Origin of the sequence: Streptomyces chilikensis (genome assembly GCF_001642695.1) — a bacterium.
GTDB classification, from domain to species: Bacteria; Actinomycetota; Actinomycetes; order Streptomycetales; family Streptomycetaceae; genus Streptomyces; species Streptomyces chilikensis.
Genome location: NZ_LWCC02000142.1, coordinates 48,789 through 105,128 on the forward strand (window position 1 = coordinate 48,789; position 56,340 = coordinate 105,128).

The 56,340-nt window shown below is 70.6% G+C and carries 51 protein-coding genes and 7 pseudogenes (1 of these 58 cut by a window edge); 19 read left to right on the forward strand and 39 right to left on the reverse strand.

Annotated elements, in window-relative coordinates; translation table 11 throughout:
* The 3 genes from A2U95_RS27615 to A2U95_RS27625 form a co-directional block, all read right to left on the reverse strand.
* On the reverse strand, positions 1 to 474 hold a 474-nt coding region (locus A2U95_RS27615), incomplete at its 3' end, for a hypothetical protein (protein WP_420857063.1).
* Between the two features lie 28 nt (positions 475 to 502).
* Entirely contained in the window at positions 503 to 3,340 is a 2,838-nt protein-coding gene (locus A2U95_RS27620) for a DNRLRE domain-containing protein (RefSeq protein WP_166027976.1), read from the reverse strand.
* Between the two features lie 453 nt (positions 3,341 to 3,793).
* A complete protein-coding gene (locus A2U95_RS27625; RefSeq protein WP_166027978.1) occupies positions 3,794 to 4,531 on the reverse strand; it encodes a hypothetical protein in 738 nt (245 codons plus the stop codon).
* Between the two features lie 407 nt (positions 4,532 to 4,938).
* On the opposite strand from A2U95_RS27625, the gene A2U95_RS27630 reads away from it, so the two are divergent.
* The 4 genes from A2U95_RS27630 to A2U95_RS27645 all read left to right on the forward strand — a co-directional run bounded on the left by A2U95_RS27630 (position 4,939) and on the right by A2U95_RS27645 (position 7,909).
* Positions 4,939 to 5,643, forward strand: coding sequence for a GNAT family N-acetyltransferase (locus A2U95_RS27630; RefSeq protein WP_166028401.1), 705 nt, complete (start codon positions 4,939 to 4,941; stop codon positions 5,641 to 5,643).
* Between the two features lie 217 nt (positions 5,644 to 5,860).
* Complete coding sequence (locus A2U95_RS27635; protein WP_166027980.1) at positions 5,861 to 6,280, forward strand: hypothetical protein; 420 nt, start codon at positions 5,861 to 5,863, stop codon at positions 6,278 to 6,280.
* Between the two features lie 309 nt (positions 6,281 to 6,589).
* Positions 6,590 to 6,883, forward strand: coding sequence for a hypothetical protein (locus tag A2U95_RS27640; protein WP_240958243.1), 294 nt, complete (start codon positions 6,590 to 6,592; stop codon positions 6,881 to 6,883).
* A gap of 150 nt (positions 6,884 to 7,033) precedes the next feature.
* Positions 7,034 to 7,909, forward strand: a complete 876-nt coding sequence (locus tag A2U95_RS27645; protein ID WP_166027984.1) for an alpha/beta fold hydrolase — start codon at positions 7,034 to 7,036, stop codon at positions 7,907 to 7,909.
* A 273-nt stretch (positions 7,910 to 8,182) separates the two neighbouring features.
* Here A2U95_RS27645 and A2U95_RS27650 read toward each other — a convergent pair whose 3' ends face one another.
* The 5 genes from A2U95_RS27650 to A2U95_RS27670 form a co-directional block, all read right to left on the reverse strand.
* The gene (locus A2U95_RS27650; protein ID WP_166027986.1) at positions 8,183 to 9,217 is read right to left on the reverse strand and encodes a cation diffusion facilitator family transporter; all 1,035 of its coding nucleotides are present in this window, start codon (positions 9,215 to 9,217) and stop codon (positions 8,183 to 8,185) included.
* A gap of 947 nt (positions 9,218 to 10,164) precedes the next feature.
* A complete protein-coding gene (locus A2U95_RS27655; RefSeq protein ID WP_166027988.1) occupies positions 10,165 to 10,476 on the reverse strand; it encodes a cyclic nucleotide-binding domain-containing protein in 312 nt (103 codons plus the stop codon).
* Complete coding sequence (locus tag A2U95_RS27660) at positions 10,473 to 10,925, reverse strand: MarR family transcriptional regulator (RefSeq protein ID WP_166027990.1); 453 nt, start codon at positions 10,923 to 10,925, stop codon at positions 10,473 to 10,475. Before A2U95_RS27660 ends, A2U95_RS27655 begins: the two co-directional genes overlap by 4 nt.
* Positions 10,926 to 11,929: 1,004 nt before the next feature.
* Positions 11,930 to 13,828 (reverse strand): caspase family protein, encoded by a 1,899-nt coding sequence (locus tag A2U95_RS27665; protein ID WP_166027992.1) that lies wholly within the window; start codon positions 13,826 to 13,828, stop codon positions 11,930 to 11,932.
* Entirely contained in the window at positions 13,825 to 14,217 is a 393-nt protein-coding gene (locus A2U95_RS27670) for a hypothetical protein (RefSeq protein ID WP_166027994.1), read from the reverse strand. The genes A2U95_RS27665 and A2U95_RS27670 overlap by 4 nt, the downstream gene beginning before the upstream one ends.
* Positions 14,218 to 14,674: 457 nt before the next feature.
* Here A2U95_RS27670 and A2U95_RS27675 point away from each other — a divergent pair, with 457 nt between their 5' ends.
* Positions 14,675 to 15,499, forward strand: a complete 825-nt coding sequence (locus A2U95_RS27675) for an alpha/beta fold hydrolase (RefSeq protein ID WP_420857064.1) — start codon at positions 14,675 to 14,677, stop codon at positions 15,497 to 15,499.
* An 85-nt stretch (positions 15,500 to 15,584) separates the two neighbouring features.
* Here A2U95_RS27675 and A2U95_RS27680 read toward each other — a convergent pair whose 3' ends face one another.
* Together A2U95_RS27680 and A2U95_RS27685 are read right to left on the reverse strand one after the other, a co-directional pair.
* A complete protein-coding gene (locus tag A2U95_RS27680) occupies positions 15,585 to 16,157 on the reverse strand; it encodes a DUF4352 domain-containing protein (protein WP_166027996.1) in 573 nt (190 codons plus the stop codon).
* Positions 16,158 to 16,289: 132 nt separating this feature from the next.
* Positions 16,290 to 17,429, reverse strand: coding sequence for a PucR family transcriptional regulator (locus tag A2U95_RS27685; protein WP_166027998.1), 1,140 nt, complete (start codon positions 17,427 to 17,429; stop codon positions 16,290 to 16,292).
* Positions 17,430 to 17,515: 86 nt separating this feature from the next.
* Between A2U95_RS27685 and A2U95_RS27690 the strand changes: the two genes are divergently transcribed.
* Both A2U95_RS27690 and A2U95_RS27695 read left to right on the forward strand, forming a co-directional pair.
* On the forward strand, positions 17,516 to 18,571 hold the full coding sequence (locus A2U95_RS27690; RefSeq protein WP_240958244.1) for a ferredoxin reductase: 1,056 nt from the start codon (positions 17,516 to 17,518) through the stop codon (positions 18,569 to 18,571).
* A 7-nt stretch (positions 18,572 to 18,578) separates the two neighbouring features.
* On the forward strand, positions 18,579 to 19,703 hold the full coding sequence (locus A2U95_RS27695; RefSeq protein ID WP_166028000.1) for a fatty acid desaturase family protein: 1,125 nt from the start codon (positions 18,579 to 18,581) through the stop codon (positions 19,701 to 19,703).
* Between the two features lie 198 nt (positions 19,704 to 19,901).
* On the opposite strand, the gene A2U95_RS27700 is transcribed toward A2U95_RS27695, so the two are convergent.
* Together A2U95_RS27700 and A2U95_RS27705 are read right to left on the reverse strand one after the other, a co-directional pair.
* Entirely contained in the window at positions 19,902 to 20,843 is a 942-nt protein-coding gene (locus A2U95_RS27700; RefSeq protein WP_166028001.1) for a serine hydrolase, read from the reverse strand.
* Positions 20,840 to 21,742 (reverse strand): LysR family transcriptional regulator, encoded by a 903-nt coding sequence (locus tag A2U95_RS27705; RefSeq protein ID WP_166028003.1) that lies wholly within the window; start codon positions 21,740 to 21,742, stop codon positions 20,840 to 20,842. The genes A2U95_RS27700 and A2U95_RS27705 overlap by 4 nt, the downstream gene beginning before the upstream one ends.
* A 145-nt stretch (positions 21,743 to 21,887) precedes the next feature.
* Between A2U95_RS27705 and bla the strand changes: the two genes are divergently transcribed.
* Complete coding sequence (gene bla, locus A2U95_RS27710; protein WP_166028006.1) at positions 21,888 to 22,829, forward strand: class A beta-lactamase; 942 nt, start codon at positions 21,888 to 21,890, stop codon at positions 22,827 to 22,829.
* Positions 22,830 to 22,925: 96 nt separating this feature from the next.
* Here the strand turns inward: bla and A2U95_RS27715 are convergent, their stop codons facing one another.
* Both A2U95_RS27715 and A2U95_RS27720 read right to left on the reverse strand, forming a co-directional pair.
* A complete protein-coding gene (locus tag A2U95_RS27715; protein WP_166028008.1) occupies positions 22,926 to 24,020 on the reverse strand; it encodes a winged helix DNA-binding domain-containing protein in 1,095 nt (364 codons plus the stop codon).
* Between the two features lie 244 nt (positions 24,021 to 24,264).
* Entirely contained in the window at positions 24,265 to 24,687 is a 423-nt protein-coding gene (locus A2U95_RS27720) for a VOC family protein (RefSeq protein ID WP_166028010.1), read from the reverse strand.
* Between the two features lie 158 nt (positions 24,688 to 24,845).
* Here A2U95_RS27720 and A2U95_RS27725 point away from each other — a divergent pair, with 158 nt between their 5' ends.
* Positions 24,846 to 25,841, forward strand: a complete 996-nt coding sequence (locus A2U95_RS27725; protein WP_166028011.1) for a helix-turn-helix transcriptional regulator — start codon at positions 24,846 to 24,848, stop codon at positions 25,839 to 25,841.
* Between the two features lie 325 nt (positions 25,842 to 26,166).
* Here the strand turns inward: A2U95_RS27725 and A2U95_RS27735 are convergent, their stop codons facing one another.
* Complete coding sequence (locus tag A2U95_RS27735; protein ID WP_240958246.1) at positions 26,167 to 26,898, reverse strand: zinc-binding dehydrogenase; 732 nt, start codon at positions 26,896 to 26,898, stop codon at positions 26,167 to 26,169.
* A 207-nt stretch (positions 26,899 to 27,105) separates the two neighbouring features.
* On the opposite strand from A2U95_RS27735, the pseudogene A2U95_RS33880 reads away from it, so the two are divergent.
* A pseudogene (locus tag A2U95_RS33880) lies at positions 27,106 to 27,664 on the forward strand (transposase).
* Between the two features lie 307 nt (positions 27,665 to 27,971).
* On the opposite strand, the gene A2U95_RS27740 reads toward A2U95_RS33880, so the two are convergent.
* Positions 27,972 to 28,316: a hypothetical protein gene (locus tag A2U95_RS27740; RefSeq protein ID WP_166027906.1), complete on the reverse strand. Its 345-nt coding sequence runs from the start codon at positions 28,314 to 28,316 to the stop codon at positions 27,972 to 27,974.
* Between the two features lie 219 nt (positions 28,317 to 28,535).
* Between A2U95_RS27740 and A2U95_RS27745 the strand changes: the two genes are divergently transcribed.
* Positions 28,536 to 29,105, forward strand: coding sequence for a hypothetical protein (locus tag A2U95_RS27745; RefSeq protein ID WP_166028013.1), 570 nt, complete (start codon positions 28,536 to 28,538; stop codon positions 29,103 to 29,105).
* Between the two features lie 122 nt (positions 29,106 to 29,227).
* Positions 29,228 to 29,992, forward strand: a complete 765-nt coding sequence (locus A2U95_RS27750) for an IS5 family transposase (protein ID WP_166028015.1) — start codon at positions 29,228 to 29,230, stop codon at positions 29,990 to 29,992.
* A gap of 32 nt (positions 29,993 to 30,024) precedes the next feature.
* Here A2U95_RS27750 and A2U95_RS27755 read toward each other — a convergent pair whose 3' ends face one another.
* The 7 genes and pseudogenes from A2U95_RS27755 to A2U95_RS27785 all read right to left on the reverse strand — a co-directional run bounded on the left by A2U95_RS27755 (position 30,025) and on the right by A2U95_RS27785 (position 34,513).
* On the reverse strand, positions 30,025 to 30,624 hold the full coding sequence (locus A2U95_RS27755) for a hypothetical protein (protein WP_166028017.1): 600 nt from the start codon (positions 30,622 to 30,624) through the stop codon (positions 30,025 to 30,027).
* Positions 30,625 to 30,823: 199 nt separating this feature from the next.
* Complete coding sequence (locus A2U95_RS27760) at positions 30,824 to 30,997, reverse strand: hypothetical protein (protein ID WP_166028019.1); 174 nt, start codon at positions 30,995 to 30,997, stop codon at positions 30,824 to 30,826.
* A gap of 488 nt (positions 30,998 to 31,485) precedes the next feature.
* Positions 31,486 to 31,677: pseudogene (locus A2U95_RS27765) on the reverse strand (helix-turn-helix domain-containing protein); the annotation flags it as partial.
* Positions 31,678 to 31,868: 191 nt separating this feature from the next.
* On the reverse strand, positions 31,869 to 32,075 hold the full coding sequence (locus A2U95_RS27770; protein ID WP_166028021.1) for a DUF397 domain-containing protein: 207 nt from the start codon (positions 32,073 to 32,075) through the stop codon (positions 31,869 to 31,871).
* Positions 32,072 to 32,890 carry a helix-turn-helix domain-containing protein gene (locus A2U95_RS27775; protein WP_166028023.1) on the reverse strand — a complete coding sequence of 273 codons (819 nt, stop codon included), beginning with the start codon at positions 32,888 to 32,890 and terminating at the stop codon, positions 32,072 to 32,074. Before A2U95_RS27775 ends, A2U95_RS27770 begins: the two co-directional genes overlap by 4 nt.
* A 415-nt stretch (positions 32,891 to 33,305) precedes the next feature.
* A complete protein-coding gene (locus A2U95_RS27780; protein WP_166028025.1) occupies positions 33,306 to 33,713 on the reverse strand; it encodes a hypothetical protein in 408 nt (135 codons plus the stop codon).
* Positions 33,714 to 33,763: 50 nt separating this feature from the next.
* The gene (locus tag A2U95_RS27785; protein WP_166028027.1) at positions 33,764 to 34,513 is read right to left on the reverse strand and encodes a hypothetical protein; all 750 of its coding nucleotides are present in this window, start codon (positions 34,511 to 34,513) and stop codon (positions 33,764 to 33,766) included.
* A 157-nt stretch (positions 34,514 to 34,670) separates the two neighbouring features.
* On the opposite strand from A2U95_RS27785, the gene A2U95_RS27790 reads away from it, so the two are divergent.
* A complete protein-coding gene (locus A2U95_RS27790; protein ID WP_240958249.1) occupies positions 34,671 to 35,063 on the forward strand; it encodes a hypothetical protein in 393 nt (130 codons plus the stop codon).
* 300 nt (positions 35,064 to 35,363) lie between these two features.
* Here A2U95_RS27790 and A2U95_RS27795 read toward each other — a convergent pair whose 3' ends face one another.
* Positions 35,364 to 35,840, reverse strand: coding sequence for a hypothetical protein (locus tag A2U95_RS27795; RefSeq protein ID WP_166028031.1), 477 nt, complete (start codon positions 35,838 to 35,840; stop codon positions 35,364 to 35,366).
* A 197-nt stretch (positions 35,841 to 36,037) separates the two neighbouring features.
* On the opposite strand from A2U95_RS27795, the gene A2U95_RS27800 reads away from it, so the two are divergent.
* A complete protein-coding gene (locus A2U95_RS27800; RefSeq protein WP_166028033.1) occupies positions 36,038 to 39,001 on the forward strand; it encodes an NACHT domain-containing protein in 2,964 nt (987 codons plus the stop codon).
* 168 nt (positions 39,002 to 39,169) lie between these two features.
* Here A2U95_RS27800 and A2U95_RS33610 read toward each other — a convergent pair.
* Together A2U95_RS33610 and A2U95_RS27810 are read right to left on the reverse strand one after the other, a co-directional pair.
* A pseudogene (locus A2U95_RS33610) lies at positions 39,170 to 39,422 on the reverse strand (hypothetical protein); the annotation flags it as partial.
* Positions 39,419 to 39,823, reverse strand: a complete 405-nt coding sequence (locus A2U95_RS27810) for a VOC family protein (RefSeq protein ID WP_240958252.1) — start codon at positions 39,821 to 39,823, stop codon at positions 39,419 to 39,421. The pseudogene A2U95_RS33610 and the gene A2U95_RS27810, both read right to left, overlap by 4 nt.
* Before the next feature lie 105 nt (positions 39,824 to 39,928).
* On the opposite strand from A2U95_RS27810, the pseudogene A2U95_RS27815 reads away from it, so the two are divergent.
* Positions 39,929 to 40,321 (forward strand): annotated as a pseudogene (locus A2U95_RS27815) (barstar family protein); the annotation flags it as partial.
* A gap of 52 nt (positions 40,322 to 40,373) precedes the next feature.
* On the opposite strand, the gene A2U95_RS27820 reads toward A2U95_RS27815, so the two are convergent.
* Positions 40,374 to 40,874: a hypothetical protein gene (locus A2U95_RS27820; protein WP_166028037.1), complete on the reverse strand. Its 501-nt coding sequence runs from the start codon at positions 40,872 to 40,874 to the stop codon at positions 40,374 to 40,376.
* Between the two features lie 405 nt (positions 40,875 to 41,279).
* Here A2U95_RS27820 and A2U95_RS27825 point away from each other — a divergent pair, with 405 nt between their 5' ends.
* A complete protein-coding gene (locus tag A2U95_RS27825; RefSeq protein ID WP_166028039.1) occupies positions 41,280 to 43,613 on the forward strand; it encodes a beta-L-arabinofuranosidase domain-containing protein in 2,334 nt (777 codons plus the stop codon).
* A gap of 23 nt (positions 43,614 to 43,636) precedes the next feature.
* Here the strand turns inward: A2U95_RS27825 and A2U95_RS33065 are convergent.
* The 6 genes and pseudogenes from A2U95_RS33065 to A2U95_RS27855 all read right to left on the reverse strand — a co-directional run.
* A pseudogene (locus A2U95_RS33065) lies at positions 43,637 to 43,834 on the reverse strand (type I restriction endonuclease subunit M); the annotation flags it as partial.
* A gap of 234 nt (positions 43,835 to 44,068) precedes the next feature.
* Positions 44,069 to 44,485 (reverse strand): YeeE/YedE thiosulfate transporter family protein, encoded by a 417-nt coding sequence (locus tag A2U95_RS27835; RefSeq protein ID WP_166028041.1) that lies wholly within the window; start codon positions 44,483 to 44,485, stop codon positions 44,069 to 44,071.
* Positions 44,485 to 45,135 (reverse strand): YeeE/YedE family protein, encoded by a 651-nt coding sequence (locus A2U95_RS27840; protein WP_166028043.1) that lies wholly within the window; start codon positions 45,133 to 45,135, stop codon positions 44,485 to 44,487. Before A2U95_RS27840 ends, A2U95_RS27835 begins: the two co-directional genes overlap by 1 nt.
* Positions 45,132 to 45,665: a hypothetical protein gene (locus A2U95_RS27845; RefSeq protein WP_166028045.1), complete on the reverse strand. Its 534-nt coding sequence runs from the start codon at positions 45,663 to 45,665 to the stop codon at positions 45,132 to 45,134. Before A2U95_RS27845 ends, A2U95_RS27840 begins: the two co-directional genes overlap by 4 nt.
* 477 nt (positions 45,666 to 46,142) lie before the next feature.
* Positions 46,143 to 46,418 (reverse strand): annotated as a pseudogene (locus A2U95_RS27850) (transposase); the annotation flags it as partial.
* A gap of 75 nt (positions 46,419 to 46,493) precedes the next feature.
* Positions 46,494 to 46,847, reverse strand: a complete 354-nt coding sequence (locus tag A2U95_RS27855) for a hypothetical protein (RefSeq protein WP_166028047.1) — start codon at positions 46,845 to 46,847, stop codon at positions 46,494 to 46,496.
* Positions 46,848 to 47,253: 406 nt separating this feature from the next.
* On the opposite strand from A2U95_RS27855, the gene A2U95_RS27860 reads away from it, so the two are divergent.
* The 3 genes from A2U95_RS27860 to A2U95_RS27870 all read left to right on the forward strand — a co-directional run bounded on the left by A2U95_RS27860 (position 47,254) and on the right by A2U95_RS27870 (position 50,704).
* Positions 47,254 to 48,615: a bifunctional o-acetylhomoserine/o-acetylserine sulfhydrylase gene (locus A2U95_RS27860; RefSeq protein WP_166028049.1), complete on the forward strand. Its 1,362-nt coding sequence runs from the start codon at positions 47,254 to 47,256 to the stop codon at positions 48,613 to 48,615.
* Positions 48,616 to 48,620: 5 nt separating this feature from the next.
* Complete coding sequence (gene metX / locus A2U95_RS27865) at positions 48,621 to 49,808, forward strand: homoserine O-acetyltransferase MetX (protein ID WP_206283087.1); 1,188 nt, start codon at positions 48,621 to 48,623, stop codon at positions 49,806 to 49,808.
* A gap of 269 nt (positions 49,809 to 50,077) precedes the next feature.
* Complete coding sequence (locus A2U95_RS27870; RefSeq protein ID WP_166028051.1) at positions 50,078 to 50,704, forward strand: nucleotidyltransferase family protein; 627 nt, start codon at positions 50,078 to 50,080, stop codon at positions 50,702 to 50,704.
* Positions 50,705 to 50,963: 259 nt separating this feature from the next.
* On the opposite strand, the gene A2U95_RS32200 is transcribed toward A2U95_RS27870, so the two are convergent.
* The 6 genes and pseudogenes from A2U95_RS32200 to A2U95_RS27905 all read right to left on the reverse strand — a co-directional run.
* Complete coding sequence (locus tag A2U95_RS32200; RefSeq protein WP_206283088.1) at positions 50,964 to 51,362, reverse strand: hypothetical protein; 399 nt, start codon at positions 51,360 to 51,362, stop codon at positions 50,964 to 50,966.
* A 394-nt stretch (positions 51,363 to 51,756) separates the two neighbouring features.
* A pseudogene (locus tag A2U95_RS27885) lies at positions 51,757 to 52,395 on the reverse strand (transposase); the annotation flags it as partial.
* 391 nt (positions 52,396 to 52,786) lie between these two features.
* Positions 52,787 to 53,902 (reverse strand): tryptophan dimethylallyltransferase family protein, encoded by a 1,116-nt coding sequence (locus tag A2U95_RS27890; RefSeq protein ID WP_166028053.1) that lies wholly within the window; start codon positions 53,900 to 53,902, stop codon positions 52,787 to 52,789.
* A 218-nt stretch (positions 53,903 to 54,120) separates the two neighbouring features.
* A complete protein-coding gene (locus A2U95_RS27895; RefSeq protein WP_166028055.1) occupies positions 54,121 to 55,479 on the reverse strand; it encodes a cytochrome P450 in 1,359 nt (452 codons plus the stop codon).
* Position 55,480: 1 nt separating this feature from the next.
* The gene (locus A2U95_RS27900; RefSeq protein WP_166028057.1) at positions 55,481 to 56,080 is read right to left on the reverse strand and encodes a GTP-binding protein; all 600 of its coding nucleotides are present in this window, start codon (positions 56,078 to 56,080) and stop codon (positions 55,481 to 55,483) included.
* Positions 56,055 to 56,340, reverse strand: partial view of a DUF742 domain-containing protein gene (locus tag A2U95_RS27905; protein ID WP_166028059.1) — the 3' portion only. The gene runs 92 nt beyond the window's last position; the window shows 286 of its 378 coding nt (coding positions 93-378); its start codon lies beyond the right edge, outside the window — the gene reads right to left on this strand; the stop codon is at positions 56,055 to 56,057. The genes A2U95_RS27900 and A2U95_RS27905 overlap by 26 nt, the downstream gene beginning before the upstream one ends.

A 56,340-nucleotide genomic window follows, 5' to 3' on the forward strand; every position in this document is an offset into this window, starting at 1 on the left:
GTCCTTCACGCGGACGCGCCAGCGGTAGGAGCCGTCGGACAGGGTGCCTTCCGGTACCTGGAGGGCGGCGTCGTGGCTGGTGTCGCTGGTGACCTGGCGGTGCAGCGCGGGCTTGCCGGCTGCGGTGTCGATCTCGAAGGTGACCTTGCGGCGGGGGCCGGGCCGGGCGGGTTCGACCGTGCCGGGCGGGGCGACGGACTCCAGGGTGGCGGCCAGGGTCGGGCTCCCGGTGGTGACGACCGGGTTCCCGGCCGGGTCGCCGCAGAACTGGAAGCCCGAGTACGAGTCGTTGGAGATGCGGGGGGCCTCCGGGGTTCGCAGGAGCCGGTCGTCCGCGGCGGCCGTGGCCGGGGCCCGTTCGGCGGACGCGGCCGCGAAGGCCAGCGGGGCGGCGACGGCGCCGACGGCACAGGCCGCGACGAGGGCGACGGTCGTCCGGCGGGTGCCCCGGCGGGGCTGGGTGCGCGTACCCATGTCGGTGTTCTTCCTTCTCATCGGCCGGCTACTTCACGGACAGCGTGTGCTCGGGGGCCTGCGCCTGGACCTGGGTGCACCGGTAGGAGTTCCAGCGGTGTTCGGCGACGAGGCGTTTGCCCACCTCCTGGCAGCCGGCGAGGTTCCGCAGGGTCTCGTAGGCGGTCCAGTCCGCGGCGGTGTTCGGCTTGAGCCTGTTCGCCACCGCGTGGGCCGCGGCGTCACCGCCGGCGGTGACGCCGTCGGTGCCGTCCCAGCGGTAGTGGACGCCGAGCCAGACCCGGCCGACCGCGTTCTCGGTGGCGGCCTCGGAGATGGTGGTGAAGGTGCGGGTGACGCCGAGGGCGTTGGGGTCCTCGGTGGTCGCCGTCCAGGTGACCTGGTCCGTGCCGAACCAGGCCTGGGTGGCCTTGGACCAGGCCCCGGCGAAGGTGGCGTGGCCGGAGATGTAGGCCGGGAACGGCGGGGAGAAGTGCTGGCCGTTGCGGTCCTGGGAGAGCGGCTGCCAGTTGGCGTCGGCGGTGGTGTTCGCGTTGCCGTCGCCGTCGAGGCGGATCGCGCTCTCCGGACGCCACAGGTCGATGTCCGTCCGGTACTTCTGGTCCCAGGCGACGATCGCCGCGTCCGCCATGGCGAAGGCGGTCAGCGCGAAGAGCTTGGCGTTGCCTACCGTGGTGGTGCCGTGCTGCCGGGAGAGGATCTGGGTGTGCTCGAAGAGCTGGCCCGGGGGCTTGTAGGTCATGTCCAGGTCGTTGGCCCAGAACAGTGCCGCCTTCGTCTGGTCGGCCGTACGTTCCGTGGACTCGGCCCCGCCGAGGCCCTTCACGTCGTTGACCTGGTCGGCGTACGCCTGGCTCGGCAGCAGGGTGCTCATCTGCGTGTGCCCGGCCGGACCGGCCGAGCGGAACTGCGTGCTGCTCGCCATGCCGAAGGGCTTGACCAGACCCCACTGCGGGGTGGCGCCGTTGCCGCTCCCGGTCGGCCGCCAGTGGCCGGGCTGCGTGGAGCCGGTGTACGGGGCGACGGGCGCGGAGCCGTCGTCCTGCCGGGCGGCGATCATCGCGGCGGCGGCCTTCTGCCCCACTTCGGTACCGGCCGCGCGCTGGGAGGCGGTGACGGCGGCGGGGATGGTGGAACGGGCGGCGGCGATCTCGTCGTCGAAGTTCAGCGTCGGGTGGAGCGACCGCAGCACCTCGAAGGCGGCGTGGTCGATGGCGCTGTTCACGTCCGGCAGGGCGCCGTTGGAGGCCGTCGCCTTGACGAGGTAGGGGTCACCCAGGCACTTGAGCGCGCCCTCCGCGCACCGCGCCGAGTTGGCCGCGTCGTAGATCGCGCCGTGCATCATCGCCCCGGCCCGGGCCAGCGGCCCCGGTGCGCCGCCGACCTGGCGGAAGGTCTCCTGCAGGACGTCGTTCCAGTAGACGACGTGGTCCTTGACCGGGTCGGCCGGGGTCTCGTAGGTGACGAGGATCGACGGTGCCGTGCTGGTCTGCGCGGAGGCGAAGATCTTGAAGGCGTTGACGTCGTTCTCGTCGGTCGCCCGCAGGCCGACGGTGTCGACCGTGTTCGTGGTCTTCGACCACTGCTTCACCAGGGAGGTGATGTCCTCCGATATCCAGCGGGGGCCGCAGTCGGTGTGGCCGTGGGTCTGGGTGGAGGAGGTCACCTTCGAACGCCACGAGGGCTGGTTGCCCCACCGGGTGGCGGACGACGCGGTGCCGGTGTCCCAGATCTCCCAGGAGTGCGGCGTGCAGTTGTCCGCCCAGGTGGCGAAGAGGTTGAGCTCGGCGTTGAGGACGTCCTGTCCGGTGACCGAGGAGTGGCGGGGGAAGTTGATGAAGGAGCGGGCCTCGCCCTTCTGCCACTCCCGGCCCACGCGCAGGTCGGCGCCGGCCGAGAAGTCGGCCGTGTCGCCGTTGCGGACGTAGGTGTCGAAGTCCGTGCCGAAGTACACGGCCGGGTCGATGGTCACCGGATAGCGCGTCGCCTTGTCGGCGAGGAAGCTCCGGTCCGCCCGCACCCGCAGGTCGAAGCCGCCGGCGCGCTCGGTCACGCCCAGGTCGACGCGGGCCGCGCGGGCACCGGGCGCGTTCTCGCCGCCGGCGCCGGCGTCCCACATGTACGGCGTGGACCCGCGTCCCACGCGCTCGCCGGTGCGCGGGTCCGTCAGCGCCAGCGTCTCGTCCGCACCCTGCCGTGCCGTGATGCCCTCGGTGCGCACCGGGAGGGTCAGGTCCGCGGCCCGTTCCGCCGCCTTCCGGTCCTCCACGACGAGGTACTGCTCGAAGCCCGTGCGCGTGGCCTCGACGATCAGGTCGGTGCCGGGAAGGACGTCGTCGTACGTGGCCTTCGCCCCCTTCAGGCGGGGCTGGGGCAGAGCTCCCTTCCAGCCGAGCGCGAGCTCCTTCCCGCCCCGGCCCAGGACGGCGAGGTCACCGCCCGAATCACCGGTGCGGCCGGCCAGGCGCAGGCCGCGGGGATGGGCCTTCGGGCCGACGGAGCCGTCCGCGTTCTTCACCAGTGTCAGGTCGACCCGGACCCAGCGGCCGTTCTCCTTGAACCGCACCGGCCCCGCGAAGGACTCGACCGACATGGTCCCGTCAGGGTTCGCCCACGAAGTGGTGCTCTCCGTACGGGCCCCCACGACCTCGATGCGCCGCCCCTGGGCCTGCGCGGTGAGACGCGCGTTCACTTCCTCCTGCGGGGCCGCCGGCTTCACGGCCCGGGGCGAGGGTTCGGACGCGGCGGCGCCCGGTGCGAACGACAGCGCGACGGCCGTCTCGGCGAGGAGGACAAGAGCGAGGGGAAGGGCCAGGGACCTGCCGCGCCGTGCCGGTTCGCGGGACCGGCCGGTGGATCTGTGCACGCCGTACTCCTTTTGATCAAGAGGAAACAGACGCACGGAATGCTCACAGCCGCTTACGCGGCGTGTCCACGACTTGTCGTGGAAGGGGGCGTGATCATCCCGACAACGGAACCAGGAACTCCGTCGGGAATCGGGCGGTTCCCCGGCCAACGGCATCACGCCGGGGCGTTCACCCCACCGACTCCCATCACGGCCCTTGGCCGAAAGCCCGGCGAACCAGTGCTCGACGAGCACGGAGCCGTGCGCGACGCACCCGTGCGACGTGGGCGGCGGTGGCGAACAGGGGCCGGGCGGGGAACCGTTGTCCCCCGGAGCGGCGGGTGTTCGCCCCGTTCGGAGGCGGGTCCCGCGGAGTTGGTGGACCGGCCTCCGTGCCGTGGACCGAGGCCCGTCGCGGACGTCACGGCAGTGCCCGCGGCCGCGGGTCACGGCCGCGGGGAGTCCCTCCGTCCCTCACCGCGGTCGCATGAGGTCCAGGTCCTCGCCCCACGCGTCCAGCACCTCGCCGTGTCCGGCCTCCCGGGCCGCCGCCTCGACACGGGCGAACAGGTGCCGCTGCGGGGACGGGTCGCCCGTCGCCGAGACGCGGTCCACGGCACGGAGCAACGCGTCGGTGTCCCAGCCCGGCAGTGGATGCCGGGCGAGCTCCCACTCCAGGTACTTGTTGTAGGGGCGGGGGCGGCGGTCGAGGGCGAACAGCAGCTCGAGCAGGAACCGGATGCTGTCGGCGGCGTCCAGGCGGGCGGCGAGGACCTGGCCGTCCCTGTGGTTCTTGACGGAGCGGTAGAGCGAGTTGGCGTAGGCGTCGAGCAGGCCACCGGCGTTCCGGAACGCCTCGTCCGCGTCCAGGCGCGCCTTGTCGGCGAGGATGCGGGCGATGCCTCCGTCGAGCCGGTCGAGCACGACCCGGGCGCGGGCGAGGGCGTAGCGTTCGAAACCGGGCATCCCGGCCGCGCGGAACCCGGTGAGGGAGATGACGACGAGGTCCAGCCCGGCGGTCCGGTGGCCGGCGAACCGGGTGAGGCCGGCCGTGGCGCCGTCGGCGAGGACCACGTACAGGTCGTGGTCGGAGTGCCGGGTGCTCATGCCGTCGTGGGCTCGGGACCCTTTGAGGACGAGGCCGACGACGGCCGGATCGGCGGCGGCGAGTTCGACGAACGCGTCGTAGGTGAGGGGCTGCTGAGCAGTCATGGTGCTGATCTCCGCTGGGGTGACGACGGGCATGCCTGCCGGGGCGGCCCCTGTCGGAGAGGCGCCCCGCACCGTCTGCGGCCGCACGGGGCCGCAGCCCAGGAGATCAACGCACAGCCGGACCCTACCTCCGGCCGGACCGTGCGTCAGGGCATTCGGGAGACGAGGGCAGCCCGTACGAGGTCTGAGCCGTGCCTCCGGCGTACCGCGGGACGGCCGTGGCCCTCAGGACGGTGGGGGGACACGCGCTCCCCGTCCCTTCGGCCGCACGCTCCCGAGCCGCCCCGCGGACGCGGGGGCGACCGGGCACCTTGCGGTTCCGGCGTGCGACGGTGTCCAGTGCCGTGGAAGGCACGGCATCGCCGAGGACCTCTCGACCACCGCCCCACCAGCGAAGGAACAGCATGATGACGAACGACGACGACCCGGTGCTCGACGACCCGGTGGGTCAGTCGCTCGGCGGCCGGCACGCGCATCTCGCCCGACGGCTCGGCCGGGCCGCCACCTACCTCACCGAAGTGGCGACCTTCTCCTCCGTGTCCGCCGACCCGGACGAGGAGGACTGGAGCGACTTGGCCCGGCTGCTCGGCCCGGGCGCCTTCGCCGACATGTTCAACTGCCCGGCCGCTCCCCCGCCGAGCTGGGAGCCGGTCTTCAGCCTCGAGGGCCGTCAGATGGTCTGGCCGGGTGACGGCCGCCCCGGCCGGCCGGGCTCCGAGCCCGGCACCGGCGTGGTCGAACTGGGCGCCGACAGCGTGCCGGAGATGCTCGATCTCGTCGCCCGGACCGAGCCGGGCCCTTTCCGGCCGCGTACGCGTGAACTCGGCACCTACCTGGGTGTCCGGGTGGACGGGGTCCTGGTGGCGATGGCCGGGGAGCGCCTGCGCCCTCCGGGCTGGACCGAGATCAGCGCCGTCTGCACCGCTCCCGAGGCACGCGGGCAAGGCCATGCCGCCCGCCTTGTCAGCGCCCTCGCCGATCGCATCGTGGCGCGTGGTGATCGTCCCTTCCTGCACGTGGTCGAAGCGAACACCGGCGCGATCGCCTTGTACGAACGGCTCGGCTTCAAGACCCGCGGGCCGGTCACCTTCCGAGGTTTCCGGGTCCCGTGACGTTCCGCGCCGGCGGCCGGCATCGGCGGTCCGCCCGAAACGGCCGTCCGACGGTTCGCCGGCCATGCGACACGTCACCGGTTCCGGGGGCTGCTCCTGCCGCCGGAGCGGGTGCCGCGGCGCGTCCGGGCAGAACCCGCGAAGGTCCGGACCGCCTTCCGCGTCACGTCCGGCAGGGGAACATGGGGGAGGTGGAAGCCGAAAGGTGGTTGTGGACATGACGGAGGCTGCACACCGGCCGCCCGCATCGGCGGGACTCGAAGCGGCCCTCCGGTCGCTGGGCGTGGCCGACCCCGTGCCGCACGAGCGGTGGGACGACAACGGCTGGGTGGCGGACTGGGGCGGTGACGTCCACGGTCACGACGTGTACGTCCTCCTCATGGGCGCCCACAACCACCCCCGCAGCGCACGGCTCATGCTGGACGACTTCATGTTCGAGGACGTGCGCGCGGAGCACGTGGAGGAGCTGGTGCGCAAGGCGTTCAGCGGTGACGCCCGGGTGACTCGGCACCGCGTTCTGCTCTCCAGGCGGCTCGTCCTCGGAGTTCGGGCCGGATCGACGGAGTACTCGGCGAGCGTGAGCGGCGATCGCACGGACGATCTGCCCACCTGGGCGAGGCCCCTGGCCACGTCGTAGAGGGGCGGCCCGGGATCTGGCCGGACACCGGATCCCCGGCTGCCACAGCAGGCCTTGGCAGCCGGACAGGCCGTGATCCCGCGGCCGATGGCCATGCCCCTCAGCCGCCGCCTCGAGCGGACCACGGTGCAGCCCGTCGCCGCGACGTGATCGACGGCCTCCCTACGCTGCGCCCGGACTCGTTCCGCATCACCGACGGTCTGCCGTCATGGTGCCTGCCGTTGCCGAGTCGGCGCCGGGCCGGTAAGTCCGGAGCGGAGACGGTTGAGGGGCGCGGGGCACTCATGCGAACTGATTATGATCTTGGCCATGTCTGTGCAGAGTTCTGAGAAGGCCCCTTCCCGTAAGCAGAGGCTTCAGGAGAAGCAGCGTCGCCAGTTGGCCGTGGTCGACACCGTGGACAAGACCGAGGCGAAGGTCCGCAAGGCGGAGTTCGAACTGGCTGTCGCCGTCGCCGAGGCGGTGCAGGTGTTCGGCGACGAGCAGTCCGCCTCCGAAGCGCTCGACATGCCGATGGAGGCGCTCCAGCGCTTCCTCGGCATGGCGCGGGAGGAAGCGGCCGACACCGAGCCCGACGACGACGCCGCCGCCGGCACCTCCTGAGCCCGGGACCTGTTCGTCGGTCGATCTCGTGGTGGGCCGTGGAGGGGTAACGGACCGGGGAGGTCGATCGGCTCATGTACGAGGAGGGAACCTCCCCGCTCGCTGCCGCAACCGGTGGTGGGCGGTGGCCGGGACGGCACAATACGGATCATGGACCATGGCGTGAGGGAACCGACGCGGCTGGGACGGACCCGGATACCGGACGGCCGGTTGCTGGGATGGGCGGAATGGGGACCGGCCGACGGCACCCCGGTGCTGTTGTGCCCGGGGGCGGCCACCAGCAGGTGGCTCGGTTTCGGCGGCGACGTCCTCGGCCCGGTCGGGATCCGGCTCATCAGCGTGGACCGGCCCGGCCTTGGCGCATCGGATCCGGCTCCCGGCCGTTCCCTGAGGGACTGGGCCGCCGACATCCGGCATCTCCTCCGGGAGCGGGCCCTGCACGCGCCGTCAGCGGTGGGGTTCTCCCAGGGGGCGCCGTTCGCCCTCGCCCTGGCGGCGGACGGCCTGGTGAGCGCGGTGGCTGTGGTGTCCGGCAGCGATGAGCTCGCCCATCCCCGCTTCGCCCGCTCGCTGCCCTCGCAGGTGAGGGAGATGGTGGACGCCGTCGCGGCCGACGCGGAAGCGGCTGAGGCCTCCTTCGCCGGCTTCGGCAGCGCCGACAGGCTGTGGGACCTGGTCATCACGACGAGCACCGGGGCGGATCGGGCGGTCTACACCGACCCGGTCTTCCAGCGGGCGTTCCGGCGGGCGATGGACGAGGCGTTCAGCCAGGGCCCGGCGGGCTACGCCCGCGACACCGTCCTGGCGATGGGCCGCTGGCCGTTCGACCCCGCCCGCATCCCCGTCCCGGTCGACCTCTGGTACGGGCAGCAGGACACCAGCCCGGTCCACTCCCCTGATCTCGGTGAGTCGCTCGCCCGGATGATCCCGACGGCGACCCGCCACCTGCTTCCGGCCGCCGGTGGGTCCTTGCTCTGGACACACGCCGAGGCGGTCCTGCGCACCCTGCTGGCCCACGTCCGGTGACCGTGGTGGAGCGGGAGGGCCCGAGCGGGGATGCACGGCACGCGGCCTGACCGGGCGGCCCGCCGGGCCGTCCTGGCCACCGCTGTCGCCCTGTGCCGCCCGCACCGGGCGTTTCCTGCCCGCAAGCAGCCGGCTTCCCGACCGGCCGCACTCGTCACGACGGCGGGCCCCCGGGATTCATCCCGGGGGCCCGCCGTCGTGCGGTCCGCCGTCAGGCGCTGGGCACCGTGCCCGCGTCGTCATGCCCTCGAGCCGCGTGCGGCTCCGAGAGCCTCAGTGCTCGTGCGGCGTCGGCCGGTGGACGGGGCCGTGGGCCTCCGCGCAGTGGGAGGCGTCCCTGGCGGACAGCAGGTCACGGCCGTCGGGCAGGTCACCCGCGAACACCGGGACGGGGGCGTGGTCCACCTGGAGGGTGGAGTGCGTGATGCCGTGGTCCCGGCGCAGGAGGTCCTCCAGGCCGCGGCGGACGCCGTGGCAGTCTCCGCCCGGCTCGACCAGGACGTGGGCGGAGAGGGCGGGCTCGCCCGACGTGATCTGCCAGACGTGGAGGTCGTGGACCTCGACCACACTCGGCTGGGCGGCGAGCTCGTCGCCGAGGGCGTCAGGGTCGACACCGGCGGGCGCGGCTTCGAGGAAGACCCGGGCGGATTCGCGGAGCAGCCCGTAGCCCGCCTTGAACATGAGCGCGACGACGACGAGTGTGGCGATGCCGTCGGCGCGGGCGAATCCGGTCAGGAGTACGACCAGGCCGGCGACCGCGGTGCCGATGAAGGCGAACAGGTCGTTGAGGATGTGCTGGTAGGCGCCCTCCACGTTGAGGGAGGAGCGGTTGGCCTTGGAGATGCACCAGGCCGCCGCCACGTTCACCACGATGCCGGCGAGGGCGGTGACGAGTACCAGGCCGCCCTCGACCTCGGGCGGGTCGATCAGGCGCTCCACCGCCTCGTACGCCAGCCAGGCGCCGAGGAGCAGCAGCGTCAGACCGTTGGCCTGGGCGGAGAGGATCTCGGCGCGCTTGAGGCCGTAGGTGAATCCGCCACGGGCCGGGCGGGCGGCCAGCCTCATGGCGATCAGCGCGAGGACGATGGAGACGGCGTCCGTGAGCATGTGCGCCGCGTCCGAGATCAGTGCCAGGGAGCGGGCGATGACACCGATGACGACCTCGATCGCCATGAAGCCCGTGATGAGCGCGAGGGCGATGGTCAGCCAGCGCCGGTCGGCGTCCGCCGAGACCCCGTGCGCATGCCCGGCGTGCCCGTCTCCGCCGTGTGCGTGCCCTGGACCGTGCTGGTGTCCGTGACTGCTCATGGTGCCGCCTTCCCCCTCGCGACGAGTGGTCTCGGGCACAGTGAAACGCACGCCCGCCCCATTCGCCAAAGGCTGCACCGGTGACCGTTGTCATCTCCCATAAGAGGGCTCTGACCTGCGGAAATGTTCTGATCACCGGGAGGCGGGCGGACGGTGCCGCAGCGAACGCCGCGCGGTCCACGACCCACCGGCAGCAGGGTCGGCAGGCTGCTCACGACACCGGCCGGTGTCCTGCTCCCCCGCCCTTCCCTCCGGACGCGGGGGGGACGTGCGGAAGTCCGCATCCGCTGCGTACGCGGTCCCCGCGAGGAGCCGCCTCCCCGGCGTCCGGCTTGCCGCGCGGTGCACGGGCGGGCGGGCCGGCCGTCCTGCCGGTGTCGCAGCTCGCCCCTCACGTGGCCTGCTCGCTGCCGGGTGCCCGCTCGGCGACGGCCGAGCAGGACGGGCCCGCCGGTTCGCCGTACCGGGTGCTCGGCGATGAGGTGCCAGCCGGCCTCCCGCCGGGGCCGTGGTGGCAGGCCATCCGGTGACCTTGCCGCTCGGCGCCCGCCTGCTGGGACTCCCCGAGCGTCTGACATCCCCCGGGTTGACCGAACGGCAATGACGACGTTCCTGGGGGCGTACCTCATTGACGTGACGTACATGAGGTGCGTTCACAGGAACGCCCGGATCCGGCGGGCGGGCGGCCGTCCGCCCGGCGTGATCATGCCGTGGGCGTCCGATGTGGACGAGGGGCGAGGCGGGCGGCACGGCCCTCGCCGCCGTGCGACACCTCCGGAGAACGCGAGCCGCCCCCTGCTCTCGGCAGGGGGCGGCTCGCGCGGACGCCTGCGGTCCGTCCAGTGGGTCCCGGATCCCCACCCGCATGAACGAAGGGGTCATGGAGGACGTTCTGGGAACCGCACCTCATTGACGTGACGTACATGAGGTGCGTTCGTCAGGACGGGTCACGTCGCGCGGCGAAGGGGGACGACGACGTTCTCGCCCATCCTGCGGGGGTCCAGTCTGTAGTACTTGATGTGCCCGAGCTTCTCGGTCTCCTCCAGCCAGCCGGCCTCGATGACCTGCTTGCGGGTGCGGGAGAAGACGGGTGGTGCCATCCCGACGAGCTTGGCGAGGGTCGCCGCGGTTTCCAGCACCGCGCCGGACCGGTCCGTCGGATGGAGTGCGTAGAGCATGACGACGAGGCGCTGGTTGGCGGTCATACCGACCGTCTTCTCGAGCAGTTCGAGGTTCTTCTGCTTGTCGTTGCTGGTCACTGGGCCTCCCACCGTGCAGGAACGTTGTCGTCGAATCCGGGGATGTCCGGGGGGTTGCACGTCTTCACCGCTTCACGCTGTTCGAGCCCCGTTCCATGGAACGCGATGTACGGGCTGATGCGATAGAAGTTGTAGTTGCCGATCCTTCCGCGCACGATCAGGATGCGGTGTTTGGCCAGCTTCCTGTTGATTTTCCCGACGGCGTCGGCCGACATTCCCACGCGCTTGGCGATGTCCGCCCCAGTGGCTCTGAGCGGCTCGAGGCCCTCCGGTGACACACCGATCCACCAGAGCACGAGGAACTTCTGACTCGGCGTGAACGCCTGGGACTCGGTGATCGCCTCGACCCGCGCCTTGTCGACCTGCGTGTGCCTGCCGGAGAAGGCGTACGGCGCGTAAGGGATTGCCTCGCCGGTCTCGGCATCAACCAGTCTGCGTACTGCTCCCACGGGCCCTCCGTGCCGAGGCATTCATGGATGGTTCATGAGGACGGCCGTGAGGCCGTCCAGATGAACACAACGTACATGAGCAGGAGGTCAATCAACCACGCCTGGGGGCCGTGTCGCTTGCCTCTTCCAGCTCTCCCCGTTCCCTCCCGTCCCTCCCCGAACCTCTTGGGCTCCTCCCCTCTCCGACCTGCGGAGGGGCGCCCAGACATGTACGTCACGTCAATCTAGTGCTGTCACAGGATCGTGGTACCCAGTTCCTACAACCGTGGTGGCGGTTCCTAGGAACCGTATGGCGGTCCACAGGAACCGGGCACCACGATCGCTGGAACCGGGTACCCGGTTCCTACAACAGCGGTGTGCTGTTCCCCGATCTGGCTGCCAGTTCCTACGATCGTGGTGCCGATGCATGTTCTTGCAGGTCAGAGGCGTTTTGAGGGCGGCGCTCTCTTACTTCATCAACAGGCCGCTTCACCACCGGCCGCAAACCCCCCTCGCTGCGGCCGACAGGCCGCAGCGGCAGTTCCCGTCGAGTCACCATCCCCTGCGACACGACATCCCGCCTGGGCCACAGCCGAGTCACCCGCCGCTTTCCGTCACTCGGAGGACTCCCCGGCCTCATCTCGTCACGGGTCACCTGGGCACCCACGGCATCCACGACCCCGCTGCTTTCCGGCGCGCACGGTCCGCGCCACAGTGAAACGGATTCGCGCCGGGAAGTTGCGGGGCCAGCGGGGTCCAGGGGCCGGCGAAGGCCCCTGGTACCACGCCCCTCAACCAAAGGCCTTGTCCCGGTCGAGGCCCGCGGCCCCGTAGTTGTCGGAACCTCAGGTGGCCTGGGGCGTCGGTAACCTCAGCTGTGGGCACCTTCCTGCAGGAGACTTCTGCGGCGCCTTGAGACTCGAACTTCCTCGTGCCGATCCGGCCGTAGCGCTTCCACCCTTCGACCGGCTGGGGAGCACCGTGGAGCAGACCGGACCCGCATGCGGTGCAAGAGCGCCGGGCGATCAGAGGTAGTTGCTGATGACCGGGTAGGCGATCGCCATCAGGATCGCGAGGACGAGCACCGGGACCGCCAGTACTTTCGCACTCGATGCCAGCGACTTCACCGCGTTCGTCGCCTGCCGGGGGTAGAGACGGGGGTGAGCGCTCAGGTCGTGACGGGCAAGGACCCGCAGGAGCAGCGCGATCACGGCTGTGACCAAGCAGACGGTGAGGGATGTGCTCACACCGTGACTGCTGAGGCGGTCACCGATGTCGTCGACGTTCGGCTGCTGTTCCTCCGCGGCCTTGATCGCGCCCACCACAGCGAGAATGAGGTACAAGGCCGAGATGGCGGCCAGGGCCAGGCCGGTTGCTGCGGTCACTACGGCGCGCACCGACTTGGCGGGGGGCTGCTGAGGTGACGTGGCCTCACGACGCTCCGTGGCGGAGCGGGGCTCTTCGGCGTGCTCCGCGACGGGCTGCGGTTCCAAGGGCTCCGCGGCCGGCCAGGACTCGGACACCGGCGGTTCCGAAGTCACCCGGGTCTCCCGGGTGAGCGTCTCCGGCTGGTCCTCCGAAGCCGGCGGGTGGACGACCACGGCCTCCTTCGGCCTGTCCTCCGGCTCCTGTGGCGCCGGCACCGGTGCATCGGGCGCCGTTGCCACCTGCGGCTCGACCGTGACCTCGACGTGGACCACCGACTCGTCGGCGACGCCTTTCAGTTCGATGTCCCCGGTCAGATGCCCAGGGGTGTCGGCCTCCACCGCGACGTTGAAACCGTTCGGCAGCGGTTCGACCCGCAGCCACCTTTGCGTGGACTGGGCCACGCAGTGGCGGGCGAGAGGGGGACCGCCCAGCATCACGGACTTCTCCGCGGGCGTCGACCCCTGGCGCACCTTGCCGAAGTCGAGGGAGGCGGGTGACGGCTGCAGGTGGATCACCTGGAGGGCGGCATGGGCCTGGTCTGCGATGTGGCCCAAGTCGTTGCGGGTGATCTCCTCCAGGGCCTGGCGTGCGCCCTCGGCCACGGGAAGGTCGTCGTCCCGGAGACGGCGGTCCAACTCGGTCACGGCACCCAGCCGGGTCACGACGTTCTCGCTGGTGATGGCACTCTGCAGGAAAGGCGGGGAGGGAACCGCCGCGATCTTGATGCGGCCGCGTCGGCTGTGGGCCAGCCACGGGTCCCCCTGCATCTCCACCGTGCGCTTCGGGGTTTGGTTGGGGTTCTCGTCCTGTACGCGTTCGTAGATGTAGTCGTACAGCTCGTTGAGACGTATCTCGCCGTCCTCGTCCCGGTCGGCCTCGCCGGTCCTCAGCCCTTCGACCACCGCGTGCGTGAAGACCGACGGTCGTGGTGAGGACTTTTCGGCGAGCTCGGGTCCCTCGAAGGCGTACTCCATGGAGTCGGCCGCCGTGATGACGGCCCAGCCACGCCCGCCGGGTGCTTTGTCCGTCCGGAAGGATTCGAGGACGTTCACGTCTCCTGCCGCCCGTACGGACGCTCCGCGGGAGAAGGCGCCGCCGTAACAGCAGTCGAGCAGCAGGACGGTCCGGCCGGCCCTGGTGCGGGACATACAGGTGCGGACGAACTGGGACGGGATCGCTGTGGCGTCCAGCATCCGCATCTCGGAGTCCCTGGCGGCGAAGTACAACTCGCCGGACTCGCTCTTGAGCCCGTGACACGAGAAGTGCAGCACCAAGGTGTCGTCCCGCCGGCGGTCGCTGAAGAAGTGCTGGATGCGCCGGCGCATCACGTCGGCCTGCGCGTTGCGCACGACTTCGACGTCGAAGTCGCCGATCTGCGGATCCTCCAGCACCCCGGCGAGGGCTTCGGCGTCCTGCGCGGGCGCCTTGAGCTTTTTGAGCCCTTCGTCGTCGTAGTGGTCGTTGGCGATGATCAGAGCGTGCCGGGATTCCCTCATCGCCGGGCCCCCGCACCTGAATGCTGCTCCACGAATATCCGGAAGGCGTCCGTGACCTGTTCATCGGTCGCCTTGGACACCTCGATCGCGTCGCCGTCGATTTCCAGACGGAGCGACGGATTGGAATCGTGGGAGCGGCCGAGCCATGCCCGCATCACCGTCACCACCTGGCTCAGCGCGTTCACGGAACCGCCCAGCGCCACCAGGAGTTCCCCGATTTCCGTGATGCCCGCGGCTCGCGCTCCCGGGGGGAGTTCCTTGCCGGGGACGGCCGTGACGTCGTCGACGTCGAGCTGCAGCAACTCTTCGCGCAGGTAGCCGTTCAGCCTCGCGATGTCCTCGGCCTCGGCGCCCTCTTCGATCAGCGAAATGCGCAGGTTCCTCTCCACCGGGTAAGCCTCTCTTCTCGTGCTCACACGGAGGCGCGGAGTCGGACCGCTGGGTTCTCCACGTCGTTCTCCCTCATTCTTCCTCTTTCATTCTCCGCCGCTCGGCATATGGCTGCAAACAGCCTGGTGACTGCCGGGCGATAACTCGTGGAAAACTCAACATTCTCGAGGACGGGTGTAAAGAGGTTGAATTCCAAACGGAGGGGCGTGTGTGATTGCGCGGCGGTATCCGGCTCATTCGTGCGGTTCGCCGGGTTCCGTGCAGGCGACCTCAGGGTGCCGTCCGCTTCCTGCCGCGGCGGACCACGGTCCGTGCCGCCGGAGGCGGCGAGCACGCGGGCGGCCAGGACGCCCGGACCGTCCCGGATGTCCATGGCGGCCAGGGAGGGGTACAAGACCCACTCCCGCTCACCGGCCGGGAACGGTGCTGATCACGTCGCGGAAGAGGAGGCCGAAGGTGGACTGGACGCTGGACGAGGAGTTCGAGACGCCCCAGGGGACGGTGCGGTGGAAGCGCATGGGCAGCGGGGATCCGGTCGTGCTGTTGCACGGCACGCCGTACTCCTCGTTCCTCTGGCGGGACATCGCTCCGGTGCTCGCACGCGACCGCACGGTCTTCGTCTTCGACCTTCTCGGCTTCGGCCGGTCGGACCGGCGCGAGGGCCAGGACCTCGGCGTGGCGGCTCACGCGAGGCACTTCGCCGGGCTCCTCGACCACTGGGGGCTGTCCCGTCCCAGCGTCGTCGCCCACGACATCGGCGGGGCGGTGGCACTGCGGACGATGCTGCTGGAGGGGAGGAGCTACCGGGACCTGACGCTCTTCGACGTGGTGAGCGGCGGCAAGTGGGAGCGAGGGCTCCTCCGGCTCGTCCTGGAACACCCGGAGACCTTCCAGCAGCTCCCGGACTACGCGCACGAAGCGTTGATCACCAGCCACATGCGGCGCGCCACCCACGTCGGTTTCCGGCCGGAGGTCCTCGAGACGTTCCTCGCGCCGTGGCGGGGGGCCCAGGGGCAGGCCGCGTTCTACCGCCAGTACGGCCAGCTCAGGCAGGCGGACACCGCCGGGTACGAGGACCTGCTGGGCGACGTGTCGCTGCCGGTGAGGATCATCTGGGGCCGTGAGGACCGCATCCTCCCGCCGGAGGACGCCGAATGGCTGCGCGAGCGGATCCCGCACGCCGAACTGCACTGGATCGAGGGTGCGGGCCACCTCCTCCAGGAGGACGCCCCGGGGCGGCTGCTGGCCCTCCTCACCGCCGAGTTCCCCTCCCGGGAGTGAAAGGGCCGCAGGTTCACGAGCTGCCGCGGGGCTCGCCTCGTCGCCACCGGGGGCGGGCGGGGCCGCCCGCGGGTGTGCCCGGCCGTCAGGGCACGCGCCACTCGCCGGTGTCGTCGGCGAAACCGCTGTTCATCGTGAACTGGATCTCGGTGATCCTCGATTCCTCCGGCACCTTGAAGGTGACGTGTCCCAGCGCGGTGTCGCCGACGGAGAGGGTCGTCGTGCCGGTGAAGCCCGGGCCGGCGGTGGTCTCGGCGATCCAGGAGCTGAACTCCTGCCCCTGGTCGTCGACGACCTCGGCGCTGTTGACGGGGGCGTCGCGGTACTGCTGCGAGCCGGTGTTGTGCAGACGGAACTGGACGGCGACGTACCGTTCCCCTGTTCCGGGAGCGGGGCCCTCGCCGGTCGCCGGGTCGACCACCTTCACCACGGTGACCGCGAGCTTCTCGCCCTCCTTCATCCCCGTCAGGTGGACGGTGTCGCCCACCTCGGCATCGGTGGGCGAGGGGCTGCTGCGAGCCGGTGTGTGCGGGCCGGCGGGAGCCGCGGACCGTGCCGCGGCGCCGTTCGCCGGCGCTTCCGTGACGGTCCGGTCGCCGTAGGCGGTGCCGCCGACGGCGAGGACCGCTGCCAGTGCGAATGCCGACAGACGAGACATGCTGTCCCCCTGGCCTCGGCGCCCGGTGGGGCGCGGCCTTGTGTTCAGGACCATCGTCCCTCCGACGGCGGGGAACCGCACGGGAGCCGTCCTTCGCCCGCGTCCGGCCGGCCCGGGCCGGGGCGGTACTCGTCAGCCGGCCCGAAGACCGAGCGCCAGCGTCAGTTCCAGGACCCGGTGCGGCGATGCGAGATCCGGAAACAACTCCCGCAGCTGCGACATCCGGTACCGGACCGTCTGGGGATGGACGAACAGCTCCGCCGCCACCTCGTCCCGCCTGCCCTGGTGCAGCAGCCACGCCCGCAGCGTCTCCTCCAGCCGCCGTGCGGTCGCGTCGGGCAAGGTCCGCAACGGTGCGAGGGCCCGGGCGCGCAGGTCCGCGAACGCGTCCACGTCGGCGCTCAGCACCAGTTCGGGCAGGTGGTCCTCGGTGTCTCGGATGTCGCAGGAGAGGGAGCGCGCGCGTACGGCTCGCGCGTACGAGGCGGACACACGGGTCCAGGGCCGGGCCGGGCCGACCACGGCGGTGCGGTCGGTCAGCTGCCGCAGGAGATGCGGCCGGTCGGCATCGGGGACGAGCAGCACACCGGTGGCGTCCGGCAGGTCGTCGAGGACGAGGGTGCTGGGATCGAGCGCGCGGTAGGCGGGCCGGGCCTGGGCGGCGGGCAGCAGGACCGCGGTCAGCGACACCGGAGGCTGCCACCCGGCCCGTTGGGCGGAGGTCAGCAGCACGTCCGGGCTCGCGCCGGCGAGGAGGTCGCGGGCCAGGTGTTCCAGCTGGCGCTCGTGCTCCCTGCCGCGGGCGGCCAGTTCGTCGGCATGGCCGGCGGCGCTCGCGGCGGAGAGCTCGTCGATGTAGGCGAAGGTCAGCTCGGCGAACTTGGCGACCTCGGCGGCGGGCAGGCCCGCGGGTACGGCACCCGCCGCCAGGCATCGCCAGGCCACGCGGGCGCCGACGCGGTAGGCGCTGAGCAGGGCGTCCATCGAGCGGCCGTCGCGCACCTCGCCGCGGCCCAGCTCGTAGGCCGCGTCACCGCCGTCGCCGCCCGTGGCGTTCCCGCTCGCGAGGTCCAGGTAGTGCCCCAGGGCGGTGCGGACGGCCCGGCGGATGGTGGCGCCCATGTGGCCCGAAAGGGCGTTGGCGTAGGGAGGAACCTCGTCGATGATCGCCTGCACGACTTCGTCGGCGGTGGTCTTCAGCGCGGCCCGAAGTGCTGTGACCGTCGTCTCGTCCAGGGCCAGTTCGCTGGCCCTCCGGATGGCATGGTTCATCTTTTTGTTCCCTGCGAACAATGTGGCCGATCAGATTTACGTCCTGCGGTCAGGACTTTACGCCTTGGGCGCAGCAAGCTGGAGTCATGACGAGTGCAGCCCTGCGCAGCAGGGCGTGGAAACTGCTGGAAATGGTCACGACGCCGGTGTTGCCGTCGGACTACCTCGACCTGGTCAGCCCGCTGCGCGCGGGCGCCGATCTGCGGGGGCGCATCGAGGCGGTGCACTCCGAGACGGGTGACGCCGCGACCATCGTGATCAGACCGGGACGCGGCTGGCGCGGCCACACGGCCGGGCAGTACGTGCGGATCGGGGTCGACGTCGACGGGGTGCGCCTGTGGCGCGCCTACTCCGTCACCTCGCCGACGAACCGCAAGGACGGCCGCATCACGATCACCGTGAAGGCGATCCCGGACGGCAAGGTCAGCAACCACCTGGTCCGCAAGGTGAAGCCGGGCACGCTGATCCAGCTCGACCAGGCGACCGGTGACTTCGTGCTGCCGCGGGCCAAGCCCGCCAAGGTGCTCTTCCTGACGGCCGGCAGCGGCATCACGCCCGTGATGGGCATGCTGCGCGACACCGGGTTCGACGACGTCGTCATGGTCCACTGCGCGCCCCGGCCGCAGGACGTGATCTTCCGCGACGAACTGCACCGCCTGGCCGCGGACACGAAGCTGCGGCTCACCGAGGTGCACACCGCCACGGACGGCGTGCTCGACATCGCCCGCCTCGGCGAACTCGTGCCCGACTGGGCCGAGCGCGAGACCTGGGCCTGCGGGCCCGCGGGCCTGCTCGACGCCGCCGAGGAGCACTGGAGCGAGCACGGCGCCCAGGAGCGCCTGCACACCGAACGCTTCCGTCCCAGCATCGTCGTCGCCGGCGACGGCGGCGAGGTTACGTTCAGCACCACCGGCAAGACGGTCGACGCGGACGGCGCCACGCCGTTGCTGGACGTCGGCGAGGAGGCCGGTGTGCTCATGCCCTCCGGGTGCCGCATGGGCATCTGCTTCGGCTGCGTCTCGCCGCTCAAGGCGGGCGCCGTCCGCGACCTGCGCACCGGCGAGATCACCGAGGCCGAGCCGGGCGTCCTCATCCAGACCTGCGTGTCCGCCGCGGCGGGCCCCTGCGACATCGAACGGTAGGAACATCTTGACCGCAATCGACCCCACCGCCCACCTGACCGCCGAGCAGATCGAGGAGCTCGGCCGCGAGCTGGACGCGATCCGCGACGAGGTGATCGCCGACCGCGGCGAGAAGGACGCCGCCTACATCCGCAAGGTCATCTCGGCGCAGCGCAAGCTCGAGCTGGCCAGCCGGGGCGTGCTGCTGTTCTCGTTCTTCCCGCCCGCGTGGATCCTCGGCACCGCCGGTCTGTCCGTGGCGAAGATCATGGACAACATGGAGATCGGCCACAACGTCCTGCACGGCCAGTGGGACTGGATGCGGGACCCGAAGATCCACTCCACCACCTGGGACTGGGACCACGTCTCGCCGGCCGACCAGTGGAAGCACTCGCACAACGAGCTGCACCACACGTACACCAACGTGGTCGGCAAGGACAACGACCTCGGCTACGGCATCATGCGCGTCGACGAGGACCAGAAGTGGCGCCCGTTCCACCTCGGCCAGCCGCTGTGGAACTTCATCAACGCCTGCTTCTTCGAGTACGGCATCGCGGCGTACGACCTGGAGCTCGGCAAGAACCTGCACAAGCGCCGCCGCAAGAACCCGGAGTTCCGCGCGCGGGCCAGGGCCGTGGGCCGCAAGATCCGCAAGCAGGTGCTCAAGGACTACGTGATCCACCCGCTGCTGTCGGGCCCGTCGTTCCTCACCACGCTCGCTGCCACGTTCACCGCGAACCTGGTCCGCAACCTCTGGTCCCACTCGGTGATCATGTGCGGGCACTTCCCCGAGGGCGTGCAGGTCTTCGAGCGCCGGTCGATCGAGGGCGAGACGCGCGGCCAGTGGTACCTGCGCCAGATGATGGGCTCGGCGAACATCAGCGGCAGCAAGGCCATGCACTTCATGACCGGCAACCTGTCGCACCAGATCGAGCACCACCTGTTCCCGGACCTGCCGAGCAACCGGTACGCCGAGGTCTCGGTGAAGGTGCGCGCGCTGTTCGAGAAGTACGAGCTGGAGTACGTCACCGGGTCGCTGCCCAAGCAGGTGTTCTCCGCGTGGCACAAGGTCTTCCGGCTCTCGCTGCCGAACAAGAAGCCCAAGGTCGGGACGCCGGAGCGCGAGCGCGAGCGGGAGCTCGTCGCGGCCTGACTCCCGGTGCTCGCCGCCCTGCGCCCACCCCGGCTCCGCGGCCGGGGTGGGCGGATGTTGCCGCGCCCGCGGCGCGGCACCGACATGACGGCCGCGTTCCCCGGAGTCGCGTTCCTCGTACCGCTCCTCCGCGTGAAGCTCTGCGCAGGCGGGCGGCCCGTCGCCCGGCCCGCTGTCGTCACGAACTGGATGGGCACCCTAGACCCATCTCGAGCGGAGCTCGTCACGCAGGCGCCGGGCCACCTGGCCCATGAGGGCGTCGGCGCCCGGCTGCCTGCCGGCGGCCACCCGTGACTCGGTCAGGACGGCCACGGCATAGGTCTGGCCGTCGGCGTGTTCGACGACGCCGGCCTCGTGGCGCAGGTTGAGCAGCATGCCCGTCTTGGACGACCACGTGGAGGCGTCGGAATCGAAGTCCGGGGCGAGGCGGTTGCGCACGAGGTTGTTGGCCATGAGGCCGCGCACCCGTGCCGCGACGTCGGGGTGGATCGCCGGGGGCCCGGCGCCCTCGGCACCGGGCCGCGACTGCCAGAGTGCCTGCAGGAGGTCGACGAAGGCCCGCGCCGTCCCGGTGTTGGCGCGCGAGATGTCGAGTTGCGGCACCCGGTGGCCGCGCCCGGGGGTGCCGGCGTCGATCGCGAGGGCGTGCGCGAGGTGTACGTCCGCCGGGTCGAAACGCTCCACCGGGGTTTCCATCAGCTCGCGCATGGTGTGCCGGACGGTGATGCCGCGCAGCCCGAACTCGTGCAGGACCGCCCCGACCCGGTCGGGCGGGGTGAGTGCGAAGAGGGCGTCGGCGGCGCTGTTGTCGCTGATGCAGGTGCTGAGGTAAAGCAGGTCCTCCACGGCGATGTGGGCGGCGTGCTGGAACCGGCTGAGGCCGGTCGGGCCGGGGGTCGTGATCCGCCCGGGCGGCACCACGATCACCGCGGCGCCGTCGAGTTCCCCGCGCCGGATGCGTTCCAGTGTCACCAGGGCGAGCGGGATCTTCACGAGGGATGCGACGGGCAACTCGATGTCGGGGTCGATACCGATCTCGTCGCCCGTCTCCAGGTCCCGGACCAGGAACGAGCCGTACAGCCCGCCGTCGCGCAGCGTCCGGCGAAGCTCCCCGAGCAGCCTCTCGGTACCCGTGGTCATGCGGCTGCCTCCGAGTGCTCCGTGGCGCCGAGGCACCGGGCGATGCCGTACGCGCAGGCCTGGCACAGGCGGATCGCATCGGCGTCCGACTCGTCCGCCACGGCCAGGGAGAAGCCTCGTGCGAAGCCGGGGCCGAGTTCGCCGACGGGCCGCCAGTGGAGGTGGAGTTCGCGGGCCTGCGCGGCCGAGCACAGCAGCGCGTCGCCCCTGCTCAGCACGTCCGCCGCGGCGGCGGCCACAGCGGGTGCGACGGCCAGTTGGGCCGGGCGCAGCCCGACGGCGTCGCGCAGGCGGGCGAGACGGTCCCGGACGTGCGGCACGTCGTCCTCCGGCTGAAGCAGCACGCGCCGCGGCCGCCGGTCGCGGTCGGCCCGGCCGGGGCGCAGGGTGTCCAGGTAGATCGGCCCTTGCGGGTCGTCCGCGACCGCCAGTCCCAGCGGCACCGTCCAGGCCGCCCCGGTGGGTGCCACCGCGAGCAGCGCCGCACGCACATGCCGGGACGTGACGAGGTCGGACCGCTCCGCGGGCCCTGCGGGACACGGGTCGAGGAGGACTCCGTGGCCGTGCGCCTCCGCGATGAGGCGGGCGAGGGCTCCGGTGGGACAGATGGCGGGAACGGCGAGCCGCAGTGGCCGGCGCCGCGCGGCCTCCGCCTCGTTGTCGAACCGATCGGCCGACCGCACGAGTTGTCTCGCCGACGGCAGCATGTCCCGGCCGAACGGCGTCAGCGTCACCGTCCGCGACGACCGGTCCAGCAGCCGCTCGCCCAGGCGCTGCTCCAGCGCGGCGATGCGGCGGCTCACGACGGACTGGGCCGTCCGGGCCGCTGCCGCGCCCGCCGTGAAACTGCCGTGCTCGCTCACACTGACGAACGCGCGGCATGCCGCAACAAGATCCACGCGCCCTACTATGCCAAAACAGCATGGAGTTGAACGTCCGCGTCTTGGACCTCGGCGACCCATGGGCCGGAGAGTGGTCGCCGCCCAGGGCTTTCCCCGGGCTCGCACGGTCCACGTGTCCTTCGACGGCTTGGAGGTCCATTCCATGACGTACCCGCTTCGCATCCGCCGGGGTGCCGCCTGGGCGGCGGCCGGCTTGCTCGCGCTCGCCGTCCTTCCGGCGTGCGGTCAGCAGACCGAGTCCGCGCCCGGCTCACCGGCCGCCTCGAAGCGGTCGGCATCGTCGGCTGCGGCCACTGGACCCACCGCTCCCAGGTTCCGGGCACTGGAGCGGGAGTTCGACGCGCGGCTCGGCGTCTACGCCCTGGACACCGGCACGGGCCGGTCGGTCGGCCACCGGGCGGACGACCGGTTCGCGTACGCCTCCACGTTCAAGGCGCTGGCGGCGGGCGCCATCCTCCGGAAGTACGGGACGGACGGCATCGACAAGGTGGTCACGTACTCGCGGAACGACGTGGTCGCGAACTCGCCGGTGTCCGAGAACTTCGTCGGGACCGGCATGAGTCTGCGGGGGCTGTGCGCCGCCACTCTCCGGTACAGCGACAACACGGCGGTCAACCTGCTCCTCGACGAGCTCGGCGGCCCCGACGGCCTGGAGGAGGTGCTGGAGGAGTTCGGCGACGACGTCACCGAGATGGACCGGTACGAGCCGGAGATGAGCGACGGCACACCGGGCGACATCCGCGACACGAGCACACCGCGTGCGATGGCGGAGAGCCTGCGGGCGTTCCTGCTCGGCGACGCCCTGGAACGGGACGAACGCGAGCTTCTGCGGCAGTGGATGACGACGAACATGACCGGCCGGACGCTCATCAGGGCGGGTGTTCCCGACGGCTGGGACGTGGCCGACAAGAGCGGCTCCGCCGGATACGGGGGCCGCAACGACATCGCCGTGGTGTGGCCGGAGGACGGCGGCGACCCCATCGTCATGGCGGTCATGTCCACCCGCGGCAAGCAGGGCGCCGACCGCCGCGACGCCCTCATCGCCAAGGCCGCCACCGTGGCGGCCGACGCCCTGGGCCGTTAGGGCGCATGTCGAGTCTGATCAATCTGCGGGACTCGCCCTCTCGGCGGGCCTGGAGCGGCAGCGGTCTCCGCATCCGTCGGCCCCCCCGCCCCGTGCTCACCGCGCGCTGTCGAGCTGGACGTCCTCGACGCCTTCGTCCAGGAAGGCGGCCAGGTCCTGGGCCTCGGCGCGGACGGCTTCTTGTTCCGGGGCGGTGAGGGGGCGGAGGGGGCTGATGCGAAGTCGGTGGTCGCGCACGGTCCAGGTGGCGGTGACGCGTCCGTCGACGAGGACCGTACGGTGGCCCGCCACGGACAGACCGAGGTGGGCGGCGTCGATGATGCGGCTGCGGTCGTGGTAGCCGAGGACGGCGTTGTCGAAGGCCGGCAGGAACCGGACGGGGGCCGGGGTGTCGGGGTGGGGACGGGGTGCGTCGGGCAGGTCGAACAGTTCGCGGCCGCGTTCGTCGCGGAAGACGACGAGTTCTTCCCGGCAGGCCTTGACGGCGGTGGGAAGGCCGGCGAGGCCGCACCAGGCGCGCAGGTCCGCGCCGGCGGCGGGTCCGTAGGCGGCGAGGTAGCGGCGCAGCAGCCGTTGTCCGACGGGATCGCCGTCCCCGGTGGGCAGGGGGTCGACGTCCCGCCCCAGCCAGGTGGCCAACGGCAGGTTGCGCACGCCTGCCCTCTGCCGCCACAGGCCGCGGGGCGGGAGCTGGGCCATGGGGACGAGGGCCGCGACGAGCAGCTCGCCCAGGGCGCGGCGTGGCGGGCCGGGCCAGCGGTCCTCGAGGGCCTGCACGAGTTCGCGCATGGTGCGGGGCTGCTGGTCGGCCGTCACCGCGCGGCCGGCGGCGGCGACCTCGTCCACGTCGATGCCGGCCAGTTCGCTCCGGTAGGTGGCCAGGACTCGTTGCCGGAGCATGGTGTCGTGGCGGGCCCGCCAGGCGAGCGCGTCGTCCGCGGTGACGAGGTGGACGGTGCGGCGCATCAGGTGGGTGCGCACCACCGTGCGGCCGGTCAGCGCGTCGTCCAGCCGTCCGGGTGCGAAGTCGGTCAGGCGGGACCACAGGCCGATGAAGGGTTCCTGGGGTTCTTGCGCCTGCAGGCCGCACAGGTGGGCCACCGCCTCGGGCACGGAGGCGTCGGTGCGCGCGAGCAGGTGCTGGCGGGCGAGGGTGGCGCGGTTGAGGGCGCGGTTGTCGAGGACGGTCATGGCGTGCTCCGGCTGCGGCTCGGTCGTGGGACGGGCGTCGGCGCGGGTCTCGTGCGGGTGGGAGAGAGGTGCGGGAGGCGTCCGGAGGGCCGACGCCGATGCCGGTCCGTCCCGCGTCCCGGCATTCGCATCCGCACGGTGACCCGTTTCCTTCCGTTGCTGTAGGTGTTCGGTGCCCGCGCCGTCCGGGCCGCGCGTGTCGCCGCGGTGGCCCGGACGGGGCGGTTCACGTCGGCCGGCCGGTTCAGCCGTTGTAGGGGGCGGTGACGTCCAGGACCCAGGTGACGCCGAAGCGGTCGGTGAGCATGCCGTACAGCGGCGCCCAGGGTGCGGGCTCCAGCGGGCGCACGACGGCCGAGCCCTCGGCGAGCTTGCCCCACAGGGCGCCGATCTCCTCGGCGTCGTCACCGCGTACGGAGACGAAGAACGGGTTCTCGCCCTGGTTCCAGGGCAGGTGCGAGGGCACGTCGTAGGCCATGACGTGGAAGCCGTCGTCGCCGGTCACCTCGCCCCACATCACCCAGTCCGCCTCGCTCTCGTTCCGCACGGCGCCCGCGTCCTTGTAGGTGACCGCGACGGTGCGTCCGCCGAAGACGGACCGGTAGAAGTCCAGTGCTTCGCGTGCGGTGCCCCGGAAGTTCAGGTGGGTGGTGGTTGTGACGGACATGGGCTGCTCCTTGCGCGGTGTGACGGATGCGCCGCCGGCCCGTCCAGTCCGGGCGGCGGCCGCCGTGACCAGGAGTGGTGTCTCCTGAGCGGCTTGTACGCCACCTTGGCAGGAGTACCGGACAGGGTGCGTCCTCTACTTGGGGGAGCATGGATCCCATGCAGAAGACGTCCTCCCGGCTGCTCGCGCTGCTCTCGTTGCTCCAGACCCACCGTGACTGGTCCGGTGAGGACCTCGCCGGGCGTCTGGACGTCACCTCGCGCACCGTGCGCCGTGACATCGACCGGCTGCGCGGTCTCGGCTACCCGATCACCACCGTCAAGGGACCTGCCGGTGGTTACCGGCTGGAGGCCGGCACCCGCATGCCGCCCCTCCTGTTCGACGACGGCCAGGTCGTCGCCCTGGCCGTCGCGCTGCAGACCGCGGCCACCGGCACCGCCGTCGCCGAGGACGCCGCCCGGGCCCTGGCCACCCTCCGCCAGGTCATGCCGTCCCACCTGCGCCACCGCATCGACCTGCTGCGCGCCACCGCCGTCCGGCCGCCCGCGGCCGGTGACACCCCCGAGGTGGACCCCCAGGTCCTGATGGAGCTCAGCCGTGTCATCCACGCCCGCCAGGAACTGCGCCTCGACCACACCCCGGGCTCCGGCCCGGGCGCCTCGGCCGGTGTCCCCCGCCGCGTGCAACCCCACCACCTGGTCACCTGGCGCCACCGCTGGTACCTCGTGGCCTGGGACCTCGACCGGGACGACTGGCGCACCTTCCGCGTCGACCGCGTCCGGCCCCGCACACCCGCCGGTCCCCGCTTCACCCCGCGCGAACTCCCCGGCGGCGACGTCTCCACCTTCATCACCGGCCGGTTCCGCGGCAACGACGGCACCACCACCGACTGGCCCTGCCGGGGCGAGGTCGTCCTCCACCTCCCGGCCGCCGACGTCGCCCCCTTCGTCCAGGACGGGATCGTCGAGGAACTCGGCCCCCGCCGCTGCCGGCTCATCCTCGGCTCCTGGTCCTGGACCGGACTCGCCACCGCCCTCGGCCACTTCGACACCGACCTCGAAGTCGTCGGCCCACCGCAACTGGCCACGGCGTTCGCAGACCTCGCCGCCCGCTACGCCCGCGCCGCGGGCCCGGGGACCGGTCCGCCGCCGTGAGGACGAACCGCGCCGCGCCGCTCACCCGTCCGCCCCGGTGGCCCTGCTCGGCCGGGCGGCCGGGCGGGCGGCGGTCCTCTCCCCGGCCCGCTGTCTGACCAGCCCCTCCCCGGCGGCTGCTCGGAGCCGGAGCTCCGAGCAGCCCTCATCAGCCTTCGGCACTCGCGCGGTCACCATCACGGGGTTCGGACCGCCGGCACCGGCACCGGCTACGACGCGGACCTGACGGACACGGCGGCGGCCGTGCCGGTCAGGCCGCGAGGCCGGCTTCGCGGTCGGCGGGACCGCAGGACCGGTCGCCAGGGCGCGGGCGGTGCGACTCCACTCAGCGAAGTGCGCCGTCCTGTTCACTGCCGATCAGCAGCAGTGACTTGCCCACGGTGGTGCGCGCGGCCAGAGCGCGGTGGGCGTCGGCGGCTTGTCCCAACGGGTAGGTGGCGCCGATCACCGGGCGCAGGCGTCCCTCGGCGGCGTGCTCCAGCGCCAGGCCCAGCAGCTCCCGGACGGTCTCCTGGTCCGGCGGGCCGTCCATGAGCGGCATGAGCAGCCGTATGCCTCGGCGGGCGGCCGATTCCCGGTCGAGGGAGGCGAAGCCGTCGGCGATGCCGTAGGTGACGAACCGTCCGCCGTCCGCGAGCGCGTCGACGGTGGTCGCACCGAGTGCTCCGCCCGCGCCGTCGTAGACCAGCGCGGCACCGCCGCCGGTCGCCTCGCGCACCTGCTCGATCCAGTCCGTCCGCGTGTAGTCGACGACGACCTCGGCGCCCAGGTCGCGGGCCAGGGCCCGCTTGGCGTCACTGGACGCGGCGGCCACCACCCGGGCTCCGGCGTCGACGGCCAGCTGCACCAACAGCGTGCCTGCCCCTCCGGCCGCCGCCGAGACCAGGACCCATTCCCCTTTTCGCGGCGTTCCCAGCCGGTGCAGGTTGAGTGCGGTCACGCCGTCGTGCACCAGTGCGGCCGCCGTTACGGAGGCCAGCCCGTCCGGGACCGGCATGATCTCCCCCTCACCCGCGACGACCTGTTCGGCGTAACCGGTGCCGGTCCGTACGACCACCCGCCGGCCTAGCCAGGCCGGGTCCACTCCGTCACCGATTGCCAGCACCTCACCCGCTCCGCCACCACCAGCCCCGTCCGGGACATCCAGGTCCTGCCCGGCATCCACAACCGACTCCGCGATCGCCGGCTGCTGCCCGCACAGCACCTGGTCGACGGCGGCTACATCTCCACCGCCCTGCTGAACAACTCCGCACGCGATGACCGCATCCAGCTCGTCGGGCCGGTCAAGGCGAGCGGAGCATGGCAGAAGAAGGAGCGGACCGGCTTCACCCGCGACGACTTCACCGTCGACTTCGACCAGCGCCAGGTCACCTGCCCCAACGGCCGGACCAGTACCACTTGGATCGCGGCCCCGGCCATGGCGCCCTACACCGTCACCCGGTTCGCCTCACGGCAGTGCGACCCCTGTCCGGACCGTCCCGCCTGCACACGGGGAAAGTCCGCCCGCACCGTGAACTTCCTCTCCCGCCATCTGCACGAACTCCAGGCCGGCAACCGACCCCCGCTGGAAACGGCTCTACGCCACCCGGTCCGGCACCGAAGGCACCATCTGCGAACTCGTCAACACCCACCGAGCCCGCCGAAGCCGCTACCACGGCCACCGAAAGACCCACGTCCAACACGTCCTGACCGGCATCGCCATCGACATCGAACGCCTCGCCTCACGAGCGCATCCCCATAACCTCAGAGGTCTCACGGCGTTCCAGCTCTACCTCGACTCACGCGACCTGACCTGGGAATGCTGGTGGCGACAAGGCAAATGAGCTCGGTCCTCAAGATCCCCGACAGAGTCGCTCAGTGCGGAAATGCGGCAGTTGCGTTCACCAAGGGATTGCGCCGGACTCCTGGAAGGAGACCATGAACCAGATCACCAGGGGCATGAGGACAAGGAGAATGAATGCAGCGAGGAACTTTGTCCATGCCGCTGTCTTGCCGGGTTCTTGAGTCGGCATGATCGCTCCGGATGGCCGTCTGGGCGTAGCCCATTGTCGACGCCTGCCAGATGGTAGCTCTTGCGGCTGGGGGGTCTCTGAGTTGCAAGAGAACTTGCTGCCACTGAGGCTTTTACGATCACTGCTGAGACTTCTTCAGCCGCTGCCAGCAGATGATATTGCAGGTCAGAGAGACGAAGGGATCATGGAGTTCGAGGCGGCGTTCCCATCGCATGGCGAAGCGTTTGAGCTGGTGGAGCAGGGTGAAGGTCTGCTCCACGACGCAGCGCAGCTTGCCCAGGCTCTTGATGTCCGAGGCACCCTTACGTGAGATCACGAGCATGATGCGTCGGCGTTGCAGCTCGCGCCGCACGGCTTTCGAGTCGTACGCCTTGCCACCCAAGACGGATCCGGGGCGCTGGCGTGGACGCCCCGGACGTCCAGCCACAGGTGGGATGCCGTCGGCCAGGCTCAGAGCATGCATTCTGAGATATAATATAGAGGACCATCCATGTAGGGCTTGAAATCTGCATGCATGCCGACCTTCCTGCTCCCGAACCAGACCCCTTCTTTTCACGAGGGCGCTCTCGGGATGTATTCCCTAACTATTTCCGGGGATTGATAATGCCAAGGTCGGCCCCTGTGGTCGACAGTGCGAAGCCGACCGACCGCATTCACCCACCCAAGTTCTTAGGGGAATGCAATGAAATATCGCATAAAAAGGCGCTTCATCAACTCCGGAGCCGCCCTCGGCGGCAGCCTGATTTTTGCCATCGGTGTCACGGCTGGCGCTCCTGTCCCGGCCAGCGCGACAGGCTCTGCTGGTACCGCATCGTCCATCGTCTGCACAGTCGTTTCGCAACCCTCTCAGACGGTGACGGTGCGTGTCGTGAGGTTGACGGAGTTCAAGCAACTGGAAGGCAAGCCCGCTTGGGTTGATGCCGAGCAGCAGAGGCTGCTGAACTCCGTCTGGCAGTTCAATCCGGACGGCACATTCGCCTGGTCGACCGAGGGTATGAGCAATGAGCTGCTCCCCATTCAAGGAACGTACACGGTTTCAGGCTCCCAATGGAGCTTCACGGGGTATAACTCCATCGCTATCGGCGGGAGCAGTACTTTTGTCGAGATCTCCGGAACCTTCGACGTTTCACGCTCTACGATGACGCTGGCGGTCGCGTCCGGAGCTGGTTATGGGGCGGTGGTCAATGGACAGGAGTTCGGCTCCACCGCGAGCAGCGCCTACCAAGGCGCGATGGACGTGACAACTGAGTGAACCGTTTTCATCCCGTCCTGCCGGGGTGATGGCGCAGGTCAGCGGGGTGGTGCGACGAGGCGAGGCTCCTGGTCGTTGCGGTGGTGTTCTCTACGCACCACGCTTCGTCCAAGGAGCCTCGCTTGGTCCCGTATCGTGCCACGCTCGACGTCCCGCATGAGCTGGTCGAGCATGTCTCGTGGCTCATCCATGCCCGAAGGTGTGAACGCGGCACGCGCCGGCGCAAGCTGGTCTGCTTCCACCAGGCCCTGCTGGCGCTGGTGCACCTGCGCAAGAACGAGACGCTGCCCCAGCTCGCGGCGGGCTTCGGGGTCTCCACCGCGACCGCCTGGCGCTACGTGGACGAGACCCTCGAGGTCCTGGCCTCCTGGGCGCCCGGCCTCCAAGAGGCCCTCGTCGGCCTGGGCGAAGGAGAATTCGTCATCGTCGACGGCACCCTCATCCCCACCGACCGGATCCGCGCGGACCAGCCGTACTACTCCCAGAAGCACCGCAAGCACGGCATGAATGTCCAGGTCGTCGCACGTCCGGACGGCACCCCGCTGTGGTTCTCCCGCGCGACACCGGGCCGCACCCATGACCTGACCGCGGCCCGCGCCCACGGCATCGTCCAAGCCTGCCTGACCCGGCAGATCCTCGTCCTCGCGGACCGCGCCTACCAGGGTGCCGGCGCCACCTTCCGCACCCCGTACCACCACCACAGCGAACAGCCCGAGCACTACCAGCGGTTCAACCGCGACCACGCCCGACTCCGAGCTCCCGGCGAACGCGCCTTCGCCCAGCTCAAGACCTGGCGGCTCCTGCGGCGAGCCCGCTGTCCCACCCGGCGCATCGGCACAGCGGTCCAAGCCGTCCACACCCTGCTGACCTGCACATATTCAGAATGAAAACGGTTCACTGTGCGCCTTCGGGCGCGAGATCAGTCGGCCAACTCCGTCACGCTGATGTCGCGGAAGGTGACATCAGCGTTGAAGACGCGCAGGAAGACGCCCTTGCCGTTGCAGTTCTGAGGGAGGAGGCTCACCCCACTCCCCTTGCTTCGGACAGCGGGGTACTCGCCCAACCGGACTCCGTCATCCTGGGTAAGCGCAACCTGGCCGTCCTGGTATCGGATGCTCCAAACGTGGGTGGCTCCCTCGCTGTCGATGCCTTCGACTGGCTCGCCCGAGTTCACCTCCGGATAGTGCTGCACCGAGTGAGCGGGAAAAACTTCGCGCCCTTCCTTGCGGAACGCGTACTGCAGGGAGAAGCCCTGGGCCTCGGAGCCGGTCCAGGAGTTGCACACCCCCAGCCCGTACCCGTACCCCCAGACCGTGCCCTCTTCCTGCTCCACGGCCCGGTGCAGCGTCGCCTCGACACGTACCTCGAAGGGGCATCCCCTGTTGGGGACGGGTATGTCCAGGCCGGCCCAGCCGTAGCCGTCATTTCCCAGCCGGTAGGCGCCGTCTCCTGACGTGATGGTGTGCCGCGCGGTGTCGGACACCCTGACACGCGGTTCAGCCTTCATGCCCTGCGCCAAGCAGCGCCTGGTGGGCATCGGCCGGGGAGGCTTCGAAGGGGTGGATGATTCGCCGTAATAGTGCTTCTCTGTCTTGCAGTACTCGACTCCACTGCACGCCACCTGATCGCCGCCGTGGCCTCCCCGGATCTGGAAGACTCTGCCGCAACCGACAAGCAGAGCGGCAACCGTGACGAAGGCCGCGGCCAGACGGTACGGCCTATTCACAGGTGATGTCGCCGCTCTGGATCTGGTCGCCGCCGTGGTCCTCCCGCTCCTGGATCACCGAACAGTTGGAACCTGCATCGGCGAGGACCTGCACCCCTCCGGCCACCAGAGTGGCGGCCGCGGTGACTCCCCCCACCCACAGGCTGATCTTCGACGCCGTGCTCATTGCCATTGCTTCCCCTACTCGCGTCAGAAACGTTCAAGCAGGCCCCCCTGCCAGCGCGAGCATAGGCCGGTTATCGGCTACTCCTGTTGCGGTTGTGGCGCAGTGTGGCGGTTTATCCGGCCTGTGTCTAAGTTGTGACAAATGGGTGAGCCGCAAGGGCTTGGGGCCCGTCACTAAGGGCTGCGCAGCGGTTCTGGTGAGCCTCAGCAACGAACACTCCGCCGGCGACAGGCCACAAACCGGCACCGACCGCTGCCTCCTGCAGGGACACGTCACCGCGGTCAGGACATCACCGCCGGCCCTGGCCGGCAGCAGCGGATGCCGGGTGCGCTCCTGCGGCCGCGGCAGCGCAGCGACCCCTTCGAAGTGGCCTCCGACCTCGGCGGCGGCCTGCCACAGCAGACTGTCCCCGACCCGTGCGCCCTGCCACGACTCGTCCAGCCGCGCAGCCGCCACGAGCAACAGGCCCGCCCCCGGACCCACAGCCCGCCGGGCGCCCGGCGGGCGAGGTGGCCGACGACGGTGGTGACGTAGGCGTGGACGGTGCCGACGGATACGCCGAAGCCGGCGGCGATCTGCGTGAGCGGGTCGTGCCGACGGAAGTGGATCAGGGCGACGGGAGCACGCTGGTGGGGCGGGAGCTTGCAGCGACGGTCACCCTCACGGGTGGCGATGAGCATGGTTACCCACTCGACCAGGGCGTGAGGCAGGTCGAGTGAGACAAGACAGGGAGCCAACGAGGCTCCTGGTCTGATGAGGTGAGACGTCGAACACCTCTCTCAACGGCACAGGTGCCTCGTGCGTTGCGGGATGCCGACCGGTCACCCGATCAGTGGCCACACTGAAAGATCTCACTGTCCGGACGGTTGACTCACACCGCCGCAAGCAACGCCGACCACGCCGCCGAGCCGACCTTCAGCACGGGCCCGCCCCGCGCTACCTGCTTCGAGTCACGCACGTGCACGGCAATGGCCTCCACAGCTACCTCAACGCATTCGCCGCCCGCGCCGCTGCTGTAGCTGCTTGTGAACCAACGCAGCTCCGGGCAGGGCTGGCGGATAGCGTTTTCCGTGTTCATAGGTCTCCCAACAGCTTTTGTACGAAGATCAGTGACTTCGAAGGCGTGAGGCCCTGCGCCCGCAGAATGCCGTACCTCTCTTCGAATCCCCGGACCATCGGCCGCTCACTGTAGAGGTGACTGTGTTCGTTCACCTCCACATAGGCGATCCTCAGTGCCTTGCGCGTCTCCATCAAGGTGAACGGACCGCCCATCCCGGCATGCTGGCGCCGGTCGGTCGGCATGACCTGAATCTCGACGTTGCGCTGCTGGCCGTAGAGGAGAATCTGCTCAAGTTGAGCCCGCATCACCGCGTTCCCGCCCAGTGGCCTACGCAGAGTGCTCTCCTCGATGACGAAACTGATCGTCGGCATGGGCCTGCGCGAGAACAACTCCTGGCGAGCCAGCCTGGCGGCTACGCGCTGGTTCACGGTCTCCTCGTCCAGGAGAGGGCGCCACATCTCGAACACCACCCGCGCGTACTCCTCGACCTGCAGCAATCCCGGCACGGCCTGGTTGGCGTACACGTGCAGTTCGACCGCCTCCGCCTCCAGCTTCGCCGCGTCCCGGAAAAAGGCGGGATACCGTGCCCGCGCCACTTCCTCCTTCATCACTGTCAACAGCCCGCCGGCCTCCAGCACCGAGTCCGCCCGGTCGATGAGCTCCGGCCTGGGGATGCGCCGCCCCACCTCCACCGACGCGATCATGTCCTCGCCGTACCCGAGCTTCGCGCCCAGCTCCGCACGCGTCAGTCCCCGGTTCGTCCGCAGCAGCCGCAGTTGCTGCCCGAAGCACCGGAGGATGCCCGTCTCGCCCTCACCACTGTGAACCGTCACCGGCGACCTCACCTCGCCCACCCGCACAGAGGCGCCCGCCCCTCGACCCGCCGCGGGCACCCGTCCGTCACTCCGGGCCCACCCTAGGGACACGCACCACGGCCTTCCCGCCGTTTCGGGCTGCATCCCCCGTACTGCGTACGGGTGTCCGCCCGTACACGTTCCCGCCGTCGGTGGGGACCGGTCACCGCCGCGACGCCGGAGCACCCGTGCAGTTCACCACTGCTCCGGGAACGAGACCGGCTCGCCGCAGGGGCCGGTGCACCTTGCGGTCACGTTCTCGGACGCCCATCGCCCCATGGTGCACCAGGGCCCGGCTTCTCCGAAGCCGCTACCGGCACCGGTCCGGTCATCCCGTCGGCGTCCTCATCGAGGCGGGTACCGGGATCGTCACCAGGAAGCCGTGGCCGGATGCCTACGGCCGGCGCGCCCCGGCCACGATCCGGTGTGCGTACTCGTTCTCCGGGGCGATGTCCTGGACCGCTCGCCAAGCCTCCTGCATCCGATTCGTCCCGCACAGCAGTCGGACAAGGACGTACAGGGCTCCGAGGTCACCGTTCTCGGCGCGGGTGCGCAGCGCCGCGTCCCTGCCCTGCTCGCCGAGCGCCCTGTTGAGGCTCCGGCGGGCATGGACGTCCGTGAGAGCGCGTTCGGCGAGTTCCGGAAGCCGCCCCGCACGGGCAAGCAGATCCATGTGCCACAGGTGGTTGTCGTGTGCGTCGGGATCGTCGGAGTAACACTCGGCGCGGGCGCTCACCAGCGCGATCGCCACGTCCCACTGCTGAAGCCGTTCCGCCGTCCGGGCCTGCTCGAGCCGATCCACAGGACGGAGTATGGCGTGCTGCCGCGCTGGAAGGCGGAGGTTTCCGCACCTCAGGGAGTGGGTGAGGCCTGGGTGAGTGACATCCAATCCCGGACCGTCTCCTGGTGCGAGCCGCTCGCCGTGCTCGTGGCCACTGTCTCCGCGTCCTCGGCGGAGCACGGCGTGCCCGCGCGGGTGAGCAGGGCGAGCGGCCACTCGGGGCCCGTGCCGGCCGGTTCTCCGTCGAAGGCGGTCCAGTCCCAGGGGCCGTCGAACCGCCATGCCCGGTCGGCGGCGTCCGCGACCTCGTCACCCGGGCGGAGACACGCGTACGGACGCATCAACAGCTCGAAGGCGAAGGGGATCCCGTCGCCCGGCTGGATGCTGTAGCCCGTGCCGTCGAGATGACTGCCGTCCGGGAACTCGCGATAGGACAGGCCACGGGGCAGCACGCTCACGGTCAGACGGGGACGCGGCAGCCAGCCCGTCTCGAGCGGAGGGTCGTGGTGGTCGACGGCCGTCACGTGCACCACGGTCGGCGGCACTCCGACCCGGCAGACGTCGCCCGCCTTCAGCTGCTCGGGCGGCGGGTCCGTACGGAACAGCTCCGCCTCCACCTCGGGGGCGGCGCGCCCGCCACCGTCCACGCCCAGGGCGACCACCCCGTTCCAGTGCAGGAAATCGCTGCCGGTGTCGATCTCCCACCAGGGCCACCGCACCGACACGCAGTCCCACGTCACGCCCCGCTCGACCCGGGCCGGGGTGAAAGGACAGGAAACCGACAGCACGTCACCGACCCGGAAGTCCCCCGCATCCCTCATCCGGTCAGGGTAGACCGGCCCCCTCGGCGGTCCACGCGGGGCCTGGCGGCCAGGACGCCCTTCAAGCTCGTGGACCCCGGCCTCCCGAGGCGACCGTGACCGTAATCGTGGCCTCGGAGCATCGGTTCCGCGGCGTGACGTCATGGATGATGAGGCGATGTTCGTCCGCACGGAGAGCCTGCGGCAGACCCGGCAGCACACCCTGGTTCAGGTTCACACTCCCCTCGGGTCCGCCGTGGTGCGCTGGGGCGGTGATCCGGGAGAAGCCGACGGCCGTCACCTCGTCGAATGGACCGTCGACGAGGACGTCCACTGGGGCCGGAACACCCAGCCGGCCACCGCCGCCGAGCCGGGACTCCGGCAGGAGGGCGACCGGGTGCACATGACCGGCCGCCTCCGTCCGACGGACGACGGTGCCGCCTGCCTCCAGATGGGCCACTGGCCCGTGCTGCTCGATCTGGCATCTGCCGTTCCCAGCGGGCCGGGCGGTTCCTGGGTGCGGATCAGCGTCGGATCGGAGAACGTCGCCCTGTACCCCTACCGGACCTGACCCGGCCACCCTCAGAACGCCGGCCCGGCAGGCCGCGCCCGTGGACGATCCCATCGGCACCCAGGCGCCACGTCGTCGACCGCACGCGCCGGTCGGCGCGGTCGAGGAACCGGAGCGCGTCGTACCGGAGCCGGCCGGCCACCGCCGCTCGGTTCTCGCAGACATCGACCGGGCGAGGGCCGAGACACCAGGGCGAGCAGGAACCTGCCTGCGGAGCCGGTTCACCGCGGCGAGATCCACAGCCCGCAGCCGGGCACGTCCGCCTGGCCCGGGCTCACCACGCCGTGATCCGCCGCCGGCTCAGCCGGCGCCGCCGGTCGGGCTGTCCTGCCAACCGGGGAAGGTCAGCTCGTCCTCGCGAACCGCCCACACCGGCCGCTGCCCGGACGGCGGCCCGGACAGGACCCGCACCTGCTGGGGGCGGTATTCGTCACGCGCGTCCTCGACGCTGAAGCCCGCCGACACGAGGACCTGGGCCATCGCCCGCATCATCGCGGCCTCCACCGCACCGGAATGCCGCAGGACCGGCTCGTCCAGCTGTTTCAGCCGAATCGCACGGGTCACGCAGTTCCGCAGGCGCGGGCTCGTCCGCCAGTCCAGGAACACACCGCCCCCCGCGTCGTCACCGTGGTCGACGTCCACCACGGCACCACCGGCCAGGACCGGGTCGAGGCCCGGCGCGACCACGGGCAGGCCCGCGGCCGCCAGCTCGTCGCGCACCCACCGGGCGAGCTCCTCCCTGGCCGCGGACTCTTCAGCACCCACTCGTTCGAACATTCGCTCAATCTAGGGCCCGTCTTCACAGATCACGGGACAGGCACCGAGACCTCCCCAGATCTCCGACGGCTCTTCCTCGGACGCCCGCCCCGACTCGCAGGTCGGGCTGCGCCGTTGCACGTGACGGGTTTCGCCCCGGAGACTGACAGCCAAGTGCAGGGGGAAGCGGCTCAGGCCGCTGTCACTCAGGGGGACGCTTGAGCATCGAAGCAGCCATCGCGGGCCGACTGGCCGGTGTCGTCGCCGGGCCCTTGGTGGGGCGCCTGCAGCGGGAACTGGCTCGCCGGGGGCGAGCCAGAGGGAGCCTCGCGCACGCCCTGGACCGGATCGCCGCCCCGGACGGGCGGCCCGTCTCTCCGACCGCCCTCCTCAACGAACTCCCGCACGGGGTGAACAACCGCGACGTGCTCAGCTGCATCGAGACCCCGGAGTTCAGGGCTCTCGCCCAGCAGCTGATGGCTGTCGAGATACTCGACGGGGACCTGAGGGCAGCGACGAAGATCAAGTTCGCTTTGCGGGACCTCTTCAGGGAAAGGTTCCCGAACGCGGATGTCGCCGCCCTCAACAACTACTCGGAACTCCTGTTCGTGCATCTGCACCGCAGGTGCGAGGGGCTGGTCCGCGAGCTTCGTACCGCGCTGAAGGACGAGTCGCAGGCCATCGACTGGGCGCACGCGACCCTGGCGCGAGCCACCGCGGACTCGATCGAGTCGTACCTGGCGGTCCTGGCCCGTCCGCACAGGCTGAGGCCGGAGGGCCGCGACGAATGGACGCAACGCTACCGAAAGGCTTTCTCGCTGCACGAGGAGATACCGCTTCCCGACCTCGGGAACCGCCGCCGGATTCACTACAGTGAGATATTCGTGCAGCCCAGACTGGCACACGGACAGACGGGCGACTGGACCTCCTTCGACGACTTCGTCGACTCCATCGACCGGACCGTGCTCCTGGGCGACCCCGGGGCCGGGAAATCGACGAGCAGCGCCATATCCGCATCACTGCTGTTCCAGCGGGGCCGATCGATACCCTTCTACGTGGTGATGCGTGAAGTCGACTTCACTGCCTCGGGGTTCTCCCTGGTGCGGGTGGTCGAGGAGCAGCTGTCCCATCGGTACCAGATCAAGGTCCCGGAGGGACTCGTCGAGGAGCTCCTTCTCGAGGGCTCCGCGCTGCTGGTCTTCGACGGCCTCGACGAGGTGCAGTCCGCGAGCCTGCGCCGGAGATCCTCCGAGATCATCGAGACGGCAAGCCGCCTGTACCCGCTGTCGCGTGTTCTCGCCACATCCCGGATCGTCGGATACAGCTCGGCGAGGCTGAATCCCGTGACCTTCCACGAGTACCGCATCCAGCCGTTCGACGACGGGCTCGTGCTGGAGAACGGTGAGGTCCGCGCCTACGTCTCCAAGTGGTTCTCCGTCGGATCGCGTCTGCCGGAGCCTCCCGGCCAGGTGGCCGACGCGTTCATGAGGGAGAGCGCGAGCATCCCCGACCTGCGCTGCAATCCACTCCTGCTGGCCTACATCTGCGTGCTGTACCGGGGGCACCGGTTCATACCGCGCAGCCGGGCGCAGCTGTACAAGAAATGCGCGGAGCTCCTTCTGGCCGACTGGGACAACTTCCAGGGACTTCCGGTCGACAGCGAAACGGACCTCGACACCGTGCGGCACACCCTTGCCGCGCTGGCCTACCGGTCCATCACAGACCCCCAGTGGCTGGCGGGCATGCCGGAGGCCGACGTGAAGGCGGTCGCCGCGGCGGCCATGTCCGACGAGTTCGTGCCCGCACACGAGGAGGCGCGCCGTCTGGCCGAGGATCTCGTCGACCTGTGCCGTGGACGTGCGTGGATCTTCACGGAACTCGGAACGGAGCTGGACGGCTCGGGAATCTTCGGCTTCACGCATCAAAGCCTCCAGGAGTACTTCGCGGCCCTTCACCTGGCGCGCAACAGCGGGACTCCCGAACTGCTGGCCGATCGTCTCCTGCCCGAGCTCATGGGCGGACGATGGGAGATCCTCGCCCAGATCTGCATGAATCTGGCGGACGAGAAGTGGGCCGGCGGGAGCAGCCGTGTCGTCACCCGGCTGCTGGAGCGCGGGCAGACGACGGAAGGTGACGGTCTGCGGACCCTCGTCGAATTCATGGCCCGTAGGCTCGACGTCGTCAAGGTCAACGTGGCGACCATGCGACTCCTCATGAGACTTGCCATCGAGAGCTACCTGTCCACCGGTTCCGGGGAGCTCCGCGAGTTCCTGTCGCCCTCGGGCCCCTATCCGGAAGCGGCATGGGCGGCTTTTCAGGCGGTCGCCGAGAGCCGGCTGACCCTGGAGGCGGACAGGGGGACACGCCACGGGCTGGCCGTGGCGTGGCTCGTGGCGAACGTGCACTACCTGCCCGCGTCGCCCCATGACCGGCAGGCGGTGGACGTCCACGCCGGCCCCGTCAGAGCGCATCTCGACTCCGTGGAGGGTCTGCGGAAGATCGCACTGAACGCGCTGCACCACTCTCCGGCCGGGTGGGCTCTGTCTCTGTACACGGCTGCTGCCGACATCCGGACGCTGGCGAGCCCACAAGCCCGGAGGGCCGCCGGACCTCCCGACGCCGCGCACAGCAATGTCCTGTCCGTCATGCTCGACACGGCAGGCACCCCCCACTCGCTGGGACCCGTCTCGCCGGCCGCGTGGATCTTCGACATCCTCGGCGGTACGGGTACCGGTGCCGACCAGAGGTGGTACGGACGGGCCCGCGACGCTCTCGCCGATCTCGCCGCGATGCTGGGCGACCCGATGGACACCCTGGTGAATCTCGACATCCCACGGCTGGACGACCGGTTCCTGGAGTACTGGAACACCTACGGTGCCGCCCGCTGTGACAGGGCCGTTCGGGAGTTGTACGAACAGTCCGGTGGTGCGGACCGAGGCGGGAGTCCCGCCCTCACCGGGCTGGTCTACCTGTGCATGGGACTCATGGAGCTGTTCGAAGAGGCTTTCACCGCACAGGTCAGGTACCCGCTGTCGCTCGCCCTGCTGGCCAAGGCCCGCCGGGAGGACTCGCGGGTCCTGGCGCCACTGCTGCCACGACTCACGTACCCCGCCCGCCGGTTCGTGCAGAACTGGTCCAAGGGCAGTCACATCTGGAACATGGACAGAGCGGAGGTATCCTGAGGGCTCGCGCACGGTGGCGGGTGAGCCGCGGGCCGAGGCGGTGTTCGAGCCGGCCGCACACGACCCGGTGCCGCATCAGATCACGTTCGCCCTGCCGACTGCCTCGCGTAGCCGTTCGCCGGTGGCGTGCTGGTTCCGCCAGGAGCTGTTGGTCGGTGTGGAGACGGGTTCGGCGTTGAAGCCGTGGATCACGTCCCGGACCCGGTCCGCGCTGGTGAACGTCACCTCGGCGTTCTTCGCCACGGGCACGCCCTGCGAGGACAGCGGCATCACCTGCGCCCGTCGTCAGGTCACCACCGGTCCGCTGCCTCTACGGATGATCCGCAGCAGGCGCTGCCCCTTCATCGTCATCGTTCTCGCGGACGCGCACACGTTCACCACCCGCACAGTTTTTCGGCCGAGGGGGTTGAAGCGGCGTCAGTCCTCCGCGTCGGCCGCCTCGACGGCCGTCAGTGTCACGGTGCCGTCGTCCGCGACCGACCAGCCGGGGTTGTGGCACACCTCCCAGCGGTGGCCGTCGGGATCGGCGAAGTAGCCGTGGTAGCCGCCGAACGCCGCGCGCTGCGGCTCCTTGAGGACAGTCGCTCCTGCCGCACGGGCCCGTTGCACGGCCACGTCCACCTCGGCGGGTGAACCGAGGTTCTGGGCGAGGGTGAAGGGCGTGCCGGCTGTTGCCGGATGTCCGGTGTCGGTGCCGAGGTCGGCCAGCGGGAAGAGCGCCAGGGCCAGTCCCTTGCCGATCTGGTAGAAGACGATCTCGTCCAGGTCGAGCAGCGGTGTCCAGCCGAGGCCATGGGTGTAGAACCGGCGGCTGACGTTCAAGTCCTCGACACCCAATGTCACCAGGTTCACCTGCTGGTTCATGAATCACCCCGTGCGCCGGTAGGAGATCGCCGTCCGGCCTCAACGCTACCGCCACGACAGGGCGAACGTTGCGTCGTCGAACGCTGCTTCAACCGGCTCAAGCAGTTCCGGGCCATCGCGACCCGCTTCGACAAACTCGCCGCCCGCTACCGGGGCCAGGTCCTCACCCTCGACGGCCGGGACATCGTCGACGAGGAGAGCTTCCACTGCGCGCTCGGCGAAGCCGTCGACGGACCCTGCGGCTACTTCGGCCGGAACCTCGACGCTCTGGACGACTGCCTGCGGGGTCGCTGGGGCGCCACCGCGCCGTTCACCCTGCACTGGGACCACTCGGCGGAGTCCAGGGCCCATTTCTCGAGGCCCCGGCCGACCCTGCAGGGCGACAGCGACGTCGTTCCGTTCCCCGTCGTCCTGGAGATCTTCGCCGAGCGCGGTGTGGACGTCGTGCTCCGGTGACGACACTCCGCCACGGCCACGGCCACGGCCGCTGCCACGGGCGGCGCGACGGTCAACGGCCCAGTTCGGGGTACCGGGTCCGCTGGTAGGGCGACAGCTGGGAGAGTCCCAGCTCACCCGCGCCGCCGCAGATGGGGCAGATGCGCCGCGCGGCGCACTGGGGGCGGCGGCTGCGCCCGTGCGGCTCACTCGGCAGCCACCCGCGGCCCCCGCAGCAGTCACAGGCGCCGAGACCGTCGCATTCGTAGCAGAGCAGGTGGCCGGGCGTGAGGGTCGCGGACCTCCGCACCGGTTCCGGCCACCGGAACTCGTGCGGCTCGTACAGGGCCGTCACCGGGGTCTGCCCGAGGAACAGCACGGTGGAGCCGTGGGCGTCCACCCGGACCTCGATGCGGTTGCCGTCGGGGTGGCGGGCGGTCAGGTCATACCTGTCGCCCGTGTCGTCGGTGGCCCACTCGAGTTCCGCGTACTCCCGCGGAAGGAGCGGGCCGGGGCCGGGAGCGAGGTCCTCGATCGACTCGCCGATCCGCGCTGCCGGCCGTCGGCATGTCAACCGTCCGGGCGCGAACCAGTCGGATCTGGACGCCGCTCGGATATGTGAGCGCTAACATGCCGTGACCGCTGAGCTGGAGCGATGCAGCTCCCTTGTGCTGCATGGTCGCCCTCGTCTCACCATCCTCAGAACTCTGCCCGGCGCACGACTCTTGCTCCGTGGAACTGTTAGCGCTCACACTGACTGCCGGACGCCCCGGCGTGCCTGAGACCGTTCGCAGGCGCGGCGGAGAGTGCCGTCATGCGCCGCGCCGCCTGCCGGCGGACGGCGGGCCTCGCCGACTCCTCCCGGGCGTCGTTCCGCTCCCGCGACAGCCCCACCTTCCGCGTCATGCCGTGACCACCGGACCCCCGGATCCCCCGGGTCTCCGCCAGGAGACCACCGACCAAGGAATGAGGTTGCACGGTGTCCTTACCCCTCAGCAGACGGAGCCTTCTGCGGACCGCCGGGGCGGCGGCCGTCGCGTCCGTCGCCGAACCGCTCCTGGGCGGCTCACCCGCGCAGGCCGCCGTCCTCCCACCCGTGCGTGCCGACATCGGGGTCCTGGCCCGCCCCTTCGAGCTGGGCCGGGTCCGGCTGACCGCGAGCCGGTGGCTGGACAACCAGAACCGCACACTGAACTACCTGCGGTTCGTCGACGTCGACCGGCTGCTGTACAACTTCCGCGCCAACCACCGGCTCTCCACCAACGGGGCGACGGCGAACGGCGGCTGGGACGCTCCGTCCTTCCCCTTCCGCACCCACGTGCAGGGGCACTTCCTCACCGCCTGGGCGCAGGCGTACGCGGTGACCGGCGACACCGTGTGCCGGGACAAGGCGACCCTCATGGTCGCCGAGCTCGCCAGGTGCCAGGCCAACAACGCCGCGGCCGGGTTCGGCGCCGGATACCTCTCCGGGTTCCCCGAGTCGGACTTCACCGCGCTCGAGCAGCGGACCCTGAACAACGGCAACGTGCCCTACTACGCGATCCACAAGACGCTGGCCGGCCTGCTGGACGTCTGGCGCCTGATCGGCAGCAACCAGGCCCGTGACGTGCTGCTCTCCCTCGCCGCCTGGGTCGACCGGCGCACCGGCGCGCTGAGCACCACGCAGATGCAGGCGATGCTGGGCACCGAGTTCGGCGGCATGAACGACGTGCTGGCCGATCTGTACCAGCAGACCGGCGACGCACGATGGCTCACGGCCGCGCGACGCTTCGACCATGCTTCGGTGTTCGACCCCCTGGCGGCCGGCCAGGACCGGCTGAACGGACTGCACGCCAACACCCAGGTCCCCAAGTGGATCGGCGCGGTCCGGGAGTTCAAGGCCACCGGCACCACCCGCTACCGGGACATCGCCGCCAACGCCTGGAGGATCTGCGTCGGCGCGCACACCTACGTCATCGGCGGCAACAGCCAAGCCGAGCACTTCCGGGCTCCGAACGCCATCGCCGGCTACCTGAACCAGGACACCTGCGAGAGCTGCAACACCTTCAACATGCTGGACCTCACCCGGGAGCTGTTCACGCTCGACCCGGACCGGGGGGAGTGGTTCGACTACTACGAGCGGGCCTGGCTGAACCATATGATCGGCCAGCAGAACCCCGCCGACTCCCACGGACACGTCACCTACTTCACCCCGCTCTCGCCGGGCGGCAGGCGAGGCGTCGGCCCCGCCTGGGGCGGCGGTACCTGGAGCACGGACTACAACTCGTTCTGGTGCTGCCAGGGAACCGGCCTCGAGATGCACACCCGGCTGATGGACTCCGTGTACTTCCACAACGGCGACACGCTGATCGTCAACATGTTCGTGCCCTCGGTGCTGGACTGGTCGCAGCGCGGCATCACCGTCACCCAGACGACCTCCTACCCGGTCGGCGACACCACCACCCTGCAGGTCACCGGGAACGCCGGCGGCACCTGGCCAATGCGCATCCGGATCCCCGCCTGGACCACGGGCGCCACCGTCAGCGTCAACGGCGCCGTCCAGAACATCGCGACCACACCCGGCGGTTACGCCACCCTCACCCGCGCGTGGAGCGCGGGGGACACGGTCACGGTCCGCCTGCCCATGCGGGTCGTCCTGCGTGCGGCCAACGACAACCCGGACGTTGCCGCGGTCACCTACGGCCCGGTCGTCCTGTCCGGCAACTACGGCAACACCACGCTCACCTCCCTGCCGCGCCTGGACACGGCCACGATCAGACGCACCGGCGGCACCTCGCTGGCCTTCACCGCCACGGCCAACGGCTCCACCGTCACCCTCGGACCGTTCCACGACGCGCACGGCCACAACTACACCGTCTACTGGAACACCGGCGGCGGATCAGGCACACCGGGCGGATCCGTCCGGCTGGTCAACGCGGCCAGCGGCATGGTCCTGGGCATCCAGGACATGTCCACCGCGGACGGCGGCCGCGCCCTGCAGTGGGACGACTCGGGCACGGCCGACCACGACTGGGAGATGATCGCCGACGGCGACGCGGTCCGCCTCCGCAACGTCCACAGCGCCAAGGTGCTGGGCGTGCAGAACATGTCCACGGCCGACAACGCGACCGTGCTGCAGTGGGCGGACAACGGGACCGCCGACCACCGGTGGACGCTGCTGGCCCAGGGCGACGGGACCTACAAGATCCGCAACGTCCACAGCGGCAAGCTCCTCGGCATCGCCGCCAACTCCACCGCCCGGGGCGCCTTCGCGGTGCAGGCCCCCGACGACGGTTCCGCGGACAACCGCTGGCGCGTCGTGAACAACACCTGAGGTCGGCGCCACCTCCCGGCCGGTGCGGCCGACCGTGCGGCCTGCTCGATCCGTGCACGGTGGGCCGCACGGGCCTCCTCGTCGGCCGGCCGCTCGTACTCGGGGCGCAGCCCGGTGCGGCCGTCGAGGCCCTCGCGCAGGATGCCGGCGTGCCCGGCACGCCGGACGGTCCCGCCGAGGACATGGACCAGGACGGCGAACAGGTTGGTGTCGGCATGGGGCGCGGAACACCCATCCGCTCCTCGGCCGCCGCGAGCATCTCCTCCGTGGCCGGCCCGGGCAGATCCGCGTAATCGGCCGGGGCGTGCTCCCTCAGCAGATCCATCACCCGGGGCCAGCTCTCCACCGCACCCATGTCCCCGCCGCCCTCGCTGCCTGCCTGGCGCCCCGTACGACCGCGCGGGCACCGTACCTCGCGGACCGCTGCCCGTGCAGCGTTCACCGGCCGGCGGCGGTCACAGCGCGCAGGAGCCCCGGTCGACGTGGAAATACCGGGCGTTCGCCCAACGGCACAGCCGGACACCGACGACGATGCCGGCGATGGTGACCAAGGCGGGCAGGTACCCGCCGGCGACCTGGATGACAGGAATCGCGGGGCACCCGCCCGAGATCGCCCATCCCGTGCCGAACAGCACCGCGCCGGGGACCACGCCGCCGTGGATCCGCTCCGGCGTGCGGCGGACCCGCAGCACGGCGAAGGCGCACACGATGATCACCACGGCGCCGGCGAAGGAGAGGAACATCCGCAGGTCCTGGAAGGTGAACATGCGGTTCAGCTCGGCGTAGTCGCCGAAGCCGATGTTGGCGACGGTGAAGCCGAGGGCCAGACCGGTGACGACGGTGGCCAGCAGGATCGCGCCCCGAGTACGCATCAGATCACCTTCCACAGGATGAACGACACCGCGACGGCGGTGCCGAAGAACACGGCGGTCGCCAGGAGGCTCACCGGCCGCAGACGGCCGCACCCGTTGAGCCCGTGGCCGGAGCTGCACCCGCCCGCCAGCCTCGTGCCGAAGCCGACCAGCACGCCTCCCGCGAACAGCAGGACGGTCATCATGACCGGATCGGCGGTCACCAGGCTCCGGAACCCCGGGCCCATGTCGAGGCGGAGTTCGAACCGCCCTGAGGTGACCGCGGCGATCAGCCCGCCGACGAAGACCGATATCAGCAGGGCTGCCTGGGTGAAGAGCGGCGCCGGTCGCCCGCTCGTGGCCGCGGGACGGTCACCCGCCGGCGGTTCGACGTCCACCTGGAGCGTTCCCGGCTGTCCGTACGGGAGCTGCCGCACAGGGGACGGGCCGGGGCCGAAGTGCTCCGCGGTGGCCGCGGCGAGCGCCTCGGCGAGCGCCCGGTCGTCGGCGAACTCCTCGTCCATCCGCTCGAGGCGGCGTTCGCGCCGCCAGTGCACCACGCGGTCCCACGCGGAGGACACCCCGAAGGACCTGTCGGTGGCGAGGGCGTGGTAGACGGTGACCAGGGCGAGCCCGACGGCGCCCGCCCACCAGGGCCAGTAGGTGGTCATGCGGGTCGACTCATCCAATCGGTCAGGCGGGCCCACAGGCCACGCTTCGGGCGGGACGCGCGCGGTGCCTGCTGCGCGGGCCGGGCGTGATGCTGGGGGATGTGGGGAGGCGGTGACGGCTGGCCGAGCGTGAGCGGCACCGACGGAGCCTCCGTCGCCCACGGCGTCACGCTCTCCGGAGCCGCGACCCGATGCCCGGAGGGCGCGGGCGGGGCGGGCGGCCGGGCCGACGGCGGCTGTGCCCCGTACGCGCCCTGCGGTGACCACGGCTCGTGCCGTACGGCCTGCGGTGGCGCCTGCCCCGAGGCGGGTGCGCAGGTCCAGCCCGCGTCATCGGCGTTCTCGAAGTGCCGCGCCTGTGCCCCGTTGGGCAGCAGGCTGATCGGCACGCGCTCGCCGGTCAGCGACATCTTGTAGCGCGCGCAGCCGCGCCACTGGTCGTTGCTGTCGCAGTAGTAGTCGCGCCAGCCCCGCAGGCTCTCTCTGAGCAGCGGGAACAGGGGGCACCCTGTGGCGTGCGAGCAACCCACGTCGCTTCCTCCGATCGGCCGCGCCACCCGTGCGGAAAGGGCGGCCGCCGTTCTCGATTTCATGCCTTCGCCGAAACTGAGGCAGGCCCTGGTTTATCCGACCGGCGCGATGGAATCACCGTTCCGCATTCCAGGCAACTTCCGGCGAATTTTTCGCGCTCGGCTCGCTCGACAATGCCGAGTGAGTTGTGCCATGCGCCGCCCATGCCTCCTTGTCTGCCCATGTCGGGACATTCACGGGCGGCGGCGCAGCCGTTCAGGGTGTCGCGTGGCACCGGGGGCGGCGTTCGTGTCGGTGGTGCGCCCGTTTTTCGCGGGGACGGTGAGCGTGTGAATTGCCTTGTGGTGAAAGCGTGAATTCACGTGTGAAGAAATCGTCAATCTTCCGTGCGCCGAATGCAGGCACCGATCACCCGGCAGCCGTACACCGACGCAACGGCCCACCGAGCCACCGTGGCCATGGCAGCCCTCCTGTCACAGCAGGTTGGCCTTCTGGTCGGCTCTTCCCGGGATCACCGACCGGATGCCCCGGCGCCGCAGTGTCCGGCGGATCGCCCGTGCCGGATACGCCTTGTCCGCGATGACCGTGTCGGGTCTGCGACGCGGCCGCCCGACGCCGGACCAGGGCACGCGCACCGCGTCCAGGACGGCGTCGAAGGCGGTGGAGCCGTTGACGTTGCCGGGTGCGACGAGGACGGCCAGGGGCAGGCCCCGGCCGTCGCAGGCGAGGTGGACCTTGGTGGTCAGCCCACCGGGGCCATCCGTCGTCCGCCGGTGGCGGGGATCGACCATTCGTCCCCGGGGAGTTCCTCCCGTCCCTGACATGCCTCATTCGGAGAAGGTGCTCCAGCGGAATCCGTGTTCCAGCAGGGGTGTCAGTGTCCCTCGGTGAAGCGCGGCGAGGTCCAGGATGGTCCTTTCCTCGTCGCCCTGGACGCGGGCGAGCAGTCCCGGCGCCACGAGGAACCGCTCGTCCGCGCAGGCGAACGGACTCAGCGGCACGGGCCTCAGCACGTTCCGTGGAGGGACGAAGCGCTCGGTCGGCATGGCGTGGGTGCGTGCGCCGTAGGGGGCGGAACCCATCGCGTCGTTGAGGGTGAACCGCAGGAGGAACCGGCTCAGCGGTTCCTCTTCGGGGATCGCCTCCGCGTCCGGATCGTAAGGGTCCTCGGTGAACCGCACGGTGGGATCGGTTCCCGCTTGGTCGTCGAGCGGCCACGGGACGGACCAGTCCTTCGCGCCTCAGCACCATTCGGCGAGGGTCAGCCGGTCGCCGAGCGAGCAGGAGCCGCTCCCCCACGCGTCCGATGCGTGAGACACCCTCCCCTTCGGTCTGGCGCGCGCTCACCCCTGTGTGGTTGCCTGGCTCCATGACCGTGCTCGTGACCCGCCGCCACGTTGACTACGTGCGTGTCACCACCACGGGCTGTTCCGCCGTGAGCTGATCGCCCTCCGGCGTCCGACCAGGCTTTTCCCACCGCGTCGCGCGGACCGCTGCCGTTTTCCGGGCACGCGCTCCCCGCCTGCGGTTCCTTCGCCTTCCCCTTCCCGTACCCCGCGCATCGCCGTACCCGTACAAGGGAGAACCATGAGCCAGCCCATCGACTCCGTCACCGCCGGCCACACCCCCGACGACGAGCCCGCCGGGCCCGACACCCCGGCCTGGTCCTTCGAGACCCAGCAGGTCCACGCCGGCGCCGTACCCGACCCGACGACCGGGGCCCGTGCGACGCCGATCTACCAGACGACGTCGTTCGTGTTCCGCGACACCCGGCATGCCGCCGACCTGTTCTCACTGGCCGAGCCCGGCAACATCTACACACGCCTCCACAACCCCACCCAGGACGTCTTCGAGCAGCGCATCGCCGCGCTGGAGGGCGGGGTCGCGGCGGTGGCGCTGTCCTCCGGCCAGGCCGCGGAAGCCCTGGCGATCCTGACGCTGGCGAGTGCCGGGGAACACATCGTCTCCAGCGCCTCGCTGTACGGCGGCACGTACAACCTGTTCCGGCACACGCTGCCGAAGCTGGGCATCGAGGTGTCCTTCGTGGACGACCCGGACGACGCCGGGGCCTGGCGGGCGGCGGTCCGGCCGAACACCAAGGCGCTGTTCGCCGAGGCACTGGGCAACCCCCGCGGCAACGTCCTCGACGTGCGGGCGGTCGCGGACGTCGCCCACGAGGCGGGCGTGCCGCTGATCGTGGACAACACCGTGCCGACCCCCTACCTGCTGCGGCCGATCGAGCACGGCGCGGACATCGTCGTGCACTCGGCGACCAAGTTCCTGGGCGGTCACGGCACGGCCCTCGCCGGTGTCGTCGTCGACGGCGGCACGTTCGACTTCGGGGCGCACGCCGACCGGTTCCCCGACTTCACCGAGCCCGACCCGAGCTACCACGGCCTGCGGTACTGGCCGGCGCTCGGCCCGGGCGCGTACGCCGTCAAGCTGCGGGTGCAGCTGCTGCGCGACCTCGGTCCTGCCCTCTCCCCGCACTCCGCCTTCCTGCTCCTGCAGGGCGTGGAGACGCTCAGCCTGCGCATCGAGCGGCACTCGTCGAACGCGCTGGCGCTCGCCGAGTGGCTGGAACAGCGCGACGAGGTCGCCGTCGTCCACTACCCGGGCCTCCCCTCCAGCCGCTGGTACGAGGCCGGGCAGAAGTACCTCCCGCGCGGCGCGGGCGCGATCGTCTCCTTCGAGCTGCGGGACGGCATCGAGGCCGGCAAGCGGTTCGTGGACGCCGTCGAGCTGTTCAGCCACCTCGCCAACATCGGGGACGTGCGCAGCCTCATCATCCATCCGGCCTCCACCACCCACAGCCAGCTCGACGAGGAGCAGCTGGCGGCCTCCGGCGCCTCGCCCGGCCTGGTGCGCCTCTCGGTCGGCATCGAGAACCTCGCCGACCTCAAGGCGGATCTGGAGACCGGGTTCCGCGCGGCGAAGGCCGCGTCCTGAACACCGTGCTGACGCCGTCCCAGGTTCCCCTCCCGCCGGCCTCCGGGGCCTGGCAGGAGGGGGACCCGCCCGGGCGCCGCCGGTGGTACGAGCGGGAGAAGCCGCTCGCTCTGGAGGCGGGTGGTGAACTGCCCGGCGTGCGGCTGGCGTTCGAGACCTGGGGGCGGCTCGCACCGGACCGGTCCAACGCGGTGCTGGTGCTGCACGCCCTCACCGGCGACAGCCACGTGGCCGGCCCCGCCGGGCCCGGCCATCCCACCCCCGGCTGGTGGGACGGCATCGTCGGTCCCGGGAGGGCGCTGGACACGGACCGCTGGTTCGTCGTGGCACCGAACGTGCTCGGCGGCTGCCAGGGCAGTACCGGGCCGTCCTCCCCGGGCCCGTCCGGCCGGCGCTGGGGCGGCGACTTTCCGTTCCTGACACAGCGCGACCAGGTCGCGGCCGAGGCCGGCCTGGCCGACGCGCTGGGCATCGACCGGTGGGCCCTGGTGGTCGGCGGTTCGATGGGCGGGATGCGAGCCCTGGAATGGGCGGTGTCGCATCCCGAACGGACGGACGCGCTCCTGCTGCTCGCCACGACGGCCGCGGCGAGCGCCGAGCAGATCGCCTGGGCCGGCATCCAGCTGCACGCCATCCGCTCCGACCCGCACTGGCACGGCGGCCACTACCACGACACCGGCCGGGGCCCGCACGCCGGACTCGGCCTGGCCCGGCGGATCGCCCACGTCACGTACCGCAGCGAGCCGGAGCTCCAGGCCCGCTTCGGCCGTTCGCTCCAGGGCACGGAGAACCCCTGGAGCGGCGGCCGGTACCAGGTCGAGTCCTACCTCGACCATCACGCGGCCAAGCTGGCCGGCCGTTTCGACGCGGGCAGCTACGTCGCGCTGTGCGAGGCGATGAACAGCCACGACATCGGCCGCGGGCGCGGTGGCGTGCGGGCCGCCCTGCGCCGGGTGACCGCCCGGACGCTCGTGGCCGGGGTCGGCTCCGACCGCCTGTATCCGCCGTCGCAGCAGGCGGAGCTGGCGGCGGGCATCCCCACGGCGGACCACCTACGGCTCATCGAGTCCCCCTACGGTCACGACGGCTTCCTGATCGAGGTGGAACAGATCGCCGCACTCGTGGGCGAGCTCGTGCGCGGGGTTCCCCCGCCATCGGCACCGGAGCCAGCACGTCACCGCCCCCTTCCCTGACAGGTCTCCGGCGCCGGCAGGCACCCATGAGAAGGCCGCCCCCCGTCCGTCGAAGGAGGGCGGCGCGCGTGTCGCCCCGCACCGCGGACTGGGCGGTGGCCGTCCACCCGCTGCTCGCCGAACGCCGGAGCCGCGCCCATCTCGACGCCACGCACACGATCACCGGCGAAGAGCCGCCCCTTGCCGATCGTTGCGGAGAGAGCTCCGTCCAGAAGGTCCCGAAGGCTGAAGACAGGCGCCGTCGGTCTGCCGCGTGGTAGGCATGAGCGGTGATCGGTCGCCTCCCGCTCGACGAGCAGCTCGCCGCCCTCAGGTCCGTGCTGTCCCGCAACGAGGTGCTGGTGGAGGTGTTGGACCGCACGGCTCGCTTGGGGCTGCCGGGCTGGTACTTGACGGCGGGCTGCCTGTTCCAGACCGTCTGGAACGTGGCCACGGACAGGCCTCCCGCCCACGGCATCAAGGACTACGACGTCTTCTACTTCGACGATCACGATCTGTCGTGGGAGGCGGAGGACGCTGTGATCAAGGCCGCCGACGCCGCCTTCGCCGACCTGCCGGCGGAGGTCGAGGTCCGCAACGAGGCCCGCGTCCACCTCTGGTACGAACAGAAGTTCGGCGTCGCGTGTGAGCCCTACGCCTCCACCGAGGCCGCCATCGACAGCTTCGCCGCCACCACCTGCTGCTTGGGCGTTCGCCTGAAACCGGACGGACGGTGGCGCGTCTACGCACCGCACGGGCTTGCCGACGTGTTCAACCTCGTCGTCCGGCCCAATCCAGTGCTTGCTCCGCGCGAGGTGTACGAGACCAAAACCGCCCGCTGGCGGCAGCAGTGGCCCGAGCTGACCGTGCTCGACTGGCCTTCGGAACCCGCCGCCCTGACGCCTGCCTCACCATGAGGCGGTGCCGGCCCTCCCCAGGAGGAGTCCCGCGTGCCGATCGGTCACCACCCCTCCGACTCGTCCGCCTCCCTCAGGCCGGGACGGTCCGCCACCGGGGCACGCCCGGACCGCACGCGGGCAGCGACGAGAGGCAGCAGGAGCACGGAGATCATCGCGGCGGCGACCAGGGTGGCCGCCCGGTCCGACCCCAGCAGTTTCTGGTCGGCGCCGATGGTCGTGACCGCGACGACCAGCGGCAGACGGATCGCGGCCCCGGTCAGCCCGAATTCGAGCCGGTCGGCGGTTCCGTGTCGCCGGACGGCTCCAGGGCTTCCCGGTCGCTGGTGCCGAACTGCTCAGCGATGTTGTTCCACATGAAGCCGTCCCGCCAGCCAGGCTTCGCACCAGCCCAGCCGAGCAGCGCTCCGAGGACCTTCTCCTGAGAGATCGTCTGCGTCCGGTAGTGCTGCTCAGCCACGCCGTCCCGGTATTCGAGCTGGAAGGTGTTGTTCTCGCGAAGCAGGACCTGGATGTACCAGCTGCCCGGCCGCTCCTCGTCGACCCGCTCCAAGATCATATGCGCGTTCCCCCGCCGCAGGTTGGCCAGCATCGTCCCGATGGCAGGTTTGGAAGGGCGTTTCACCACATGGCCGCGCTCGTTGGTCGCCATCAGCATGACCAGATCATCCGGCAAGGGTCTGACACCGCTCAGCGGGTCCCTGACCAGGGCAGTCAAGGCTCGATGACACGAACCGCGCGGTGGCCCGACTTCACTGGCAATCGGTCAAGGATCGATGGCGCAGGACACCCGGCCGGCCTTCGGCCCGCCCGTGGGGCATCACGCTGTCACGCCCGGCGCGTGTTCCTCTGCCGGCAGGTGTTGCTGCAGGTCACGGGCGGGTTCTCCGGGAACGTGACAGGCGGCGTGTCAGGGCGCGTGACACCGGTTCTCGCGCGGCCGGGCAGGGGAGCATCGCTGTCCTCTGACAGCGATGCCGGATCGTCTGCCGTTGAAGTTGGACCGCCGGCGCAGGGCGATGAGGAGCCGGACGCTATGCGCGGCGCCCGGTGGCGAGCCGGTCGGCGCCGTCCTCGGCGGTGGCGACGTCCAGGCCGAGGATCTCGCGGTGGCCGTCGGCGTTGACGCCGACCGCGATCAGCGCGTGGACGTTGATGATGCGGCCGCCCTCGCGGACCTTCTGGGTGAGCGCGTCGACCCGGGCGAACGCGTACGGGCCGGCGTCCAGGGGGCGGTTGCGGAACGCGGTCACCTGCTCGTCCAGATGCTTGGACATCGCGTTGACCTGGGATTTCGACAGCTGCGTGACACCGAGGGACTCGGCGAGCTTCTCGACCCGGCGGGTGGAGACCCCGAGGAGGTAGGCGGTGGCGACCACCGAGATCAGGGCCTGCTCGGCCCGGCGGCGCTCGAGGAGCCGGTGCGGGAAGTAGCTGCCCTGCCTCAGCTTGGGAACGGCAAGCTCGACCGTGCCGGCCCGGGTGTCCCACTCGCGCGGGCGATAGCCGTTGCGGTGATTGACGCGTTCCTCGCTGACCTGGCCGTATTCGGCGTTGCAGAGGGCGTCGGCCTCCGCGGACATGAGCGCGTCGGCGAACGTCTTGACCGTCGCGCGCAGCAGATCCGGACTCGCCGCGACGAGATTGTCCTCCGCGAGGGCGTGCAGGGGCAGACTATCTGGTGCGGTCATCGTGCTGATCTCCTTCAAAGACTTGGTCGTCTTGAAAGATCAGCCGGTGGCCGTTCTCATATCCGGCCCCTCACTCCGACGCCGGACCAAACGCCCGGATCAGGTGGGAACCGGTACACCACTTCCCAGGACGCAACCGCCCTCGCCTCCGACCTGGTCAACACGCTCACGGAAGTGACCGCGCCAGAGAGGACCGCATCCATCCGCGCCCAGATCGCCGCGCGGCTCGGGACACTTACCAACTAGGCAGCTTCGTACGCATCATCGGACTGGTGGCTCTGGCTGTGCCGTTGACGACGCGCAGGGGGCGCTTGTGCGCCCACTCTGCAAGGTCGCTTGATGACCGCTCGGCCGGTGCGACGGAGTCGCCGTGAGTGGGTCCAAGAAGGTCTCAGAGGTGTCGGTTGGGTGGGCGGACCCTGTACGCCTCGGAGGACAGGTAGATGGTCACCCGGGGGGAGGTGCCTTGCTGGTGGGCGACGCCCAAGTAGGCGATGAGGCCGACGCCGTCGCGCAGATGGCGGGAGGTGAGGGCGGAGAGGGCGTGGCGGAGAGGGGACGGGTCCATGCCGTGACGGGTGAGGACGGTGACGGCCCTTTTGAGTGCTTCGCCGTCGTGCCGGACGTAGTCGCGGACAGGGACGTAGAGGGTGAAGCCGGTGGGACGGCCGGCGGCGGTGTCGGTGACGGCGTGGCAGGTCTGCACAGGCCTCCGATGGGGGAGGGGGCCGTCTTCGTCGTCTCCAGCGGGGTCCGTTCCGGTGGCAGCGTGGAAGAACGCCTGGATGTCGGCGGGCCGGGGGCCGTCGTCCATCCGGGACAGGGTTCCCGCCCCTGTGGCGGACAACTTGTGGTGGGCGAGGTAGACCTTGGCCCGGGGCTCCTCCCAGTCTCCGAGGTCGAGGGCGAAGAACAGGTGCTGGTCGCCCGGCGGCAGGACATCGAAGGCGTCCTCGTGGCCGAGCCGGCGCAGCGCCTCCCGCACGGTGGCCGCGGCCCGTTCCGGCCCGGATGCGGCAGGATTCAGATACACCTTGACCTTGGGCACGCCTCTGGGGCGCAGCTCCAGCGCGATCCACAGGGCGAATGAGCCTTGCGGGTCGGCGGGCAGGAAGAGGTCCTCGAGCTCGTCGAGGCGTTCGGTGGAGAAGTTCCACCGGCGGGCCATGTCCCGGACGGCGCGCAGCCCTGCCTGGCCGTTGCGTGCGAGGTCAGCACGGCCGAAGCCCGGTTCCAGGAGGACGCGCAGCGAGGGGATGCCCCGGGAGGAGAAGGAGAGCGAGAACTCCACCGGTGTGTGGTCGTCGGAGAGGTGGGACAAGGTCGGCGGTCGCAGGTGCAGGGGCCGGCGGGCGACCGGGCCGAGCGCGGACAGCAGCGTCTGCGTGGAGGACTGTGCGTCGTCCTCGTCCATGCCGATGGCCCGGGCCAGTCGCAGCAGCTGGCCCCCCGTGTGCTCGCCGAGGGTGAGGGGCGAGGGCGGACCCGCTGGGGCCCGTCGGGTCATCGGCCGGAAGGTGTCGCCGGAGGCTGAGCGGGCAAAAAGATACCCGCCCCGGGAGGCGGGTATCCGCGGTCGCGGCACGAAGGCCGACGATATGGGATCGGCGACGACCGATCTCTGCTTCACGACATCTCCTCAGCTACGCGCGTTGTCTTCGCGAGCTGCCTACCCGAGGGACAACAGGAGCATGCAGTGAAGTGATCATTTTCGTGCAGGGTCCGTCACTTGGAGAGCCAGTTGAGGAACTGGCTCCACACACCGCCCCGCCGCTCCGGAGCACGCTCCGCCGCAGTCGGCCGCTGTTCGGAGGATGTCCGCCCGCCGAGGCCCTGCTCGTCGGTCGGACGGGCCACCTTGAGCGGTGTGAACCGGGCCGGCAGTGAGGTCAGGCCACGGTTGAACGGGCCCGGCCGCCACACCAGGCTGTCCTCGGGGACCGCGAGTTCGACGTCGGGGAGGTGGTTGAGCAGGTTCTCGATGGCGGCCATCGCGATCTGCCGGGCGGGATCCTTGGACGGGCAGGCGTGCGGACCTGCGCTCCACGCCAGGTGGGCCCGGCTGCCGCTGCCCCGGCGCGCGGACTCCAGCGCCGGGCTGCCGTTGGCGGCGGCGAAGCTGACCAATATGAGGTCACCCTCGCGCAGCTTCCGGCCGGCGAACTCGACGTCATGGGCGGGGTAGTGGGCTGCCAGGTTCTGCATGGGAGGGTTCTCCCACAGGGTGTCCTCGAGCGCCTCGTCGATCAGGCCGCCCTTCTGCGCGTACCCCTCGTGGGTGAGGATCCGGTGGAGGGTGTTGCCGATCAGGTTGCGCAGTGGTTCGTTGCCCGCGACGAGGAGCAGGGCGAGCTGGTGGACCATCTCCTCGTCGGTGAGCGCCGCCTCGTGCCGCATCAGCCAGGAAGTGACGTCGTCCCCTGGCCGGGACCGCTTGAGCGCCACCAGTTCGCCCACCGCGCCGAACAGCACCTCGACCGCCCGCTCCGCGTTGACACCGTCGAACATGCCGGTGGCGCCGAAGAGGATCCGATCGCCGATGTCAGGGGGGCAGCCGAACAGCTCGTTGAACACGAACAAGGGCAACGCCTTGGCGTAGTCGGCGAGCAGGTCGGCCGAGCCGCGGGAGCCGAACTGGGCGATCAGGTAGTCGGACACCTTCTCCGTGGTCTGCCGCAGCCGGCGCGGCTTCACCTGGGACAGGCTCTCCGTGATCGTCTGCCGCAGCCGCAGGTGCTCCGAGCCGTCGCTGAACATGCAGTTGGGACGGTACGCCAGCACCGGTGCGACCGGGCTGTCCGGGGGGATGTGACCCTCGTTGAACTCCCGCCAGCGGCGGGCGTCCTTCCGGAAGGTGACGGAGTCCTGGAGGAGTTGCCGGGCCGAGGTGTGGTCGGTGACCAGGGTGGCCCTCACGCCCGGGGCGAGCTCCACCGGCGCGGCGGCACCGAGGTGCCGCAGGTAGGCGTAGTACGCGTCCGGGTCGGACGCGAACTCCGGACCGTACAACGGGACCGGCGCTCCCGAACCGTGGGCGGGGCAGCCCGGCGGGGGCGTCGGAATGCCGGTGTCGTGGATGGTCATGTCAATTCCTGATCTTGCGGTCCAGCAGGTGCTGGACGAGGGTGATCAACGCATCGGCCGACGACTTCTCGTCGCGTGCGTCGCAGGTGACGACCGGGGTGTCGTCCAGCAGGTCCAGAGCTTGTCTCAGGGCCTCCACCTCGTGCTCCGGCGTGCCGTCGAAGCGGTTGACGGCGATGGCGTAGTCGAGGCCGTAGTGCTCGATCAGATCGATCACCGGGAAGGAGTCCGCCAGACGCTCGGGGTCGACGAGGATCAGGGCGCCGAGCGCGCCTCGGGCCATGTCCTCCCACAGTTGTACGAAGCGCTGCTGCCCGGGCGTGCCGAAGAGGTACAGCACCACCCGGTCGCTGAGGGTGAGCCGACCGAAGTCCATGGCCACCGTGGTGGTGGATTTGCCCCGGACGCCCTTGAGGTCGTCGACCGAGGCGGAGACCTGGGTCATCGTCTCTTCGGTGGACAGCGGCTCGATCTCCGAGATGGTGCCGATGAACGTGGTCTTGCCGACCGCGAAGTGACCGACGACCAGGATCTTGACGGGGGTCTGGGTCGCCCCGTCCCGGATGTACGCCGTGTCATCCAAACTTGGCGCGAAGGCCACTGAGCACCTCCTCGATGAGTTCCCTGTCGGCGGCTTCGGCCCGCCGCACCGGCGGACGGGTGATCACGTGGCCACCTTCCTTGAGGGAGACCAGCAGGATGCGCACCACGCCCAGCGGCAGCCGGGTGTGGCCGGCGAGTTCCGCGACGGACAGGTAGCCGGCCGAGCAGATCTCGAGGAGGCCGCGCTCCTCGGGAGACAGGCGTGCCACCTGCTGCCCCTGATCGGGGGCCGCCGTGACCAGGGTGACCAGGGAGAAC

Bases quoted from the DNA above. Each gene is read 5' to 3' on its own strand.
- A2U95_RS27895 (WP_166028055.1), bottom strand. From the start codon at position 55,479: ATGACCATCCACGACACCGGCATTCCGACGCCCCCGCCGGGCTGCCCC.
- A2U95_RS27840 (WP_166028043.1), bottom strand. From the start codon at position 45,135: ATGACCACCTACTGGCCCTGGTGGGCGGGCGCCGTCGGGCTCGCCCTG.
- A2U95_RS27760 (WP_166028019.1), bottom strand. From the start codon at position 30,997: ATGAGCACGGCGTCGAAGATCAGCCTGTGGGTGGGGGGAGTCACCGCG.
- A2U95_RS27680 (WP_166027996.1), bottom strand. From the start codon at position 16,157: ATGTCTCGTCTGTCGGCATTCGCACTGGCAGCGGTCCTCGCCGTCGGC.
- A2U95_RS27890 (WP_166028053.1), bottom strand. From the start codon at position 53,902: ATGACCCGACGGGCCCCAGCGGGTCCGCCCTCGCCCCTCACCCTCGGC.
- A2U95_RS27650 (WP_166027986.1), bottom strand. From the start codon at position 9,217: ATGAGCAGTCACGGACACCAGCACGGTCCAGGGCACGCACACGGCGGA.
- A2U95_RS27745 (WP_166028013.1), top strand. From the start codon at position 28,536: ATGAAATATCGCATAAAAAGGCGCTTCATCAACTCCGGAGCCGCCCTC.
- A2U95_RS27715 (WP_166028008.1), bottom strand. From the start codon at position 24,020: ATGACCGTCCTCGACAACCGCGCCCTCAACCGCGCCACCCTCGCCCGC.
- A2U95_RS27690 (WP_240958244.1), top strand. From the start codon at position 17,516: ATGACGAGTGCAGCCCTGCGCAGCAGGGCGTGGAAACTGCTGGAAATG.
- A2U95_RS27640 (WP_240958243.1), top strand. From the start codon at position 6,590: ATGTCTGTGCAGAGTTCTGAGAAGGCCCCTTCCCGTAAGCAGAGGCTT.
- A2U95_RS27785 (WP_166028027.1), bottom strand. From the start codon at position 34,513: ATGAGGGATGCGGGGGACTTCCGGGTCGGTGACGTGCTGTCGGTTTCC.
- A2U95_RS27645 (WP_166027984.1), top strand. From the start codon at position 7,034: ATGGACCATGGCGTGAGGGAACCGACGCGGCTGGGACGGACCCGGATA.
- bla (WP_166028006.1), top strand. From the start codon at position 21,888: ATGACGTACCCGCTTCGCATCCGCCGGGGTGCCGCCTGGGCGGCGGCC.
- A2U95_RS27795 (WP_166028031.1), bottom strand. From the start codon at position 35,840: ATGTTCGAACGAGTGGGTGCTGAAGAGTCCGCGGCCAGGGAGGAGCTC.
- A2U95_RS27725 (WP_166028011.1), top strand. From the start codon at position 24,846: ATGCAGAAGACGTCCTCCCGGCTGCTCGCGCTGCTCTCGTTGCTCCAG.
- A2U95_RS27630 (WP_166028401.1), top strand. From the start codon at position 4,939: ATGACGAACGACGACGACCCGGTGCTCGACGACCCGGTGGGTCAGTCG.
- A2U95_RS27740 (WP_166027906.1), bottom strand. From the start codon at position 28,316: ATGCATGCTCTGAGCCTGGCCGACGGCATCCCACCTGTGGCTGGACGT.
- A2U95_RS27720 (WP_166028010.1), bottom strand. From the start codon at position 24,687: ATGTCCGTCACAACCACCACCCACCTGAACTTCCGGGGCACCGCACGC.
- A2U95_RS32200 (WP_206283088.1), bottom strand. From the start codon at position 51,362: ATGCTGATGGCGACCAACGAGCGCGGCCATGTGGTGAAACGCCCTTCC.
- A2U95_RS27665 (WP_166027992.1), bottom strand. From the start codon at position 13,828: ATGAGGGAATCCCGGCACGCTCTGATCATCGCCAACGACCACTACGAC.
- A2U95_RS27790 (WP_240958249.1), top strand. From the start codon at position 34,671: ATGTTCGTCCGCACGGAGAGCCTGCGGCAGACCCGGCAGCACACCCTG.
- A2U95_RS27685 (WP_166027998.1), bottom strand. From the start codon at position 17,429: ATGAACCATGCCATCCGGAGGGCCAGCGAACTGGCCCTGGACGAGACG.
- A2U95_RS27860 (WP_166028049.1), top strand. From the start codon at position 47,254: ATGAGCCAGCCCATCGACTCCGTCACCGCCGGCCACACCCCCGACGAC.
- A2U95_RS27770 (WP_166028021.1), bottom strand. From the start codon at position 32,075: ATGAACACGGAAAACGCTATCCGCCAGCCCTGCCCGGAGCTGCGTTGG.
- A2U95_RS27835 (WP_166028041.1), bottom strand. From the start codon at position 44,485: ATGCGTACTCGGGGCGCGATCCTGCTGGCCACCGTCGTCACCGGTCTG.
- A2U95_RS27700 (WP_166028001.1), bottom strand. From the start codon at position 20,843: ATGACCACGGGTACCGAGAGGCTGCTCGGGGAGCTTCGCCGGACGCTG.
- A2U95_RS27625 (WP_166027978.1), bottom strand. From the start codon at position 4,531: ATGACTGCTCAGCAGCCCCTCACCTACGACGCGTTCGTCGAACTCGCC.
- A2U95_RS27635 (WP_166027980.1), top strand. From the start codon at position 5,861: ATGACGGAGGCTGCACACCGGCCGCCCGCATCGGCGGGACTCGAAGCG.